The following is a 56,536-nucleotide window of genomic DNA, read 5'->3' on the forward strand; positions in this document are numbered from 1 at the left end:
GTGCACGAGGGCACGCTGCTGGTTTGCGGCCGATCAACCAGTGCTCTGAGCGATCACGCCGATGGTGTGCTCTGCGCAGCGAAATAAAGGAGGAGGCCTGCGGCCCTAGGCCGCGCCGGGGGACATTCGCGGAGCAGAGCACACCGTCGGCGTGAGCGCGCCCTGAAGGAACTGAGGCCGGCGGAAGCTCAGTCCTCCGTTTCCTCCTCCGGCTGCGCCTGGAACATGCGCGTGAAATCGCAGCATTCCTGCGCCAGCATCACGATCGACGAGGTGAGGGCGCTGCGATGCTCGCCCTTGTGCATCGCCACGTAGCGCACCGCGGGCAGGGGCGGCGTCACCTCGATCACCGCCAGCATGCCCGCCGCCACCAGGGGTTCCAGGCACTCGCGCGGCAGGTAGCTCACGCCCAGCCCCGACACGGTGAGCCCCGTGAGCGCCACCAGGTTGCTCACCACGATCACGTTGGCAGGCTGCACGCCCTGGTCCTTCATCCACGCGTCGTAGGCGCGCCCGGTGCCCGAGCTGCTGCCCTGCACCAGCATGCGGTGCCGTGCGAGGTCGTGCAGGCGCACGGTGCCGGCGGCCTCCTGCACGACGCCCGGCTTGCACATCCAGGCGCTCTTCACCTTGCCGATGACCTTGCTCGGCAGGCGCGAGTCGGCAAAGGTGTCGGGCACGATGACCACGTCGAGTTCGTCGGCCAGCAGCTTGTCGCGCAGCTGCAGGCTGTCGTCGACGTCGGGCTCGAGGATCACCTTCGGGTAGTGTTGCTGGATCAGCCCCACCAGCCGCGGCAGCCATGTCATCGCAGTGAGTTCGGTCACGCCGATGCGGATGCGGCGCTCCACCACGCCGGGCTTTCCGAACTGCTCGACCGCGGCGTCGCGCTGCTCCAGCAGCTTCTTCGCGAGGACGAACATCTCCTCGCCCTTTTCGGTGAGCCGCGCGGTGCGCTGCCTGCGGTCGAACAGCGCGGTGTCGAACAGCAGCTCGAGTTCATGCACCCGCTTGGACACGGCGGACTGCGAGGTGTGGAGCTGGTTCGCCGCCTGCGCAAAGCCGCCCAGCTGGCCGATCCAGTACAGGGCTTCGAGCTGCTTGAAGGTCATCACGGTGGGCTTCTCCGGCTGAAAGAACGCTTTTATTCATGTGATTCGATCACAAAAAATCGCTTTTGGAAATTCATCGAGACGCCGAAGATCCGCCCCAGGCCACCGTCACTGCAAACCAAGGAATACACCATGGACTTCAAACTGCCTCTCGCCCTCGGCTTCGCCATTGCATGCGCTTGCGGCGCCGCGTCGGCCCAGGACAACGACACCCTGCGCAAGATCAAGGAAAGCGGCACGATCCAGATCGGCGCCCGCGACAGCCAGATCCCGTTCTCCTACAAGCTCAGCGCCGACAGCGCGCCCATCGGCTTCACCAACGACATCTGCCTGAAGATCGTCGATGCGGTGAAGGCCAAGCTCGGCCTCGCGAAGATCGAGGTGCGCTACACCATGCTCAACTCGACCAACCGCATTCCGCTGCTGCAGAACGGCACGGTCGACCTCGATTGCGCGACCACCACCAACACCACGCAGCGCCAGGCGCAGGTCGACTTCGCGCCCAGCCACTTCGTGACCAACATCACTGCGGCGGTCAGGAAGAACTCGGGCATCAACGCGCTCACCGACCTCAATGGCAAGAACGTGGCCACCGTCTCGGGCAGCACTTCGATCCAGCTGCTGCGCGGCGCGCGCAAGAACGGCACGATCGAGGTGACAGAGATTGCCGGCAAGGACACCTCCGACGGCTTCCTGCTGCTGTCCACCGGCCGCGCCGAAGCCTATGTGCTCGACGACGTGCAACTGGCCGGCATGATCGCCAGCGCGACCAACCCGGGCGAGTACAAGCTCCTGAAGGAGTCGCTGCGCCAGGAGCCCTACGGCATCATGCTGCGCAAGGACGACCCGCAGTTCAAGGCGCTGGTCGACGAGACGGTCGCCGGCCTGATGAAGTCGGGCGCCATCGACCAGCTCTACGCGAAGTGGTTCCTGTCGCCGATCCCGCCGAAGAACGTGAACCTCAACTTCCCGATGTCGGATGCGGTGCGCGAGATCTACAAGAACCCCAACAACAAGGGCGTCTGACACCATGGCAGCCACACGTGCGGACCTGCCACAAGGCGAGCTTCTTTCCGAGGCGCTGATGCGCGAGGTGCGGCAGCGCTTCCTGGGCATCGAGCGCGACCACCACGGCCGCGAGCGCCTGTATTTCGACAACGCCGGCGGCTCGTTCCGGCTGAAGGCGGCGGTCGAGCGCTTCGCGCAGGTCGACGCCATTCCCGACAACGCCGAGCGCATCCACGCAACGGCCGTCGAGCTGCAGGCCATGCAGGCCCGCGGCGCCGACGACCTGCGCACCATCCTCAACGCACGCGGCGGCAGCGTCTACCCCTCGCTCACCGCCTCGGGCGCCATGTTCGACATGGTGCGCGCGGTGGCCGAGCACGTGCCGGGCACGAACATGGTCACGACCGCGCTCGAGCATCCCTCGGCCTTCGACGCCATGCGCCTGTATGCCGAGCGGCTCGGGCGCGAGCTGCGCGTGGCGAAGAGCAACCCCGTCACCGGCGGCGTCGACGTGGACGCCATCGTGGGGCTGATCGACGAGAACACCTGCCTGCTCAACGTGATCCATGCGTCGAACATCTCGGGCGCCAAGCTCGACATGGAGGCCATCGTGCGCCGCGCGCGCGAGATCAAGCCCGGGCTCTACATCCTCGTGGACGCCGTGCAGCACGCGCCGCATGGCGTCATCGACCTGCAGAAGACGCCGGTGGACGGCATCAACCTTGCGCCCTACAAGTTCTTCGGCTGCCGGGGCTCGGGCTTCTCGTGGATGTCCGAGCGCGCGGCCGCGCTGCCGCACCACAAGCTGGCCGGCAAGAAGCCCGGCCACTGGGAGCTGGGCAGCTCGGCGCCGTGGCAGTTCGCGGTGCTCACCGAGATCGTCGACTACGTGGGCTGGCTCGGCGGTCATTTCACCGATGCCACCGACCGCCGCGCCCGCTTCGTGGCGGGCATCGAGCGCATCGAGCTGCACGAGCGCGCGCTGCTGGCGGCGCTGCTCGACGGCACYGCGCAGACGCCGGGCCTGCGCGCGCTCGATGGCGTGCAGGTCTTCCTCGACCATGAAGACCTCACGCAGCGCGATTTGATCCTGGGCATCGGCTTCGACGGCCTCGACTGCACGCAGGCCGTGGTCGAGTACGGCAAGCGCGGCGTCACGGTGTACGAGCGCGTGGCCAGCAGCATCTACTCGAAGCGGATGCTCGAATCCTTCGGCCTCGAAGGCACCGTGCGGGTATCGCCGCTGCACTGCCACACGGTGGCCGAGATGGAAGCCTTCCTGCGCGTGACGCGCGAGATCGCCGGGGCCTTCGCGGCCGCAGTCGGCGCGGCGTAGGCCGGCGTGCCGTTCGCCTGCCGCAGGCAGGCTGGCGATCAGGGCGGTGCGGTTGCGCGGGCCGGCCGCGATGGCCGCCCGCCCCGCCGGGTGCTACTTTCAGGTACTTACGCCCGGGCCATCGGGACTCAGATAATCCAATGAACGTCGCTCCGCGCAATGCGGAGAAGAATACGAAATGATTCGGGGAGTCTCATGTCCATCCACGGTAGCGTGCGCGCGCGTTCGTCGCCATCTGCCGGTGACCGCAGCGCGCTCTGGGCCGAGCTCAGCCAGACCAACCGGCTCTACCGTCTCGAGGTTCCGGGCGCTTCACCCAACGCCAGCATCGACGCCCTGCGCGTCGAAGGCTGGGTCCAGCGCGAGGCCGTGTCGCAGCTGTTCGAGATGCGCATCGTCTGCCTGAGCCTGCGCGCCGACCTCGCGCTCACCTCGATGATCGACCAGCCCCTCACGCTGGTCACCGTGCTGGCCRACGGCTCGCTCGGTAAACGCACGGGCCTGATCCGCGCRGTGGAGTCGCTCGGCTCCGACGGCGGCCTCGCGCGCTACCGCCTCACGCTCGTGCCCTGGCTCTGGCTCGCCACGCAACAGGGCCGCAGCCAGGTGTTCCAGCAACGCTCGGTGGCCGACATCATCGAGCGCGTGCTCGCGCCGTATGCCGACGCGGGCAGCTGGGCCTTCTCYTCCGAGGTGAACGGCTTTCTYGCCGAYGCRCCCGTTCGCACCTACTGCACGCAGTACCGCGARAGCGACTTCGATTTCTTCTCGCGCCTGCTGGCCGAAGAGGGCCTGGCCTGGCGCATCGAGGAAGACGAGAAGGCGCCCATGGGSCACAAGCTCGTGATCTTCTCCGCGAACGATGCRCAGCCCGCGGACCYCGGTTCGCCCATYCGCTTTCATCGCAAGAGTTCGCAGGAGCGCAGCGACGCCGTGCAGGCGCTGGTGCGCCGCATGCGGCAGTCGGTGGCGCAGGTGCACCTGAGCGCATGGAACGTTGACGGCAAGCGCCAGTTGGCGGGCAGCGCCGCCGCGCGCTTTGCGGTGGGCGGCAAGAACGCGCCGCGCATCGAGTACGACGACGTGCTCGGCCTGAACGACCGCAGCCGCGGCTGGGACAGCAACCGCACGCTCGAACGCTATGCCGGCCTGACGATGGAAGCGGCCGAATGCCGCGCCGACGTGATGCTCGGCCACAGCACCGTGCGCACGCTGCGCGCCGGCACCCGCATCGATGTCGACGACGCGCCCGCGCTCGGCCTGCAGGCAAAACCCGCGCTGCTGCTGGACACCGTCGAGCACGTGGGCATCAACAACCTGCCGAAGGACACTGCTGCATCGATTGCTGCGCAGTTGGGCGATCTGTCGGAGCATCTCGTGTTCGACAGGCCTTGTGCATCCGTCACCTCCGAAGCCGACGTGTTCGGACTCGTGCCGACGGCCACGGGCAGCGCGCAACAGGGGGCGAACGATGTCCGCCCGCAGGCGCAAAGCCTCAAGGCCGCGCAGGCCCTCGGCTATGCCAACAGCTTCTCGGCCGTGCATGTGGAGCGCCCCTGGCGGCCCGTGCTGGCGGCCGCCGACGGCGCGCGTCTGCACGCCAAGCCCACGGCCAGCGGCGTGCACAGTGCCGTCGTGGTCGGCCCCTCAGGCGAGACCTCGCCCAACGGTGCCGACGAGCTCTACTGCAACGATCGCGGCGACGTGCGCGTGCGATTCCACTGGCAGGCCGATTCGACCGGCAACGGCGGGAACGGCAACGACAGCGGCAACGGTGGCAACGGTGGCAACGCGCAGGACAACCGCAGCACCCGCTGGATCCGCGTGGCCCAGCGCCAGGCCGGCCCCGGCATGGGCTGGCAGTGGCTGCCGCGCATCGGCCAGGAGGTGCTGGTGAAGTTCGTCGACCTCGACGTCGACCAGCCCGTCATCGTCGGTGCGGTGTACAACGGCCGCGGCGACGGCGGCATCGCGCCCACGCCCGGCGGCGCAGCGCGCAACCAGGAACGCCCCGGCGAAGGCGGCGGCCAAGGCCAGGAGGCCGATGTCTTTGCGCAGGCCCGCAACGGATCGCCCAGCGCGCAGGCCAACCTCGCCGCCGGCAACGCCCCGGCCTGGCACGGCGCCAGTGCCGACGACAAGGGGCATCGCAACGCGGCCGCACTGAGCGGCTTCAAGACCAAGGAGTTCGGCGGCACCGGCTTCAGCCAGTTGGTGTTCGACGATTCCAATCAACAGTTGCGCGTGCAGTTGCATGCGAGCACGGCGCACAGCCAGTTGAACCTGGGGCATCTGATCCATCAGGCGGACAACTTCCGCGGCAGTTTCCGCGGCCAGGGGCTCGAGCTTCGCACCGACGGCTACGCGGCACTGCGCGGCGGCAAGGGCGTGCTGCTGAGCACGTACCACGGCGCGGGCGGGCAGCGCCTCGAGCCGGTCGGCGACTTCGCCGCGGGCATGGCGCTGCTGAAGCAGGTGCAGCAGTTGGGGCAGGCGCTGAGCGAGGCGGCGATGAAGCACGAGACCGTGCAGCTGGCCGGGCACGTCGGTGCCGACAAGGCCAACGATTCGCGGCTCGACAAGGAGCGTGCGCCGTACGCGGCGATGCAGCATGCGGCGAGTGGCATGGTGACGGGCGATGCGTTGGATGCGGCGTATGCGGATGCATCGGACAAGTCTGTCGCTACTGGCGATGGCAAGGTGCCGCACACGACCGATGCGGTGGTTGCACTGGCGGCGCGCGGCGGCCTCGCGATGGTGGCCGGGCAGCAGCTTCAGATCGTGGCCGGCGAGACTGCCACGCTGGCCAGCGGTGGGGATATCAACCTGGCGCTGGCGGATGTGCTGAGGGTGCACAGCGGGCAGGCCATCGGGCTGCTGGCTGGGGCGCAGAAGGCGGATGCCGAGGCGGGGTTGTCGATCATCGCGGGCAGCGACGACCTGGAGTTTCAGGCGCAGCACGACGAGCTTCGGGTACAGGCCAAGGATGCGCTGAAGATTGCGAGCACTGACAAGACGGTGGAGTTCGCGGCGCAGAAGAAGATCCGTTTTGCGACGGCGCAGGGTGCGTCGATCACGCTGCAGAACGGGGACATCACGTTCGAGTGTCCGGGCAAGATTACTTATCACGCGGTGCAGCGGAAGCTGGCAGGGCCGACGAGTCTCCAACACCCTCTTCCCGTGAACCCCGACGCCGCGCCATTCCAGCGCAAGTACGTCATTCGACGTGCCACCGACAACCAGCCGATTCCTCATCAGAAATATCGAATCACCATGGACGATGGCCGCACCATCGAAGGTGTCAGCAACGACAAAGGCGAAACGGAGTTTGCCAAGTCCGACGGCATTCAAAACGTGGTGATTGAACTCTTGTACGACCGCGCATGACCAACCAGGAACTCGATACGCAGGCGCCGACAACATCCCCCGGGATGGACACAAGCGACGTTCATGCCGGCTTCCTGCCCGGCCTCGTCATCTTCGTGCATGGCGTCAATTCCGATGGCGAGTGGTACGAGCAGTGCGAAGAGGGATTGATTGACGGCCTCAACGAACGTCTTGGCTACAGCCGTGCCTGGCTTTCGGATCGGGCGCTGCTGCGCAAGGTGGAGTACAAGCCCGAACTTACCGCTGAAGGCGGCGTAGATTTTGGGTTGAGCGGCGACAACTTCATCGCCGATCCCGGCCGCTCCCCGGTGATCCGGTTCCGCTGGGGCTACAAAGCCGCGGGACAGGATGGCACCGAGACCATCGATGAGAAAAAAGAATACGCCGGCAAGATCTACCTGAACGAGCTCGACGCCTGGGGTGGCGGCCCATTCCAGAACGGCACGTCGGCCTTGCCTTACATGTGGGGCAAGGGTCTCGATGACCGCCTGTTCTGGTGGATCTACGCCAACATGCTGCCGGTGGAGGGGCGCGACGTGTATGCCTGCCCGCCACGCACCTACTACGCGCATGCGGCGCACCGACTCAAAGAGCTCATCAAGGCCATTCGCAAGAAGCAGCCCGACTGCCCGATTACCGTGGTTTGCCACAGTCAGGGCAACATGGTCACACTGGGTGCAGCCATGCTGGGCATCGCGGATGGTGCGTTGGCCGACACCTACATCCTGGCCAATCCGCCCTACAACCTCGACTCCAGCACCATGGATGCGTTGTCGAACTCTGAAGGATTCAATTTCGAGGGTAACGCTGGCGGTGTCACCAGCGAGGCCCGGCAGGAAACGTTCAAGAACTTCTTGCAGGCAGTGGTGGACCGCTTCAACAAGGCGCACCAGAAACTCGAAGACATCAACGACAGGCAGCACAGCCAGGACCCCGAGACGGGAAAAGATCTCTTTGTCTTGAACGACATGGGCGATGCATCGGACACGCCTTATCCCTATGTCCAGGGAGAAGACCGCGACAACCGCGGCCGCGTGTTCCTCTATTGCAACCCGCACGATCAAGTCATTGGCGTCACGCCAGTGCAGGGCATGGGGTGGCAGGGCGTGAGCAAGGCACAGCGTGACAAGCTCGATATCAACAAGCGCTTTTATGTTCGGGTGTGGGCACAACCCAAGACCGGCGGCCGGGCTGGCAGCAGCTTCCAGGTCGGCAGTCCCGACTGGAAGCAGTACAACTACCTCGAAGACAACCACAGCAAGCGATTCTGGAATCCGCCGGCACCGTTGGCCCGCTACCGACTGTCGTACAACGAGAAGCAGAGCTTCGTCTCCAAGGTGATCACGACGGTGACTGCACCTCTGCTGATCGTCGCCACGCGCCTGGTCAACGTGCGCATCAACGACGATCCGAAAAAGGGCTGGACGGTGAGCATCAACGCGCCGGAGTTGCCGGATCCCCTTGTGCCCATGAGTCGGCGTACAGCCAACCCCAGCGTGGACGACGCGGCCGACTACAAAGGTCGACGCGACAATGACTTCGACGAGGGCAAAGACCCGGCGCGGGGCTATGTGAACAAGGACGGCAACTTCGGCAAAGCGCACGGCGTGGATGGCAGCGGGGATGCCAGTACCGAATCGGGTCTGCGCTACGAGATCAATGCCCGCTTGAAGATGGAGCAGGCGGCGGGCCGGCTCGGCAAAGCCGAGGGCGACATGAAGACCCAAACCACCATATTCCTGAAAGAAAACCCCAACGCCACCGATCACTCGACCATCGTGGGTAACGCCATGCATGCGCGGAAGGCCATTGCTTATGACGTGGCCATCGGCTGGGTCAATCCGTCGGAGATCACGGATGCTTACCTTGAGAATCTGAGGCAATTTGCGGATTGGCGGTATCTCAACAAGAACCGTCTCGACACCCTGAAGTTTTTTGACTATTTCAATCAAGGCTTTTTCAACGGTCATCAACTTTTCCGCACCTACGACATGAAGCACATGGCTGACAACGCCCCCAAGATCGTAGACAAGCGCAAGAGCAACTTCGTTGCGGATATTCATTGATGAACGCACGCCGCACTTTGATGCTGGGAGCCACCATGGGAATGCTCGATTTCTTGGGTTTGAACAAGCAGGCAAGCGCCCAAACTGCGAAGGCGACGAATCCTGCAAGCTCGACGTTCTCACGCAACGGTGGCTGGCCGCAGGGCGCAGTAGCACAGTTGATCGCGGGCAATGTAATCACGCCGCTGCGACACATCGGCTATTCCGCGGATTACTTCCTGGCGCAGTTGTTGGCGCTCAACCCCGAGAACACCCCGCCGAAGCCATTCAGAGCAACGGTAGTCAATACCTCAGGCGAAGTAACTATGGATGACTATGTTGATACCTATATCACCGACCTCGCGGGCAGCTATTCCCTACCGGTGAGCTATTACAACCAGACCGTCGAGGGCTATCACATGGCCCTGTGGAATGGCGCGAAGATGAATGGTTTGCAGGTCGTCACCTCGTTGCCCGAAAGTCTGACAGCCGAGCAAACGCAACAGATCTGGTTTCACGCCTACCTTCACTATGGCGAAACCTCTAAACCAGCGGTGACTTCTGCCTCCGGCCTGTCCGGCTGGAACAGCCTGTCAGCGACGTGGAACCTGATCGCCACACCCGAAGCCAAGGCCGTCTGGCTCACCAGTTCGGACGCGCCTAGTCGCCCTAAATACAAACAGCCCAACGAGTCCGGCGTGCAATTGATCGTGGGCCATCCAGGCTACGAGAGCGGGCGCAAGCCGCTGGCCTACTTCACCGCCCCTGCCGTCGTCAAAAACAACGACGCCAAACCCAGCTATCCTCAGGAGCGCAAACGCATTGCCGCCTTGCGCGAGTCGGTCGAGCAGGTCTGTGCGGCAGCGGGCCTGACCCCCGCAGATATCGGCACCGTCATGCGCGACAGCGGCAGGGGTTCGCGCGAAGCCGCCGCGCGCCTGTCGGACACCGCCGCCGCACTTTCTCCTTTGGCGCCCAAGCTCGACATATTGAAGGACACACTGGACATGACCTCGTTGCTGGGCGACCTCGGCGCATCGACAGTGAACTACTCACTGCTGATGGCCGCCTTTGCCTGCCACGAGCGCAAGCATCCGGTGCTGTATCTGTCCAGCCGTGATCCTGAAGCAGGGCGCGCCGTGCTGGTTCTGCCGTCGCCCGACTATTCAGTCACGGACGAAGCCCGGCGCGATCGACTGATCAAGTACGGCAAGCAAACAAACCGCCCCTGGTGGGGTGAGCGCAAAGATGGCAAGGCGGATTACTGATGAATGTGCTCCTCGGTGCAAGTCTTCTTCGCGGCATGACAATGGGCGTGTTGCTGATCGTTGCTTTGGCTGGCTGCGCCACCCACTCGTCAGACAAGCAGTACACCAACACGGGCTATGACGATGCGAACTACGACTTGCGGCTCTGCTGGAAGAAATTCGTTCTTCGTCGTGCGACCGACAACCGCCCGATGCCCAAGGAAAAGTACGAGATTCGGGACATCCACGATGTCCTGGTGAGCACTGGCGTCACCAACGAAAAGGGAGAGACCGTGCCCGTGCGCTGCCACCCTGATGGTCCTCTCAAGATGGTTCCGGTGTATCGGCGGTAGACACTTGGGCCGGGTCCGCTACGCGACCTTCCCCGCGCTATCCAACGAGCGCGGAGGACAAGCTCTCTTGGGAACCAGCCCTCAATCAATCGACTACGAGAAGCAAGGGGCTCTTCCAGAATGAGCGCAACCATGGAGCCAGCCCTTGACTTGGCCTCGGGCAACACGCGCAGGTCCGGCTTTTGGCCGCGTGCGTTGGCAATTGCTTCCTGCGCACTGCTGGCCGGTTGCGGGAAAAAGATGGTGCCGGCTTCGGTTGGGGGATACAACCACATGAGCAACTGGAGCAACGCAATGCGCATCGACACGTTGGTTCAACGAATGTACCTGTGCGAATTGTTCTGGCAGCAACCCGAGTTGAGCAACAACCTCCACAGCGACCATGAGGCACTGCGCGCCTTGATGGCTTAGCTCGCCGCAGCAGGAACGACAGATGACCTTGCGAAATTGGCTGCTTCCCTTCGTGCTTCTTGCATCCTTGGCTACGACAGGTTGCGCCCTCGGCCGCGCCGACACGGTTCCAGCGTCGGTCAGCGGCGTCAACTACACCGACCAGGACATCCGCTACCGGCTGTTCGACCCGAAGGATCCGAAGCAGACCGTGGTCGCTTCCGAAGAGATCGGCCCTTTTGCTGCGGGAGGTGTGATCTGCTGCTATGACGTGCCGAAGACCTGGGCGCCCGGCATCCAGGTCGGCGTGATCTTGCAGAGCTACGACAACAGGGCGGGCGACTACCGGCCGCGCCAGACCTTCATCGTCGATCTGCCGCCCTACGACAAGAGCGGCAAGGCGGGTGATGTGTGGTTCATCAACTATCCGGACGGCACGGTGGGCGTGGTCTCAACGGCTTACCGACCCAACGGCGACGAGTGGCCCGGGAAGATCAAGGGGTGGCCCAAGCCTTCGCTGGCCTTTCAGCGGGAGTTGTGGGAGCGGGATATGAGGCTGGCGCAGGAGAGCCTCAGAGCGAGCAAGAAATCCATGGATGAGTTCGATCAAGACCCATCGGCGTCTCTCAAAAAGAAGTGGGACTTCTATTTGGAAGAGAAGAAGCAAAAGCGGCCACCCAAAGAGCTTCAGATGTTTACTGGTCCAGCCGACCCGGAATTCCTCATCCATGAGCGCCAGTGGAAGGAGAAGTCGCTGCAGTACTCCCGCGAAAAGGTCGAGCACCTTATGAAGGTGAGGCCATGACAGCGCAGCTTGATTCCTCTCTTGATGAGCTTTCCTTTTCAGATCTCTTGAATCGAGAACGATTTTTTGGAGAGGATCAGAGTGAGCGCATAAAGAGAAATTACGAGATAGGTCGAGAGTTGCGCTCCATAGGCCAGCCCGGAAAATCCTGCGATGTGAACCTCTTCATGGGCTTCTTCTTCGACGGCACCCACTTCTTCAAGGTGTATGTGCTCGGTGTCGGAACACCCTTCAGGCAGGTGAACGACAGCGGCACCGGCAAGGACGCGCTGCTGGGCAATGCCACGGCCCTGTACGGCGAGCGCCGCATCCTGTGGGCGTTGACGGCCTGATCCGTGCGGCAGGGCGATGCCACGCTCTCCCCCGGAACGGATACGGCCGCGGGACGCCAGCCCCGATGCACGGGCGCGCACGCGCGGCATGCCGCGCGCTTCTTGCCAGGTTGCCATGAATGCTTAAGCAGCGTTCGTGTCGAGGCAGGAAGCAAACTTAAATCTTCCTGGTTAACGACCTTCGAGGCAGGCGTTTCCTGTTCAAAAAAAATGTGCCAAAAGGCCTGCCGAACCTCTGGCGCGACGCTTCTCGCTGGTATGGTCGTGCGCGCAATTCAGCGCCACGCCACCACGCCCCTTGTCGACGCATTGGGCAACTCACATGCCCATTCGTCACACCCGAATCTTTCCGCGCTACGCGTTCTATTGCGTGCTGGGCGGCCTCGCCGCGATCTATGTCTTTTGCGCCATGATGCTGGTGCCGGCAAAGATCTACATCCTTCCTTATCTCATCACACCGGACTTCGTTCGCTACAAGGGCGCCTTCTTCGTGCTGGTGCTTGCGATTCCGGCCGCGATCTACCTGATCTGCTGGAAGGGCAGCGACTTCTTCGCCTGGTGGCGCACCCCGCAGGCGTTGACCGTGGACGCGCACGGCCTGCAGGCCGGCACGAAGATCCTTGCCTTCGCCGACGTGACGCGGCTGCGGCATCGCCACAACCGCAACCACCTGCTGCTCACCACCCGCAACGGCAAGACGCAGCGGCTGCGGCTCGATCTGTGGGACGACGCCTCCGCGCTGGTTGCCGAAGTGGAAGACGCCGTCAGCGAGGTGCTGCGGCACGACGTCGAGCGGCGCCTGCATGAGGGCGACACCGTGGCTTTCGGCGCGCTGGAACTGAATGCGGAAGGCCTGCTGCACAAGGGCCAGCTCATCGCCTGGTCGAGCATCGACACCATCCGCACCCAGTCCGACGCCGAAGACATGGATGTCGACGAGCACCTGGTGATCGTCGCCAACGGCAAGACCCGCAAGATCGATCGCTCGAAGATCGACAACGAGCCGGTGTTGATGGCGTGCCTCATGCAGCGCCTGCCGTCGGCCTGAGCTTTTGTCTTCGTTCTTTCTTTCTTTCTTCAACCACTCCGACGCACAGCGACTCAGAAAAAAATGGAAATCTACAGCTCCGCCAGCCAACAGGAAAAAACCCGTCAGGACCGCCCTGTCTTCTACTCCCGTCCGCGACTGATCGCCGGCGCCATCCTCTGGGTGGTGGTGGCGTGCGTGCTGGCCGTGCTTTGCATTCGCGCGCAGGACAAGAACATCGGCATCCTCATTGGCGCGGCGTTCGGTTTGCTCGCCGCGTGGCTGGCCGTCAAGTGCATCCGGCAGCTGGGCAACATCGAGACGCCCGCCTTCGTCATCGGCCACCAGGGCCTGACTTTCGAGAACGGCCTGCTGATTCCGTGGCAGAACATCGTCGAGAACATCTGGGTCAACCAGAACTACATGGGCATTCCCATCGGCAAGCAGATCCAGATCAAGACCGACCTGCCCAAGCCGAAGGCCCGCGTGCTGCGTCGCGCGACCGCGCTGCAGATTTCGGGCGATGAATACCTCGCCCTGTGCGACGCCTACCGTTGATGCCGGCGGCGATGACAGATGTGTGACAGCACTGTCATATTGCGCCAGTAGGATGTTTCTCAGCCCCGCTACAGAGGGTCTGAGGAGCATGAGATTTGGAAATTCGAAAACTGATCGCGCCGGTGCTGGCCGTGGTCCTGCTGGCTGCGGTCGGGTCCGGCGTCTGGTATTCGAACACCCGCCTGCACGATGAGTCGGCCACCGCTGCCGCCGCGCGGATCGAGCAGGGGAAGCAGGTCACGCTGCGCGGCTTGATCGGCTCCGAGAAGGAAACCTTCTTCGCCGACCCGCGCGTGCAGAAGGCGCTGGCCGCGCAGGGCATCACCGTCACGGTCGAGAAGGCCGGCTCGCGGGCCATTGCGAGCCGCTACGACGCCAGCAAGTTCGACTTCGGCTTTCCCTCGGGCGCGCCCGCTGCGCAGCAGCTCAAGTCGCTGGCCAAGGCGCCGAACGTCTTCAATCCGTTCTACACGCCCATCGTGCTGGCGAGCTGGCGGCCCATTGCCGAGATCCTGGTCGCCAACGGCATCGCCGCGAAGCAGGGCGAGTTCTACTACGTCGTCGACCTGCCTGGCCTGATGGCGATGATCGAGAAGGGCACGCGCTGGAAGGAGCTCAAGGCCAGCAGCGCCTTCTCCACCAGCAAGTCGCTGCTGGTCAATTCGACCGACGTCCGCACCTCCAATTCGGCCGCGATGTACCTCGCGCTCGCCAGCTACCTCGCCAACAGCCAGCAGATCGTGCAGAGCCAGGAGGACGTCGACCGCGTGCTGCCCGTCGTCGCGCCGCTGTTCCTGCGCCAGGGCTTCCAGGAGCAGTCGTCCTCCGGGCCGTTCGAGGACTACCTCGCGCTCGGCATGGGCAAGGCGCCGCTGCTCGTGGCCTACGAATCGCAGATGGTCGAGTTCTGGCTCAAGAACCCCGACAAGCTCAAGAACGACATGGTGCTGCTCTACCCCCGGCCCACGGTCTATTCGAAGCATGTGCTGGTGCCCTACACGCCCGGCGGCGCGCGGCTGGGCGCGGCGCTCGAGAACGATCCGGTGCTGCGCGAGCTGGCGCACGAATACGGCTACCGCACCGGCGGCGACACCAAGGGCCCCGAGACCTGGGCGCAGCGCGGCGTGAAGGTGCCTGAGGTGCTGGTCGACGTGATCGATCCGCCCAGCTTCGAGTGGCTCGAACGAATGATCGCGGGCATCGAAGCCCGCTTCAAGTAATGAACCAAGGAACTCCCATGAACGCGCCTGTCGCCGCAACCACCACCACCTTTGCCGCTGTGGACTCCGCGCCGGTCCAGCTCCTGCCCCCGCAGGCCTTCACGCTGGAGCCGCCCGTCGCCGTCGCGGTGGTGCCGGTGGAGTCCGCCAGCGGCAAGGTGCGCCTGAAGCCCGAGGACGTGGCCGAGCTCGACGCGCAGGTGGCGCGCTTCATCGACGACATCACCTCGCACGACAGCCAGCATCCGCAGTTCAAGGAAGCGGTGGAACGCATCCACTCGATGGGCAACAAGGACATCGAGGCATCGGCCTCCGTGTCCAACCGCATGCTCGACCGGCCTGTCGGTTCGCTGCGCAACGGCCTGTTCGACAAGGGCGCGCAGATCGGCCAGTCGCTGATCGACCTGCGCCGCCAGGTGGAAGACCTCGACCCCTCGAAGCAGGGCGACCTGTTCTCGGCCCGCAAGCTGCTCGGCATCATCCCGCTGGGCAACAAGCTGCTGGCCTACTTCGAGCGCTACCAGTCGTCGCAGACGCACCTGAACGCGATCATCGAATCGCTCAAGCGCGGCAAGGACGAGCTCTTGCGCGACAACACCGCCATCGAGCAGGAAAAGGTCAATCTCTGGACGCTGATGGAGCGGCTCGAAAAATACGTGCACATCGGCAAGGCGCTCGACGGCCAGCTCGATGCCAAGGCGCGCGAGCTGGAAGCCACCGACCCTGAAAAGGCCCGCGTCGTGCGCGAGGAAATGCTGTTCTATTCGCGCCAGAAGGTGACCGACCTGCTGACCCAGCTCGCGGTGAACATCCAGGGTTATCTCGCGCTCGACATGATCCGCAAGAACAACCTCGAGTTGATGAAGGGCGTCGACCGCGCCACCACCACCACGGTGGCCGCCTTGCGCACCGCCGTGATCGTCGCGCAGGCGCTGTCCAACCAGAAGCTGGTGCTCGACCAGATCAGCGCGCTCAATGCCACCACGGGCAACCTGATCGCCAGCACCAGCGAGATGCTGCGCGACCAGAGCAGCGCCATCCACCAGCAGGCCGCGTCGAGCACCATCGAGATCGCCAAGCTGCAGCAGGCCTTTGCCAACATCTACCAGACCATGGACACGATCGCCGACTTCAAGAGCAAGGCGCTCGACTCCATGCAGACCACGGTGGACACGCTGACCAGCGAAGTCGCCAAGAGCCGCACCTACCTGGACCGCGTGCGCCGGCAGGAAACCACCGAGGCGCTGCAGCAGCCGCGCGGCGAGGTCGCGCTGTGATCCTGTCGCGCGTGCGTCGGTTGCTGGCAATCGCCTTGCTGGCGCTGGGCCTCGCGGCCTGCGGCCAGGAAGAATCGCAGGCCACGAAGAGTGCACCGGCGGCGGTGCCGGATGCTGCCTTCACCATCCTCGCGGGCTCGGAACTGAAGGACCTGGAAGGCCCCATCGTCGATGCCGCGAAGGCCGCCGGCGTGGAGGTCAAGCTCTCGTATGCGGGCACGCTGGACATCGTCGAGCGCATCAACGCCGGCGAGCGTTTCGATGCGATCCTGCCCCCCAATGGCGCCTATCCCGCGCTGGCGCTGCAAGCCAGGCCGCTGGCGCGCGACAAGCTCTTCTATTCGCGCATTGCGCTCGGCGTGAAGAAGGCCAAGGCCGCCCAGCTCGGCTGGAACAAGCGCCCGCCCGGCTGGGCCGAGATCGCCAAGGCCGCGGGCGACGGCCAACTGCGCTACGGCATGACCAATGCCATCAGCTCCAACACCGGCATGAGCGCGCTCTTCGCGGTGGCCTCGGCGCTGGCCGGCAAGACCGAAGACCTGGCCGCGCAAGACGTGGACGAGAAAACGCTGAAGGCCTTCCTCTCCGGCCAGAAGCTCACTGCGGGCAGCTCGGGTTGGCTGGCCGAGGCCTACATCAAGGACCCGTCCGCCATCGACGCCATGGTGAACTACGAGGCCGTGATCCTGCGCGCCAACGAGAAGCTGCCCGCGGCCGACCAGCTCGTGCTGATCTACCCGCGCGACGGCATGATTTCGGCCGACTACCCGCTGATGCTGCTCAACGCCGACAAGCGCGAGGCCTACACGCAGCTGGTGTCTACGCTCAAGGCCGCGCCCTTCCAGCGCGATGCGTTGTCGGCAGCCTTCCTGCGTCCGGCCAATCCCGAGGTGGCGGCATCGAGTACCTTGCCTACCGCCGCCGTGGCCGAGCTGGGTTTTCCCAACCGGCTGGAGGTGATCGATGCGGTGCTCGGCACCTACCAGTCGCAATGGCGCAAACCCGCGACCTCGATCTTCGTGCTCGACCTCAGCGGTTCGATGCAGGGCAAGCGCCTGGCCTCGATGCGCGAGGCGTTGAAGCTGCTCTCCGGCGCGGATGCTGCCACCACCGCCAGCGCGCGCTACAGCGCCTTCCAGAGCCGCGAGCGCGTGGTGCTGATCACCTTCGCAAGCCGGGTGTCGCCGCCCGTGTGGGTGCGCTTCGATGCGGACAGGATCGATGCGGCCCGCACCGAACTGCGCCGCCTGGCCGACGGGATGACGGCCGACGGCGGCACGGCGATCTACTCCGCGCTGGCCGCCGCCGAAGACCTCGCGCGCCAGGAGCAGCAGCGCGAGCCCGATCGTTTCGTGAGCATCGTGTTGCTGACCGACGGCGAGAACAATTCGGGCCTGAAGGTCCACGAGTTCCGCGACCGCTACGCCAACGGCTTGCCGGCGCGCATCTTCCCGATCCTGTTCGGCGAGGCCAATGCGTCGGAGATGCAGCAGATCGCGCAGCTCTCGGGCGGCCGCGAGTTCGACGGCCGCAAGCTGCAGCTCGGCCAGGTGTTCAAGGAAATCCGGGGCTACCAGTGATGCCGGAGCGTTCGCTCAAACTGCGGGCGCTGCTGTTTCTCTACGGCAACGCCAACATCCTGGGTTGCGCGCTGGCGTTGCTGGGGCCCGCGTTGCTGTTTGCCGGTGTCATCGACCGCGGGTGGCTGCTGATCACCGCGGGCCTGTATGTCGCCGGCTGGCTGCTGGGCCGCAAGGCGCCCGAACTCGAGCGCCAGATCGAAGACACCCTGAGCGTGGAACAGACGCTGGAGCGCCTCGACCGCGTGGTCGCGCAGGCGCAGCCGCACCTCACCGAGGACATGCGCAAGAGCCTCGACAGCGTGCGCGGTTCGGTGGGCGAGGTGCTGCCCCGCCTGGTGGGTGCACGCTCGAACGGCGACGACCTGTTCACCGTGCGCGAGACCGTGCTGCGCTACCTGCCCGAAACGCTGGCCAACTACGTCGCGCTGCCGCCCGCGTTCCGCATCACCCATGCGGTGAAGGACGGCAAGACGGCGCGCCAACTGCTCGGCGAACAGCTGGGCCTGCTCGACGGCAAGCTGCGCGAGATCGTGGCCAACGTGGCCTCCAGCGATGCAGCCGCGCTGGTGGCCAATGGGCAGTTTCTGGAGAAGAAGTTTCGCCAGCCGGATTTCCTCGCCGGTTAGGGCGAGAAATGCCGCGGCGTCTCGCTGACGACCCGCGCGTGGGCGATGTGCCCCGCGCCGGCCCGCTGCAGGCCGTTGACGCCCGCCGCGTCGTACCGGGACACGGTCTGCTCGCCGTCCAGGTCTTCCGTCAGCATCAGGCCGGTCTCCAGCAGCAGCGCATCGAGCGTCGCCGGATCGAAGCCCGAGAGAAAGGCCTCGCCGACAGAATACACATCGCTGCGCAGCTTGCGGAACCCCTCGGTGCCCAGATGGCCGGGTTGCAGCGCCGCTTCGTCGATGTAGGTGAAGACCAGTTCGCTCCCCGCCGGCGCAACGGTGGCGATGGCGCGCAGCGTCGCGAGGTTGGCCTCGCGCGTGAGGTACACGGTGACGCCGAGCCACGAGAAGAAGGTGGGCTGTGTCGGCTGGAAGGACGATCGCACGAGGGCCGACTGCAGCGTCTCCTCGGACAGGTCCGCCGCCACGAAATGCACGTCGTCGGATTCGGCGATGCCGCAGTGCCGCAGGCGCTCGCGCTTCAACTGCTGCGTCGCGGGGTGGTCCACCTCATAGATCTGAAGCCCTTCGGCCCACGCCGGGCGGCGGCAGAGAAAACTGTCGAAGCCCGCGCCGATGAGCACGTACTGCGTGATGCCGCGCGCGACCGCGGCCTCCAGCATGTCTTCGGTGTAGCGGCTTCGCAGGACGACGCCGGGATAGGCTGCGTTCGCGCGCATCGCGGCGTCCAGCACCTTGGCCGGTGAGGCTTCGGCGCGCAGCGCGGGGTCCAGCCGCGCCATCGCTCGCTCGCGCAGGCCGGCCTGCACGGACTCCGGCACCAGGCGGTCGCCCCACGGGTCGTCCAGCAGCGGCGCGGGATCGCTGCGTGTGTGAAGCGATCGCATCAGCGAGGTGACGAGGGCGGTCTGGCTGGCTTTCGAGGGGGTCATGGGCGAGGTTCCGAAGTCGAGGGGCGCGAAGTATCGGTCACAGGAATGCCGGCGACCGGCTGCACCGCATCGTCCACGCTCCACGACGCATAGACCGCCGCGGACAGGTCGGGCGAATTCACCTTGGCCAGCAGGTCGCGCACGTCGTCCTTCACGCGCGCCAGCGACAGCCGCGCGCCGCGCACGCGCACATACGCGGCGAAGTCGCAGAGGGCTTCGATGGCGGTGGCATCGAGGTCGGGCGACTCCTCCAGGCTCAGCACCATGCGCTGCAGCGCCGGCGTTGCGTCGATGCGGGCGTGGATCGATGCGAACACCGCATCCGCGTTGCCGAAGAAGAGCGGCACCTCGGGCCGCGCGATCAGCACGCCCGGCGGCACCACCGCCTCGGGGTGGCGGCCGGTGTCGACATAGTCGTGGCTCTGGCCCAGGCGGCCGAGCCAGCTCACGGTGGTGCGCGAGAAGCCGTGCAGCAGCAAGAACAGGCTGACGCCGATGGCGGCCAGCAGGCCATCGAGCACGCCGAGCAGCAGCACCGCGGCCACCGCCACCAATGCGACCAGCCGGTCGCGCCGCCACTGGAAGTACGGCCGCAGTGCGGCCGGGTTCAGCGTGTGGCTGACCGCATGGATCACGATGGCGGCCAGCAGCGGCTCGGGCGTGTGGGCGATCCAGGGCAGCAGCGTGAGCACGGCCAGCAGCACCACGAGGCCCGCCACGATGCCCGCGGCGCGGCTTTGCGCACCGGCCGATTCGTTGGCCGAGGTGGCCGAGTAGCCCGCGCCCACTGGCATCCCCTGGAACAGCGCGGAGAGCAGGTTGGCGCCACCGAGCGCGAGCAGGTCGCGGTTGGTCGACACGCTGTCGCCGTGGCGCATCGCAAAGGTGCGGATCGAGCCATAGGACTCGGCGTAGAGGATCAGCGCCATCGCAAAGGCCAGTTCGCCCAGGCCCAGCCACTGGGCACGGTCGAGCTGCGGCATGCCGGGGTGCGAGAAGTCGAGCGAGATCGGCCCGACCGCCGCCACGCCCCAGGCGCGGCACAAGCCGCTCGCATCGAGCGCAATGCCGCACACGATCACCAGCAGCGCCGCCGGCACCGCACGCCAGCGCGCCAGGCCGCGCAGCAGTGCGAGCGCGACCAACGCCATGGCTGCGCCGGCCAGGTTCCAGTGGCGCCACTCTGCAGCAAGGCCTGCGATGAGCCGGAAGAAATCGCTGTGCGTCGGCTGCACTGCCAACACTTTCGGCAACTGCTTGACCACGATGGTCAGCGCCAGTCCGAGCGCGAAGCCGCGCAGCACCGGCTTGGCGATCAGGCTAGACACGGCGCCGAGCTTCGCGATTCCGGCGATGACGAAGAACACGCCGGCCAGCAGCACGATGCCGGCTCCCAGGGCCAGCCGCGTTGCGGCATCGACGCCGGGAATCGAGGTGGTGGCGGCGAACAGTACCGCGGCCGACGACGAGGTTGCGGAGACGATGGCGAAGCGGCTGCCGCCGAAGAGGCCGTAGACCAGCAGCCCCGCGAAGAGCGCGATCACGCCCGCCTGCGGCGGCAGCCCCGCGATGCCCGAATAGGCCACGGCCTCGGGCAGCAGCAGGCCCGCGATGGACAGGCCCGCCACCAGGTCGGCGATGCCCGGTCTGGCGGTGGTGCTCTCTTGGCGGACTTCCTCGGACATCGATCTCCCTTGCCGACACGCTGTGCGGCACAACGGAACGAACGCTAGCAGGTTCTGGCGGACCTGGGCCTGACGGCACCGGTCCCGCTAGACTGGCGCGCATGAACGCTTCTCACCGTCGACCCGTTCCGTTGGCCAAGGCCTACCGCCTGCTCAATCACGGGCCCACCGTCCTCGTGAGCGCCGCGCACGGCGGGCAGCGCAACATCATGGCAGCTGCCTGGGCGATGCCGCTCGATTTCGATCCGCCCAAGGTGGCCGTGGTGCTCGACAAGAGCACCTGGACGCGCGTGCTGCTCGAAGCGGCCGGCACGTTCGCGCTGCAGGTGCCGACGCGCGCGCAGCTCGACCTGACGGAGGCGCTGGGCAACAGCTCGGGCCGCGACATCGTCGAGCGGGCGGGGCACGACAAGTTCGCGGCCTATGGCCTGCAGACTTTCGCGGGCGTCGCCACCGGTGCGCCGCTGCTGGAAGACTGCGCGGCCTGGCTCGAATGCCGGCTGCTGCCCGAGCCATCGATCCAGCAGCGCTACGACCTGTTCCTCGGCGAGGTGATCGCGGCGCAGGCCGATGCGCGCGTGTTCGCCGACGGGCGCTGGAACTTCACCGGCCAGGACGCGCTGCGCACGCTGCACCATGTGGCGGGTGGGCATTTCATCGTCGACGGCGAGGCGGTCGATGCGCGGCCGTTGCCGCCCGTGCAACCGTAGCTTTCCGGGGGGGCGACGGCCCGCGTCAGGGCGCGGGCCTGCGCGCCACGGGCGCCACCAGCATGCGCCGCAAGGCCAGCACGCCGCACGCGGCCGCCAGCAGGATCAGCAGCAAGGTCCACGCCGTGTCCGCCGGCGAGGCCGCCTCGGGCCAGTCGCCGATGAAGATCGTGCCGGTGTTGTAGGCGGCATGCAGCGCGATGGACGGAATGAGCGATCGGGTGCGCTCGTACAGCCATCCGAGCACCGTGCCCAGGATCAGCCCGACGACGAACTGGTAGATGTTCAGGTGCGCGGCGCCAAACAGCAGCGCCGAGCCGAGGATGGCCTGCCACCGCGAATAGCGCTGCAGGAAGCCTCGCAGCACGATGCCGCGAAACAGCATCTCTTCGAGCAGCGGCGCCACGGCGCACACGGCCAGCGTGGCCGCGATGCTGCCGTCGGCCATGCGGCTGAACATCGATTCTTCCCAGGCCGAGAGCGGTGCGACGAACACCAGCAGGTGGAGCGCGGTCATCATCACCACCGTCAGCGCCGGCACGAGCAGCAGGGCCGGCGGCACGACCAGCATCAGCGTGGCCCGGGCGGAGGCCGGCGACTGATGGAAGAGCTCGCGGTAGGTGAGCTTCTGGTAGTGCATGACCACTGCGAACACGCAGCCGTTGCCCAGCACGGTGGCGAGTACGCCGCGCTGCATTTCGTTCAGGCCGAGCCAGTGGTTGGCGTCGCGCAGCGCGCAGCTGACGACGAGTTCGCACAGGAACAGGGCCACGAACAGGAGCGCGGCTTGCGCCGCGCTGGGGAAGGCCGTGCTTTGGGGGGAGGGCATGGAGACTCTGGCGCCGGGGGAGGAGGCGGGCATGTTAACCAACGCGCCGCCCGTGCCCGCCGAAGAAAGACGGGCGACCGAGACGAATGTCCGGAAGGCAGCGTCTACGCGATGGCCAGCTCGCCGGGCCGAAAGCGCTGCGACAGCGGCGCGATGTCGACCTCTCCGAGGCGCGTGAACACCGGAAATGTCAGGCTCCGCAGTGCCGTGTACTCGCGCAGCCGCGCCGGCCCGTGCGGGTCGCCGGGCAGGACGCCGACGGACGGATGGCACATCAGCACGTCGCCGCTGCGGCTCGCGGCGATCCACGCGGACAGGCGCCGCTGATAGTCTGGCGCGCTGCCCGAGAAGTCATAGACGCCGAGCAGGCCGCCGCTCATCGGAATGCCGTGCTTCTGCGCCAGCCCGGCCAGGCTCGCGCCGCCCAGCGCGTGGATGAGGCCGGCCTTGAAGCCGCCGGGCGCCCTTCCAGGGGGCGGCGTGGTGCAGCGCAGCCACGGGCGCGACACCGGGTAGCGCCGCGCGATTTCCGCGACCAGCAGCTCCCGCACCACCGGCAGCTGGTGCACGTGCCGATGCCCGTCGACGAACGCGGGCGCGCGGCCCATCGCGTCCTCGAAGCGGGCCAGCTGGTCGCGGATGTCCGACCGGAGTGCGTCGGCGAAAACGGTCCGCGTGTAGGTCCTCGCGATCAGGCCCGCCAGGCCGGGCTCGGTGCCGTCGGCGACGGCCGGGCGCGTGAGGTCCAGGTGCAGGCCCACATCCAGCCCGGCCGCATCGATGCGCCTCAGCGTGCGCGCTCCGGCGAGCCAGGCGCTGCGGCGCACCATGCCGCTGGTGGCGGAGATCTTTCCCTGCTCGGCGAGATCGAAGACGGCCGAGTTGATCCCGATGCTCATGCCGAAATCGTCCGCGCAGACGCAGAGGTAGCGCGCCGGGGGCGGCTGCGGCCCTGCGGTTTCAGGCATTGCCATTCGTTCCCCTTCCCGCCGGCGGCGCGGGCGCTCCGGCCGAACCGCCCAGGCAATGCGGATCGCGCGCCGTGCTGCCTGCGAATCGCCACACCGCGATGCTCTGGTTGAATGCGACCAGGCGCGCGTTGGCCAGCCACGGGTTCGCAAGCTGCGCGTTGCTCGGCCCCACCACCCAGGTCGTGCGCGGGCTGCAGAGCGTGCCGGCCAACTGGGTCCGCTCGATCAGCGTGGCGGCTGCGCGCGCCGGGTCGAAACGGGCCGCATCCATCAGCTCCTTGCGCCAGTTGTCGCGGGCGTCGCTGCCGGCCGTTTTCCAGTCGCCCGAGACGAGCACCGGGTCCCTCAGCCGCCAATAGAACGGAAGCTCGTAGGTGTAGCTGTCCAGCATCACGACCTGGTCGCCGGGCGCCACCGCCTCGCCGGCCGGCAGCCGGAGCCTGGCGCCGGGCGGTGTGGCATAGACGGCCACCGCCACCACGCAGGCCACGCAGACGGCCGCGCTGGCGAGGGTCATGGCGCGGACCCCGGGCAGCAGCGCTTCGAGCGGCCGGCCCGCCAGCACGCGCTGCGCGATCAGGTACGCGAGCGGCGGCAGTGCCGGCAGGACATAGCCGACCAGCTTGGAGCGCGGCATCGAGAAGAAAGCCACGATGACCGCGAGCCAGACCCACATCAGCCAGTCGACGTCGGAAAGCCGGCGCCTCGCAGGCGGCGCCTCCCCGCCCCGGGGTGCGAGAACCCAGCCGGACCAGGGCAGCGTGAGGCCCGCCATCACCGGCAGGTAGAACCAGAAGGGGTGCTCGTTGTTGAAGCCCGAGGCGGCGAAGCGCCGGAAGTGCTGCGTGATCACGAAGTAGTCGAAGAACCCCGGGTACTTCATCTGCATGGCAACGAACCACGGCCCGGCCACGGCCAGCAGGATCGCCCATCCCGGCAGCCAGGCGGCAAGACGCAGCACGGCGGCCTTTCGGGTGACCGCGCACCAGGCCAGCAGCACCCCCACGGGCAGCACCACGCCGATGAGTCCCTTGGCGAGCAGGCCCGCCGCCGCCAGCAGGTAGGCGCCGGCCAGCATCGCGCGCCAGGGCTCGGCCCGCTCCCTGGCCAGTGCGGCTCCGGCGGCCAGCAGCACCGTGCCCGAGATGCAGCCGGCCACGAGCATGTCGAGGTTCGCGAACTGCGCACCCAGGAAGAAGAAGGGCGTGGTCACGAGCGCCACGGTGGACAGCAGCGCGAGCCGCACCGTCGACCAGCGGCGCAGGAAGAGAAACAGCGCGGCTGCCGCCACGACCGCTCCGAGGACGGAAGGCAGCCGGGCCGCCCATTCGACGGGGCCGGCCAGCGCCATCGCGCCGGCGCCGATCCAGTAGAAGAGCGGCGGCTTGTGGAAGAAGGGCAAGCCGTCGAGCCGCGGCACCAGCCAGTCGCCGGAATACAGCATCTGCAGCGCGACGCCGGCATAGCGCCCCTCGTCGGGCGTCATCAGCGGGCGGGCCCAGGCGGTGGCCAGCAGCCAGGCGAAGAGGCCCGCGACCAGCCACAGCGGCTGGGGCGCCGTCCACCAGGAAGTGCCGGACCGCCTCATGGCTTCTCGGCCTCGAGCCCGACGCCGCTGCGGCAGCGAACCACATAGAGCGGCCGGCCCTTGACCTCCTCGTAGATGCGCGCGACGTATTCGCCCACGATGCCGGTGAAGATCATCTGCACGCCGATGAAGAACATCAGGCTGACGACGATCGTGGTCCAGCCCGAGACTGCGTTGCCGAACATCAGGTGGTCGATGATCACGAAAGTGCCATAGGAAAAAGCCGGCACGGCGAACAGCAGGCCCACCACGCTGACCATGCGCAACGGCCAGGTGGTGAAGGCGGTGAGCCCGTCGATGGCCAGGCTCAGCAGACGCCGGGCGCTGAAGGTGCTGGCGCCCTCCGCGCGCGGCGCAGGCGTGTAGGGCAGCGCCACGGCCCTGAAGCCGACCCACGCGTACAGGCCCTTCATGAAGCGGCTGCGCTCGGGCAGGCTCATCAGCGCATCGACCACCTTCCTGTCCATGAGCCGGAAGTCGCCCGCATCCTTCGGCACCGCGAAGCGGTCCGAGGAATTGACGAGCCGGTAGAAAAGCCTGCTGCCCATGCGCTTGAACCGGCTTTCGTCGCTGCGCTCCTGGCGCACCGCGTACACCACTTCCGCGCCGGCCTTCCACTGGGCGAGCATCGCGTGGATGAGCGCCGGCGAATGCTGCAGATCGCCGTCCAGCAGGACCACGACGTCGCCGGTGGCGGCCGCCAGGCCCGCGGTGAGCGCGGCCTCCTTGCCGAAGTTGCGCGACAGCGAGATGCACCGGAAGCCCGGAAGCTCGCACCAGGCTTGCGCCACGGCGGCGGTGTCGTCGGTGCTGCCGTCGTCCACCACGACGATCTCCCAGCGCAGCCGCGTGGCCCAGAGGGTGTCCTCGAGCAGGGGCAGCAGGTGCCGCAGATTGGCGGCCTCGTTGAAGCACGGAACGATGCAGGAAATGCTGGGCGCCTGCGCGGCCCCCATGCTGGCGGCCGCAGGCGCGTATTTCTCGGCCGTCGAAGAGATCATGAAGGCCTCCAGAGCGACCGGACCGGGTCTTCGTCGCCGGATGCGCGGCCGGTTCGCGGCACGACGAGATGCACGAACCATTGCGCGATGGCGAGCGTGCTGGCGGCCGCGCCGGCCAGCAGCAGCCCCGCAACGATGTCGAGCGGGAAATGAACGCCCACGTAGATGCGCGCCCAGCCGGTGGCGGCGGCCAGCGCGAGCAGCGGCACGCCCAGCCTGCGCAGGCCGGGGCGCAGCAGGAAGGCCAGCGCCACCAGGAACATGACGGCCGCGTGCGCGCTGGGAAGGCTTCCACGCCCCGCGTGTTCGATGTACGCCGGTGCCAGCCCCAGCACGAAGGGCCGCGGCGCATTGAGAGACAGCGCGATCGCGTGCGACACCAGCGATGTCGCGCCGGCCATCGCCGCGACCACGAACAGGTAGGCGCGGTCGGCACGCTGCCGCCACAGGGCCGCAACGAGGATGGCCGCACAGAGCCAGCTTCCCCAGAGCGCCAGGGCCGACGCGACAGAGAGAACCCACGGCGTGGGCTGGGTGCCGGCCGAGAGCCATTGAAAGACGGCGAGATTCAGCGCGTTCATGGGGTGGCCCCCGCGGACGCACGGCGGCGCCGGTCATGGCGCGCACACCAGGAGGAAATCGGGAACATGGCAGGAACCTTTCGACGGAAACGAGAGGCCCGCGCGCAAGGCGCAGCGGGAGGCTCGACGCGCAGGGCGCCGCATCTCAGGTCCCCGAAGGCGGGGCGGTCGTCGGCGGCAGTCGCCGCCAGGGTTCCGTGGGGGGCGGCGCGCCGCTGTGGTGCGGCACGCGCTCGGGCGCTGCACGCTCGACCGGCGCGGTCGGCCGGACCAGCACCACGGCCAGCGGCAGCAGCGCGAGCACCATGGCCAGGAGGTTGTCGAGTGCAAGGCCCAGGGCGTTGGGGAGGTCGATGCTCGCGGCGGTCTGGGCGAAAAGCGTGGTCTCGCGGTCGGCGGGGTGGTCGGCGCGATTGTCCGCTTCGAACTGCGTGGTTTCGCTCGCGCTGCGCACCCTCAGTGCCGGTTCGTCTTCCAGGCCGTCGCACCGGAAGTGGACCGCAATGAAAGGCAGCAGAAGAATCAGCAGGATGCCCGCCACGCACCATGCCGTGTGGTGCGCTTCGGCGAATTGGCGGATGCGGGCGAGCAGCATGCGCGGATGCTAGGTCGCACGTGTGAACGGAACCTGAGCGGGCTCGTCAGCGTCCCGCAAGGTAGCGCGTGGCGCGGCGCAGGGTTAGAGCACGAAAGGGATGAAGCGCCGGGTGCCGCGCATGTACTCGCGGTAGGCGTCGCCGAAGTGCGCGAGGCATTCCTTCTCGTCGCGCAATGCCGTGAGGAACAGCAGCAGCGTGGCCGCCAGCACCAGCGCCAGGGTGAGCCAGGTGAACTGCTTGAGGAAGGCGCCCCAGGCCAGCAGCATCAGCGCGGTGTACATCGGGTGGCGGATGTAGCGGAAGGCGCCGGTGGTCACGAGCGACGAGGTCTTCTCGAAGCCGAACAGGGCGGGGTCGTCATTGCGCGCATTGGTCGGCTTGCCCTGCGTCTTGAGCCGCCGCACCGCGTGGATCGGCAGCCAGATCGACAGCGCAAGGAACACGCAGGAGAGCAACTGCGTCACGGAGAACGGATCGACATGCCAAACGGGAAGGTTCACCAGTATCAGCACCAGCATGCATTCCCACGCGAAGAAGCGGTAGAAGCCGTGCGAGCCGGGCTGCCGCAGCGGACCGCGCGAGACGTACAGCAGTGCGGCCGTGCCGACGACAAAAAGGAAGATCTGGAACCAGACAAGCATGGCGGCCGAATTTACACGGGCCGCATGGCTTCAGCCAGCGATCGAAAAACCGCCGTCGACCGGAATGGCGGTGCCGGTCACGTAGTCGGAAGCTGCGCTTGCGAGAAACACCGCGGTGCCGGCGATGTCGGCCGGCCGGCCCCAGCGGCCGGCAGCGGCGCGGGCCACCACGCGGTCGTAGAGGCCGAGAATCTGGTTGCGGGCGCCGTCGGTCAGCTCGGTTTCGAACCAGCCGGGCAGGATCGCGTTCACCTGGATGTTGTCGGCCGCCCACGAGAGCGCGGTCGACTTGGTGAGCTGAACGATGCCTGCCTTGCTCGCGGCGTAGGCCGGCGCATAGGGCGCGCCGAAGATCGACATCATCGAGCCGATGTTGATGATCTTGCCGCCGCCTGCGCGCTGAAGGTGAGGGTACGCCGCACGGCTGCACAGGAAGGCGCTGGTGAGGTTGGTGTTCAGCACCAGGTGCCATTCGTCCAGCGCGAGCTGGTCGACGGGCTTGCGCACCGTGGTGCCGGCGTTGTTGACGAGGATGTCGAGCCGGCCGCAGCGCATCGCCGCTTCGTCGACCGCCTTCTGCACCGAGGCCTCGTTGCTGACATCGACTTCGAGCGCGAAGCTGTCGCTGCCCAGTGCCTTCAACACCTCGACCGCGGCGGCCGACTTCTGCGTGTTGCGCGCGGCGATCACGACGCGGGCGCCGGCCCTCGCGAGGCCCTCTGCCATGCCGAGGCCGATGCCGCCATTGCCGCCGGTGACGAGCGCTGTTTTTCCCGTGAGATCGAACATCAGGTGGTGTGGGGTTTCTTGGCGACGAGGGTCAGGATATCGTAGCTCGCGACGAGCTCGCCGTCCTGGTTCGTCACCTCGACATCCCAGGCCACCACGCCCTGGCCCCGGCCGCTCGCATCCTTGCGGTTGCGGTCGATCTTGCGCTTGCAGGTCAGGCGCGCCTGGATGGTGTCGCCGATGCCCACGGGCTTGACGAAGCGCAGCGTGTCGAGGCCGTAGTTGGCGAGCACCGGACCGGGCGACGGCGACACGAACAGGCCCGCGGCTGCGGACAGCACGAAGTAGCCATGCGCGATGCGCTTGCCGAAGGGCGACTCCTTCGCCGCCACCTCGTCGAAGTGCATGTAGAAATAGTCGCCCGAGATGCCGCCGAAAGCCACGATGTCGGCCTCGCCGACCGTGCGGCGGTGCGTGAGCAGCGAATCGCCGATCTGCAGTTCCTCGAAATGGCGGCGGAAGGGATGCACCTCGCTTTCGCGCACGGCCGCACCGCGCACATGCTCGCCGGTGATGGCCGCCAGCATGGTGGGCGAGCCCTGCACCGCGGCGCGCTGCAGGTAGTGCTTCACGGCACGCAGGCCGCCGAGTTCCTCGCCGCCGCCCGCGCGGCCGGGGCCGCCGTGCTTGAGCTGCGGCAGCGGCGAGCCGTGGCCGGTCGATTCGGCGGCGGCCTCGCGGTCGAGCACCAGCAGGCGGCCGTGYCAGGCGGCGGCCACCGGAATGGCCTTGGCCGCGATCGCCGGGTCGCGCGTGACCAGCGTGCCGACGAGGCTGCCGCGGCCGCGTGCGGCCAGCGCCAGCGCTTCGTCGATGCCGTCGTACGGCATCAGCGTGCTGACGGGGCCGAAGGCCTCCACGTCGTGCGCGGCATCGTGTTCGAGGGGCTTGCGGCTCAGCAGCAGCGTGGGCGCGAAGAAGGCGCCTTCGGCCACGCCGTCGCCCACGGGCGAGAAGCCGTCGCGCTCGCCGTAGACCAGCTCGGCACCTTGCAGCAGCGTGGCGACGCGCTCGGCCACGTCGGCCTTCTGTGCATGCGATGCGAGGGCGCCCATGCGCACCTCCTCGCGCGACGGATCGCCGATGACGGTTTTGGCGAGCCGCGCGCGCAGGCGCTCGGCAACGGCGTCGAGGTGCCGGCGCGGCACGATCGCGCGGCGGATGGCGGTGCACTTCTGGCCGGCCTTGGTGGTCATTTCGCGCGCCACTTCCTTCACGAAGAGATCGAACTCCTCGTCATCGGGCGTTACGTCCGGCGCGAGGATCGCGCAGTTGAGCGAGTCGGCCTCGGCGTTGAACGGGATCGACTGGCGCACGAGGTTCGGGTGCACGCGCAGCCTGGCCGCCGTGTCGGCCGAGCCGGTGAAGGTGACCACGTCCGGCCCTTCGAGCCGGTCGAGCAGATCGCCCGTGCCGCCGATCACCAGCTGCAGGCTGCCTTCGGGCAGGATGCCCGACTGCACGATGAGCCGGACCAGCGCCTCGGTGAGGTAGCTGGTGGCCGTGGCCGGCTTGCCGATGCAGGGCATGCCCGCGAGAAAGCTGGGCGCGAACTTCTCGAGCAGGCCCCACACCGGGAAGTTGAAGGCGTTGATGTGCACCGCCACGCCGCCGCGCGGCACCAGGATGTGCGTGCCCGCGAAGCAGCCTTTCTTGCCGAGCGGGAAGGCCGGGCCTTCATGCACGAGGTTGCCAGAGGGCAATTCGTTGGTGCCGATGCCGGCATAGGCGCTCAGGGTGCCGGCGCCGCCTTCGATGTCGATCCAGCTGTCGGCGCGGGTCGCGCCGGTGTGGGCGGAGATCGCGTAGAGCGTTTCCTTGTTTGCGGCGAGGAACTTGGCCAGGGCCTTCAGGCGTTCCGAGCGCTGCTGGAAGTCGAGCGCCATCAGCGCGGGCAGGCCGACGCGGCGCGCATGGTTCAGTGCCTCGGCGAAGTCGATGGCCTCGGCGTGCGTGCTGGCCACGGCCTGGCCGTTGACGGCGCTGCGCAACTGCTGCGCGGCCTGCTGGCCGATCCAGCGGCCGGCGATGTAGCTTTGAAGGGTGGTCATGGGAGTCCTCGTTCGTGTTCAGGCGGCGGCGGCTTCGGCGCTCCGGTTGCCGATGCCCAGGTAGGTGTCGATGATTCGCTGGTCGTTCAGCAGTTCGCGGGCATTGCCGTCGAGCGCCACGGCGCCCATTTCGAGCACGTAGGCGCGGTCGGCCACCTGCAGCGCGGCGCGCGCGTTCTGCTCCACCAGCAGCACCGAGACGCCGTGGCTGCGGAGTTGCGAGACCACGCGCAGCACTTCGCGCACCACCAGCGGCGCGAGGCCCAGCGAAGGTTCGTCGAGCATCAGCAGGCGGGGCCGCGCCATCAGCGCGCGGCCGATGGCCAGCATCTGGCGCTCGCCGCCGGAGAGCGTCGAGGCCATCTGCGGTTGCCGTTCGCGCAGCCGGGGAAAGATCTCGAACACTTCTTCCATGCGCGCGCGCTGGTCGCGCTTGCCCTTGCGCCACTGGTAAAAGCCGCCGAGCAGCAGGTTGTCTTCGACCGACATCTCGCCGAACAGCTCGCGCCGCTCGGGCACCAGCGCCACGCCGCGCGCCACCATGGTTTCGACACCCGGGCGGGCGATGCGCTCGCCATGCAGCGTGAGGCGGCCGGTGGAGGGCAACAGGCCCATGGCCGCGCACAGCAGCGTGGTCTTGCCGGCGCCGTTGGGGCCGATCACGGTGACGATCTCGCCTTCGTTCACATGCAGCTGCACGCTGTGCACCGCCTCGACGRTGCGGTAGGCGACGCAGAAGTCTTCGAGTTGGAGGATGGGCTGAGACATCGAATAACCTCCGCCTTCGGCTACGGTTCGAGCTTGCTTGGGGCGGCCCGGCGCGGCGCTCATCGTGCGTCCTCCAGCAGTTCGTCGTCGGCGCCGCCGAGGTAGGCCTCGAGCACGCGCGGGTTGGCCTGCACTTCGGCGGGCGTGCCGGTGGCGATGACGGTGCCGAACTCCAGCACCGTGATGCGGTCGGCGAGGTTCATCACGAACTCCATGTCGTGCTCCACCACGAGGATGCCGAGGCCTTCGGCGCGCAGCTGGCTCAGCAGCACGGAGAGGGCCCGCTTTTCGAGGTGGCGCAGGCCGGCGGCGGGTTCGTCGAGCAGCAGCACCGAAGGCTGGCCGGCGAGGGCGCGTGCGATCTCGACCACGCGCTGCTGGCCGAGCGAGAGCGAAGCTGCCGGCGTATCGGCATGCGCGCCGAGGCCGCAGCGTTCGATCTGGCGGCGGGCTTCGGCCATCAGCGCGGCCTCTTCGGCGCGGTCCAGCCGCAGCATCGCGGCGATCCAGCCGCGCCTGGCGCGCAGGTGGGCGCCGAGCGCGACGTTCTCGACCACGCTGCGCTGTCCGAGCAGGCGCACGTGCTGGAAGGTGCGGCCCAGGCCCAGTGCGGCGAAAGCACGCGAAGGCCTGGTGGCCATCGATTGGCCGGAGAGCCGCACTTCACCCGAGGTCGGATCGTCGACGCCCGAGATCATGTTGAAGAAGGTGCTCTTGCCGGCCCCGTTCGGGCCGATCAGCGCATGGATCTCGCCGGCCTTCAGTGTCATCGAGATGGCGTTGTTGGCAACGAGGCCGCCGAAACGCTTGCTCACATCGCTGGCCTGGAGCAGCAGTTCACCGGTTGCCGGCAGGGTGCGCTGCGCCAGCTGCGCGGGGGCGGTCTTCGATGCGGCGGGCGCTGCCTTCCGGGCATCGTTGCGCACCCAGCGGTTCGTCAGCCGCGCCAGCGTGGGCCAGAGGCCGTCTGCAAAGCGCTGCAGCACGAAGAGCATCAGCAGGCCGAACACGATCACTTCGAAGTTGCCGCTGGTGCCCAGCAGGGCCGGCAGCACGTCCTGCAGCTTTTCCTTCAGCAGCGTGATGAGCGAAGCGCCGAGCAGCGCGCCCCACAGATGCCCCGCGCCGCCGACCACCGCCATGAACAGCAGCTCGATGCCGATGTTCAGGTTGAAAGGCGTCGGGTTCACGAAGCGCTGCAGGTGCGCGTAGAGCCAGCCCGATACGGCCGCCAGCAGCGCGGCCAGCACGAAGAGCTTGATGCGGTGGCGGGCCGTGTCCACGCCCATCGACTCGGCCATCAGCCGTCCGCCCTTGAGCGCGCGGATGGCGCGGCCTTCGCGCGAGTCGAGCAGGTTGTGAAGCGCCCACAGCGCGAGCAGCAGCACTGCCCAGATCACCACGCCCAGCGCGCGCGGCGTGGCGAGAGAAACGCCAGCCACCACCAGCGGCGGCACGCCGGTGATGCCGGTTTGCCCACCCAGGAACTCCATGTTGCCGAACAGGTAGTAGAGGCCGAGGCCCCAGGCGATGGTGCACAGCGGCAGGTAGTGGCCCTGCAGCTTGAGGGTGACCGAGCCCAGCGCCCAGGCCAGTGCGAAGGTGAACACGAGGCCGAGCAGCAGGCCGGCCCAGGGCAGCAGCGCGGGGCTCACCGCGCCGCCCAGCCACGCAGCGGCCGTGGGCGAGGTGCAGATCCATGCGGTGGCATAGGCGCCCATGCCGACGAAGGCAGCCTGGCCGAAGGAGGTCATGCCGCCCACGCCGGTCAGCATCACCAGCCCGGCCGCGACCAGCGCATAGAGGCCGATGTTGCTGAGGACCGAGACGGTGAACTCGGGCAGGAAGCCCCAGGCCAGCGCGAGCGCGACCACGAGGACCAGCGTGAGCTGGCGCGGCGTGACCAGCGGCTTGCCGGCGGGCGGCGCGTTGACGGCCATGGGGTTCGAAGGCGAGCTCATTCCTCGTCCTCCACATGGTGGCTGTGCAGCGAACGCCACCACAGCACGGGAATGATCAAGGTGAAGACCAGCACTTCCTTGAACGGGCTGGCCCAGAAGGAGGCGAAGGCTTCGAGCTGGCCGACCAGCAGTGCGCCGGCCAGCGCCAGCGGGTAGCTTGCGAGCCCGCCGACGATGGCCGCGACGAAGCCCTTGAGGCCGATCAGGAAGCCGGTGTCGTAGTACACGGTGGTGATCGGTGCGATCAGCAGGCCCGACACCGCGCCGATCAGCGCCGCGAGCGCAAAGCTGAGGTCGCCCGACAGCTCGGTCGGAATGCCCGAGAGCCGCGCACCCACGCGGTTGATGGCGGTGGCGCGCAGTGCCTTGCCGACCATCGAGCGGCCGAAGAACAGGAACATGGCGATCACCAGCAGCAGCGTGACGCCGACGACCACCAGCGACTGCCCGCTGACCGGGATGCCGCCGATGTCGAAGCGCGCTTCCGAGAAAGCCGTGGTGCGCGAACCCTCGGCGCCGAAGAACAGCAGGCCCAGCCCGACCAGCACGCCATGCAGCGCGACCGAGACGATCAGCAGCATCAGCACGCTGGCATCCGCCAGCGGCCGGTAGGCCAGCCGGTAGAGCAGGGGACCGAGCGGCATGATCAGCACCAGCGTGGCGAGCGTCTGCCCGGTCATCGACGTGGGCTTGAGCAGGAGCACCAGCGCGGCGGCCGCCAGCGGCAACACCACGCACCACGCGAGCGCAGAGGCCCAGTCGACCACCGCGCCGCGCTTCCAGCGCCAGAACTCGACCACCAGCACCATCGCCGCGAGCGCGAGCAGCAGCCACAGCGTGGCCGGTACGCGGCCGGCCTGCAGCATCGCCATCGAGAGGGCCCCGAAGGCGACGAACTCGCCTTGGGGAATGAAGATGACGCGCGTGACGGAGAACACCAGCACCAGCGCGAGCGCCATCAATCCATAGACGGCACCGTTCACGATGCCGTCCTGCCCCAACAACAGGGCGATCTGCGAATCCATATGACAACAGCCTTCGGGCGGCGCCCGTTAGTCAGATCGGGAACACCGAGGAACCGGCTTTGCCGGGCCTCCGGTGTTGCCCCCGGCAGGGGGTAGGAGAAGCGACACGAAGTGCGCGAAGCCTGGGGGTGAGCCCAATTTTTCAGGGTTGATACTTCCAGGCACCGTTTTCGATCTTGACCATCACGCGGGCGCGCTGGTCCAAACCGAGGTGGTCCTTTTCCGTCATGCTGAAAACGCCGTGCGCACCCGACACTTCCTTGACCTGCTCGAGCGCATCGCGCAGCGCGGCGCGGAACTCGGGCGTTCCGGGCTGCGCCTTCTTGAGCGCGACCGGTACGGCCGACGTCATCAGCAGGCCTGCATCCCACGCGTGCCCGCCGAAGGTGGACACCGAGTTCTTGCCGTTCGCGGCTTCGTAGGCGGTCACGTAGGCCATCGCCGACTTCTTCACCGGGTGGCCGGCCGGCAATTGCTCGGCCACCAGCACGGGGCCGGCCGGCAGGAAGGTGCCTTCCACGTCCTTGCCGCCGACGCGCAGGAAGTCGGCATTCGCCACGCCGTGCGTCTGGTACATCTTGCCGGTGTAGCCGCGCTCCTTCAGCGTCTTCTGCGGCAGCGCGGCCGGCGTGCCCGAGCCCGCGACCAGCACGGCGTCGGCCTTGGCGGCCATGATCTTCAGGGCCTGGCCGGTCACGGAGGTGTCGGTGCGCGCATAGCGCTCGTTGGCCACGATCTTGAGCTTCTTCAGTTCCGCCGCCTTGGCGAATTCTTGCGACCAGCCTTCGCCGTAGGCATCGGCGAAGCCGATGAAGGCCACCGTCTTCACGCCGTTGGCGGCCATGTGCTCGGCAATGGCGAGCGACATCATGATGTCGTTCTGCGGCGTCTTGAAGACCCACTGTTTCTTGGCGTCCATCGGCTCGATGATGCGGGCCGACGCGGCGATGGAGATCATCGGCGTCTTGGCTTCGCTCACCACGTCGATCATGGCGAGCGAGTTGGGCGTGGTGGTGGAGCCCAGCACGATGTCGACCTTGTTCTCGGCGATCAGCTTGCGGGCGTTGGCCACGGCCGCCGTGGTGTCGGAGGCGTCGTCCAGCACGATGTAGTTGATCTTCTGGCCGCCGATGGTCTTGGGCATCAGGGAGATGGTGTTCTTCTCGGGAATGCCGAGCGAGGCGGCCGGGCCGGTGGCCGACAGCGTCACGCCGACATTGACGTCGGCCCAGGCCGCGGCGGCGGTGGCGCAGAGCGCGGCGATCAGCAGGGGCTTGAAGAATTTCATTTTGGTTTGTCTCCGGTTGAAAAATCGTTGAGGTGTCAGCGCTCGTCGAAGGACAGCGTGACACGTTCTGTGAGAGGGTGGGCCTGGCAGGTCAGCACGAATCCCGCGGCTACTTCATTCTTGTCGAGCGCGAAGTTTCTTTCCATGCGGACTTCCCCCTCCACCAGCTTGGCGCGGCAGGTGCCGCACACGCCGGAGGTGCACGAGAACGGCACTTCGAGGCCGGCCGCCGACGCCGCATCGAGGATGCTCGGCTGTCCTTCGGTGAAGGTGATCTCGCGCTGCAGGCCGTCGCGTACGATGGTGATGCGTGCCTGCTTGGCGTCGCCGGGCAGGGCCTCGTGCACCACCGCGCCGACCTGGCTGGCCGAAGGCAGCGCGACGCCGAAGCGCTCGATGTGGATGCGTTCCTCGGGCACGCCGGCGGCGAGCAGCGCGGCCTCGGCCTCGTCGTTCATCTGGAACGGGCCGCAGATGTAGACGTGGTCGATGCCGGCGGCCGGCACCAGCGTGTTCAGGAACTCGCCGATCTTCTCGCGGTTCATCACGCCGTAGCCCAGCAGCGAATCGGTGTGCTCGTCGGAGAACACATGCTGCAGCACGAGGCGCGTCATGTAGCGGTTCTTCAGGTCCTCGATCTCTTCCTTGAACATCGTGGACTGGAGCTGGCGGTTGCCGTAGATCAGCGTGAAGCGGCTCTGCGGCTCGCGTGCCAGCACCGTCTTCATGATCGACAGGATCGGCGTGATGCCGCTGCCGCCCGCAATGCCCACATGATGGCGTGCGGAAGCCGGCTCGATGGGAACGAAGAAGCGGCCTTGCGGCGCCATGACCTGCACCGTATCGCCGGGCTGCAGGTGCGCGTTGATCCAGTTGGAGAACACGCCGCCCTGTACCTTGCGCACGCCGACGCGCAGCTCGCCGTCGTCGAGGCCGGCACAGATCGAGTACGACCGGCGCAGGTCCTGGCCGTCGATGTCGCGGCGCAATGTGAGGTACTGGCCCTGCGTGAAGCCGAAGACTTCCCGCAACTCGGGTGGCACCTCGAACGAGACGACGACGGCCTCCGAGGTGTCGGACTCGACAGCCTTCACGCGCAGGGAGTGGAAGAGGGTGCTCATCGCTTAGATCGGCTTGAAGTGTTCGAAGGGCTCGCGGCAGGTCATGCAGCGATACAGGGCCTTGCAGGCGGTGGAGCCGAAGGCCGACAGCCGCTCGGTGCGCTCGCTCGCGCAGCGCGGGCAGGCGATGCGTTCGCCGGCCATGCGGCCGAAGAGGCGGATGGGCATCGCGGTGTTGGAAGCCATCTCGGGCGTGAGATGGGCCGGCGGTGCGATGCCGTAGGCCTTGAGCTTGACGCGGCCTTCCTCGCTGATCCAGTCGCTGCTCCAGGCCGGCGCGCGGCGCAAGGTGGCGCGTGCGCGGCCAAGCCCGGCGGATTCGATGGCCGCGAGCACGTCATGCTCGATGGCCTCGGTCGCGGGGCAGCCCGAGTAGGTGGGCGTGAGCACGATCTCCAGCCCGTCGTCATGCGCGATCACCTCGCGCACGATGCCGAGGTCGCAGACCGACACGGCCGGCACCTCGGGGTCGAGCACCGTGTGCAGCACGGCCCATGCCGCATCGACGCGCGACGCCAGCACGTTGTTCACCACACGCCTCCCGGGTAGGAACGCTGCAGGTGCTGCATCTCGGTGAGGATGTAGCCCATGTGCTCGCTGTGCACGCCCTGCTTGCCGGTGCTGCGGAAGGCGGCTTCCTTCGGCATCGCGAGGCCGGCGGCATCGAGCACCTGCTGCATCTCGGCCAGCCAGGGTTCCCGCAATTCGCTCCAGGCGGGACCGAGGCCGCTGGCGCTGGCTTCCGCATCCACCGCATCGCTCTCGAACAGCTCGGGTACGTAGAGCCAGAGTTGCTTCAATGCTTTCTCGGTGCGGCGGCGTGATTCTTCGGTGCCGTCGCCGAGCCGCACGACCCAGTCGCCCGAGTGCTGCTTGTGGTAGCGCGCTTCCTTCACGGCCTTGCCGGCGATGGCGGCCACTTCGGTGTCGCTCGACGTGGTGAGGCGCTGCCACAGCAGCTTGAGCAGCGTGGCGACCATGGTGTTGCGCAGCACGGCAAAGGCGAAATCGCCGCGCGGCAATTCGACCAGCGTGAGGTTGAAGTAGTCGCGTTCGTCGCGCAGGTAGGCGAGCTGGTCCTCGTCGTGCTCGCGGCCGGCGCCTTCGAGCTTGCCGGCATGCGTGAGCAGCGCGCGCGCCTGGCCCACGAGGTCGAGCGCGATGTTGGTCATCGCGATGTCTTCTTCCAGCACGGGTGCGTGGCCACACCATTCACCCAGGCGCTGTGCGAGCACCAGGCTGGTGTCGGCTATGCGCAGCAGGTATTGCACGGCGGGCGTGCGGTTCAGTTCGATCGATGCTTGCATTTCAGTGACTCCAACGCGCGTTGTGTTGCGGGTTGCTTGTGTTCGTGGGCTGTTGTTCGGGGCGTGTGCACAGGACACCGGGTACTCCCCTCCGCGAATGTCCCCCGCTTCGCTCCTCCTTTATTTCGCTGCGGGGAGCACCCGGTGCCCTGTGCACGATGGGCGCGGCTCTCGTGCCGGCCGATCAACCAGTGCTCTGAGCGATCACGCCGATGGTGTGCTCTGCGCAGCGAAATAAAGGAGGAGGCCTGCGGCCCTAGGCCGCGCCGGGGGACATTCGCGGAGCAGAGCACACCGTCGGCGTGAGCGCGCCCTGAACGACGCACCTCAAACACAAAGCGACGAAGAGAAAAGCAAGGCTTCATCTTGGTTTCTACATGTGGTCGACCGACTTGGGCAGCGCGTAGAAGGTGGGGTGGCGGTACACCTTGTCCTCCGCGGGATCGAAGTACATGTCCTTGTCCCCCGGATCGCTCGCCACGATCTGCTCGGAGCGCACCACCCAGATGCTGCTGCCTTCCTGGCGGCGCGTGTACACATCGCGCGCCATCTGGATCGCCATCTTCGAATCGGCGGCGTGCAGGCTGCCGCAGTGCTTGTGGTCGAGCCCGGCCTTGCTGCGAACGAACACTTCCCACAGGGGCCACTCTTGCTGGGTATCGGCGCTCATGCGGCCTCCTTCATTGGTTGCTTGCTGGCGTGGGCCATCGCGGCTTCGCGGACCCATGCGCCTTCTTCCCAGGCGTCGACGCGGGCCTGCAGCCGTTCGCGGTTGCAGGGGCCGTCGCCGCCGATCACGCGCCAGAACTCGCTCCAGTCGATGGCGCCGAAGTCGTGCGCCTGGCGCTCTTCGTTCCACTTCAGGTCGGGGTCGGGCAGCGTCACGCCGAGGATGCGCGCCTGCTCGACGGCGGCGTCGATGAACTTCTGGCGCAGCTCGTCGTTGCTGAAGCGCTTGATGCCCCAGCGCATCGACTGCGCCGAGTTGGGCGACTGGTCGTCCGGCGGGCCGAACATCATGATCGAGGGCCACCACCAGCGATTGACCGCGTCCTGCACCATCGCCTTCTGCGCCTCGGTGCCGTGGGTCATCATGGTCAGCAGCGCCTCGTAGCCCTGGCGCTGGTGAAAGCTCTCCTCGCGGCAGATGCGGATCATGGCGCGCGCATACGGCGCGTACGAGCAGCGGCAGATCGGCACCTGGTTCATGATGGCCGCGCCATCGACCAGCCAGCCGATGGTGCCCATGTCGGCCCAGGTCAGCGTGGGGTAGTTGAAGATCGAGCTGTACTTGGCCTTGCCGCTGTGCAGCGCGTCGAACATCTGGTCGCGCGAGGTGCCCAGCGTTTCGGCGGCGGCATACAGGTAGAGCCCGTGGCCGCCTTCGTCCTGCACCTTGGCCAGCAGGATGGCCTTGCGCTTGAGCGTGGGCGCGCGGCCGATCCAGTTGCCTTCGGGCAGCATGCCGACGATCTCCGAATGCGCATGCTGGCTGATCTGCCGCACCAGCGTCTTGCGGTAGTGCTCGGGCATCCAGTCCTTCGCCTCGATGAAGTCGCCGGCGTCGATGTGCGCGTCGAAGCGCTCCTCGAGCCGCATTTCCTCGGCAGAGCGCACGGCTTTCTTCTTCTTGTCGTCGCCTGCGTCCTTGCCCATGGTGTCCATGGCCTGGGTGTACATGTGCGTGTCCTTTGCAAAGAGGGTTGAAGCGGCGCGCGCTCAGCGCGGCCGGGTGTCGACGACGCGCCGGGCCTTGCCGGTCTGCGTGCGTTCGATGGAATCGGGGTCGAACACGCGCACCGTGGTCGAGATGCCGACCAGCGTCTTCACGCGGTCCTGCACCCAGGCGGCGATGGCCCTGCGTTCGGCTTCGTCGATGGCGGCGTTGCGGTGATCGAGTTCGCAGTGCACCTCGACCTCGTCGAGCAGGCCGTCGCGGCGCACATGCACCTGGTAGAGGCCCGAGAGGCGTTCGTGCGCGAGCACGATTTCTTCCACCTGCGTGGGGAAGACGTTGACGCCGCGGATGATCATCATGTCGTCGCTGCGTCCGACGATCTTGCCCATGCGACGGAAAGCGCGCGAGGTCGGCGGCAACAGGCGCGTGAGGTCGCGCGTGCGGTAACGGACGATGGGCATGGCCTCCTTGCTGAGCGAGGTGAAGACCAGTTCGCCTTCTTCGCCGTCGGCCTTCAGTTCGCCGGTGTCGGGGTCGATGATCTCGGGGTAGAAGTGGTCTTCCCAGATCACGGGGCCGTCCTTGCTCTCGACGCATTCGCTGGCGACGCCCGGACCCATCACTTCGGAGAGGCCGTAGATGTCGACCGCGTCGATGCCGGCCTTGCCTTCGATGTCGCGGCGCATGGCTTCGGTCCACGGCTCGGCGCCGAAGATGCCGATCTTGAGCGAGCTGTCTTTCGCATCGAGGCCCTGGCGCTCGAACTGTTCGATGATCACCTGCATGTAGCTGGGCGTGACCATGATGATGTCGGGCTTGAAGTCCTGGATCAGCTGCACCTGCTTCTCGGTCTGGCCTCCGGACATCGGGATGACGGTGCAGCCCGCGCGCTCGGCGCCGTAGTGTGCGCCGAGGCCGCCGGTGAAGAGGCCGTAGCCATAGGCCACGTGGACCATGTCGCCGGCCCGTCCACCTGCTGCCCGGATCGAGCGCGCGACGAGGTTGGCCCAGGTGTCGATGTCCTTCAGCGTGTAGCCGACCACGGTCGGCTTGCCGGTGGTGCCCGAGGACGCATGGATGCGCGCGACCTGCGTGCGCGGCACGGCGAACATGCCGAAGGGGTAGTTGTCGCGCAGGTCGGTCTTCACGGTGAACGGGAATTTCGACAGGTCGGCGAGCGACTTCAAATCGTCGGGATGCACGCCCTTGGCATCGAAGGCCTTCCGGTAGTGCGGCACGTTGTCGTAGGCACGCTGCAGCGTGGCGCGCAGGCGGGTGAGCTGCAGTGCGGTGATCTCGTCGCGGCTCGCGGTTTCGATGGGATCGAGTTCGCCGGGGGCGGGATGTCTGGCTGTCATGGCGTTTGTCTCCTCAGGCGGCCACGGCGGGGCGGCCCTTGGCGGTGTAGGAGCGGCCGCGGAAGATCGCGATGCGCTCGCCGCGCTGGTTGGTGATTTCGGTGTCGTACACGCCGGTGCGGCCGGCTTTCGAAACCTCGAAGCAACGCGCCGTGAGCACGTCGCCTTCGCGCGCCGGTGCGATGAAGTCGATCGAGAAGCCCGAGGCCACGGTCAGCTCGTTGTACGAGTTGCAGGCGAAGGCGAAGGTCGAGTCGGCCAGCGTGGCCATGAAGCCGCCGTGGCAGATGGCGTGGCCGTTGAGCATCTCGGGGCGCACGCGCATCTCGACGGTGGCCTGGCCGGGGCCGACCTCGACGATGCGCATGCCCAGGCCCTTGGAGGCGTTGTCGTTCGCGAACATGCCGTCGCGGACGTACTCGGCCGTCTGCTGGGGGGTGCGGGTGATGTCGGTCATTCTGGTTTTCCGGCTGTCTTGCTTTTGGGGTGCTGTTGTTCAGGGCTCTGTTGTTCAGGGCGCGAGCACAGGCCACCGGGTACTCCCCTCCGCGAATGTCCCCCGCTTCGCTCCTCCTTTATTTCGCTGCGGGGAGCACCCGGTGCCCTGTGCGCGATGGACGCAGCGCTTGTGCGAGCCGATCAACCAGTGCTCTGAGCGATCACGCCGATGGTGTGCTCTGCGCAGCGAAATAAAGGAGGAGGCCTGCGGCCCTAGGCCGCGCCGGGGGACATTCGCTTCGCCGCGCACACCGTCGGCGTGAGCGCGCCCTGAATGACCCATACCGCGACGAACAGAAAGGCAAGGCTTCATCTCAGCGGTCCTTGAACACCGGCGTGCGCTTGGAACGGAAAGCTTCGACACCTTCGCGGTAGTCGTTGGCGTTGCCCATGTCGCGTTGGATGCGGGCTTCTTCGGCGAGTGCCGCATCGAGGTCCATGTCTTGCGCTGCGGCCATGGCCTGCCGGGTGGCGACGAGGGCACGGGTCGGCATGGTGGACAGCTTCAGGGCGAGTGCCGCAGCCGTTTCGGCCAGCGCCGCGTCGTCCACGCACTGCCAGATCAGGCCGATGCGTGCCGCTTCCTCGGCCGGCAGCTTGTCGCCCAGCATCGCGATGCCCAGCGCGCGCGCCGAGCCCACGAGCCGCGGCAGCAGCCAGGTGCCGCCGGTGTCGGGCACGAGGCCGATCCGGGTGAAGGCCTGGATGAAGCTGGCCGAGCGTGCGGCCACGACGAGGTCGCAGCACAGTGCGAGGTTGGCGCCCGCTCCGGCGGCAACGCCGTTCACGGCTGCAATCACCGGCACCGGCATCGAGCGCAGGCGTGCCACCAGCGGGGCGTACCAGGTGGAGATGACATGGCCCAGGTCCTTGGGCGCAGCACCGGGCGTGGGGTCGGGGGCGACCGAGGGATCGGCCAGGTCCTGCCCGGCGCAGAAGGCGCGGCCGGCGCCCGTGAGCACCAGGCAGCGCACGCTGTCGTCCTGCGCGGCGAGGTCCAGCGCAGCCATCAGTTCGGCATGCAGTTCGGTCGTGAAGCTGTTGAGCGCCGCGGGGCGGTTGAGGCTCAGCGTGCGCGTGGCGCCGGCATTGCTGGTGAGAACTAAAGGTTCTGGCATGGACTCGTCTCTCATCCTTGTGTGGGGGTGAATCGGCTCGCAAACACTATTGACCGACCGTTCGGTTGATTTTAGGATCGACCCTCATTCCGGCACAAGCGGGTTGATTCAGGGCAAACCCTGAGTCCCGCCAAAAGGAGACTGAATGCCCAGCTATTCCATCGACGGCGTGATTCCTGTCGTCGACCCGAGCGCGTACGTGCACCCCAGCGCCGTATTGATCGGCGACGTGATCGTCGGCCCCCGCTGCTATGTCGGCCCCTGCGCCAGCCTGCGCGGCGACTTCGGCCGCATCGTGCTGGAGGAAGGCTCCAACGTGCAGGACCACTGCTGCATCCACGGCTTTCCGGACCACGACACGGTCGTCGAGGTCAACGGCCACATCGGCCACGGCGCGATCCTGCACAGCTGCATCGTGCGGCGCGATGCGCTGGTGGGCATGAATGCAGTGGTGATGGACGAGGCCGAGATCGGCGAGAAGGCCATCGTCGCGGCCTGCGCCTTCGTGCCCGCCGGCATGAAGGTGCCGGCGCGTTCCCTGGTGGCGGGCATTCCGGCGAAGGTGAAGCGCGAACTCAGCGACGAAGAGATCGCCTGGAAGCTCGAAGGCACGCACACCTACCAGGCGCTGACGGTGCGAAGCCTCGAAAGCCTTCGCGAGGTCGCGCCGCTCGCCGAGGTGGAGGCCGAGCGCCCGCGCCTGCCGGCGACCGATGTGCGCTCGCTGATCGCCACGCGGCGCGGATAGCCTCCGGTCCGCTTCATGCAAGATCGCGCGTTGCCCTCAACCGCTCAATCCAGGAACAAGACCCGATGCCGCGTGGAAGATCCGCCACCTACGACGACCAGCGCGAACTGATCCTCGCGCAGGCCGCCCAGCTGTTCGCCCGCCGGGGCTACCCCGCCACCTCGATGAACCAGGTGGCCGAGGCCTGCAATCTCTCGAAGGCCACGCTCTATCACTACTACAAGGACAAGGGCAGCCTGCTGATCAGCATCGCCGAGACGCACGTGTCGAAGCTGGCGGCGCTGGTGGCCGAGGAAGAGGCCTCGCCCCACACCGACGAGGAGCGGCTGCGCCGCTTCATCTACCGCATCGTCGAGGAATACGCGGGCGCGCAGGACGCGCACCGCGTGCTGACCGACGATGTGCGCTTTCTCGAAGAGGAAGACCGCGAACGCGTGCTCGACAAGGAGCGCGAGGTGGTGGCGGGCTTTGCGCGCGCGGTGTCGGCCCTGCGCCCCGGCGCACCGAGCGACGACCTGGCCAAGCCGCTGACCATGCTGCTGTTCGGCATGATCAACTGGATGTTCACCTGGATGAAGCCCGACGGGCGGCTCGACCACGCGGCGATTGCGCCGATCGTGGCGGACCTGTTTTTAGGTGGCGTCGGCGCGGTCAAGGCGCCGGATTACGCGGCGATCAAGGCGCACGCTGCTCAGGCCGCCCAGGTGGTCGCCAGGTAGCGCGCCGCCGGCTTGCTGCTTTGCGCGTTCGAGGTTTGCGCCACGGGGGCGAGCGTCGAAGCACCGGCGTTGTTGACGAGCAGGGTGATCGCGGGGTCGGTGGGGTCTACGCGCGCCGCGGTCTGGCCACGCCGGGCTTCGCGGGCAGCAGGTGCCCCAGCGGCAGCGCCACCTCCGACTTGATCTCGCGCAGCACGATGCTCGAGCGCACGTGCGTCACGCCCGGCAGGCTGAAAAGCACTTCGTGCAGAAAACGCTCGTAGTGCTTCATGTCCGGCACGGTCACGTTCAGGATGTAGTCCGCCGGCCCGGTGGCCGACACGCAGCGGATGATCTGCGGGCTCGCCGCCACGGCCTCCTCGAAGCGCTGGACCATCGATTCACTGTGGCGGTCGAGGTTGACTTCCGCCACCGCCGACACGTGCAGGCCCACCCGCTCGGGATCGACCAGGGTGGTGTAGCCGCGGATCACGCCGGCGGCTTCCATGTCCTTGATGCGCTTCCAGCAGGGCGTGGCCGAGAGGCCGACAGCCTCGGAGATCTGCTGCACGGTCTGGCGTCCGTCGTGTTGCAACGCAGAAAGAATCTTGAGGCAATGCTCGTCCAGAGGAGAGGAATCAACGTTCATCGCGATTTCCGAGAAGATTATTCTTCAAACAAGGGTCTGCGCCAGTGTATTGAAGAAACACTTCCTCGGGGTGCGGCAGAACAATTCCGGGCATGAACGCCCCACACACAACGACCGCACTGCGACGGCCCGGCTACCAGCTTTCCGACAACCTCTGGGCCGATGCCGGTTCGATCTTCATCACCGGCACGCAGGCCCTTGTTCGCGTGCTGGCGATGCAGGGCCAGCGCGACGCGGCACGCGGCCTGCACACGCAGGGCTTCGTCAGCGGCTACCGCGGCTCGCCGCTGGGCATGGTCGACCAGGCCATCTGGAAGGCTGGCGAGCGCTTCAGGCAAACGGGCATCCGCTTCGTGCCGGCCGTGAACGAGGAGCTTGCGGCCACGCAGGTGCTGGGCACGCAGCGGGTGGAGTCCGACACCGAGCGCACCGTCGATGGCGTGTACGCCATGTGGTACGGCAAGGGTCCGGGCGTGGACCGTGCGGGCGACGCGCTCAAGCACGGCAATGCCTACGGTTCGTCGCCGCACGGCGGCGTGCTGGTGGTGGCGGGCGACGACCACGGCTGCGTGTCGTCGTCGATGCCGCACCAGAGCGACCACGCCTTCATGGCCTGGCGCATGCCCGTGATGCAACCCGCTAGCGTGACCGAATACCTGGAGTTCGGCTTGTACGGGTACGAACTGTCGCGCTATTCGGGCGCTTGGGTCGGCATGGCGGCGCTGTCTGAAATCGTGGAGAGCGCCGGCACCGTGGATCTGGACGCGGTCAACGCGCGCGTCGCGGCCTGGGAAGACGCCGACGCCGTGCGCGCCGTCACCGGCCACAGCGCACCGCCCGACGGCCTGCATTACCGCTGGCCCGACCTGCCTTCGCTGCGCATCGAGTCGCGGCTCGAAGACAAGCTCGCGGCCGTGGCCGCCTTCACGCAGCGCAACAGCATCGACCGGCACGTCATCGTGAGCCCGCATGCCAAGGTGGGCATCGTCACCTGCGGCAAGGCGCACCACGATCTGATGGAAGTGCTGCGCCGGCTCGATCTCTCGCCCGAGCAACTCGCGCGCGCCGGTGTGCGCCTGTACAAGGTGGGCCTGAGCTTTCCGCTCGAGCAGACGCGCCTGAAGGCCTTTGCGCAGGGGCTTGGCGAAATCCTGGTGGTGGAAGAGAAGGGCGCAGTCGTCGAGACGCAGCTGCGCGACATCTTCTACAACGCGCCCGCCGATGCGCGCCCCGTGCTCGTGGGCAAGCACGACCGCGAGGGCCGGCCGCTGGTGTCGGCGCTGGGCGAACTGCGCCCCTCGCGCCTCATCGAGCTGGTGGCCCACTGGCTGGCCGCGCACTTCCCCGACAACCACGACCTGGGCGACCACCTGCAGCATGTGCGCGACTTCACGCAGCCCGAGCTGTTGGGCAACGCGAGCGACGCCGTCAAGCGCCTGCCGTACTTCTGTGCCGGCTGCCCGCACAACACCAGCACCCAAGTGCCCGACGGCTCCACCGCGCGCGCCGGCATCGGCTGCCACTTCATGGCCAACTGGATGGACCGCAGCACCGCGGGGCTCATACAGATGGGTGGCGAGGGCGTCGACTGGATCTCGCACGCCATGTTCACGAAGACGCCGCACGTGTTCCAGAACCTGGGCGACGGCACCTATTACCACTCGGGCTACCTCGCGATCCGCCAGGCCGTGGCCGCCAAGGCCACGCTCACCTACAAGATCCTGTTCAACGACGCGGTGGCCATGACCGGCGGCCAGCCGGTCGACGGCGTCATCAGCGTGGACGCCATCGCGCGGCAGGTCGAGTCCGAAGGCGTCAGCAAGGTCGTGGTCGTGAGCGATGCGATCGACAAGTACGACGAGATCAAGAGTCGTTTTCCGCAAGGCACCGAGTTCCACGACCGCGCTGCGCTCGACGAGGTGCAGCGCCGCCTGCGCGAGATGCCCGGCGTCACCGTGCTGATCTACGAGCAGACCTGTGCCGCCGAGAAGCGCCGCCGCCGCAAGAAGGGCGAGTTGGCCGACCCGCCCAAGCGCCTGTTCATCAACGAGGCGGTGTGCGAAGGCTGCGGCGACTGCACGGTACAGAGCAACTGCGTGGCCGTGCTGCCGCACGAAACCCCCATGGGGCGCAAACGCAAGATCGACCAGACCAGCTGCAACAAGGATTACTCCTGCGCCAAGGGCTTCTGCCCCAGCTTCGTGGGCGTGACCGGCGGCAAGCTGCGGCGCAAGAGCGGTGCATTGGCCGCGGGGCGCGAGGCGTTCCTGCGCAGCGTGGCCGCGTTGCCGCATCCCGCGGCGCATGCATGGACCGGCCCCTACGACCTGCTGGTGACGGGCGTGGGCGGCACCGGCGTGGTGACGGTCGGCGCGGTGATCGCGATGGCTGCGCACCTCGAAGGCAAATCGGCCAGCGTGCTCGATTTCATGGGCTTCGCGCAAAAGGGCGGCTCGGTGCTGAGTTTCGTACGGCTGGCCGACGTGCCCGAGCGACTGAACCAGGTGCGCATCGACACGCAGCAGGCCGACGCCATCCTGGCCTGCGACGTCGTCGTCGGCGCCTCGGCCGACGCGTTGCAGACGGTGCGGCACGGCCGCACGCGCGTGCTCGCGAACATCCACGAGATTCCGGTCGCCGAGTCGCTGCGCAACCCCGATGCCGAGCTGCATGTGAACCTGCTGCTCGAGAAGATGCGCTTCGTTGCCGGCGATGCGCAGGTCGAGACCTTCGACGCGCAAAGCCTGGCCGAGGAGTTTTTGGGCGACACGCTCGCGGCGAACATCGTGGCGGCCGGCTATGCGTGGCAGCGCGGCCTGGTGCCGCTGAGCCTGGAGGCGCTGATGCACGCCATCGAACTCAACGGCGTGGCCGTGGCGGCCAACCAGTCGGCGTTTTCGCTCGGGCGGCTCGCCGCGGGCGACGCCGGTGCGCTGGACGCGCTGCGCGCCGCGCCGGCGCTGTCTGCCGCGCAGCACGCCGACGCACACCAGATCGACGAGCGCCCGCTCGAAACCGTGCTGGCCGAGGCGCGCCGCCATCTCGTCGGGTACCAGAACGCCGCCTGGGCGGACCGCTTCGAAACCCGCATCCGCGCCCTGTCGACGCGCGAGGCGGCATTGCCTGGCGGCGACGTGCGCCTGCCTTTCACGCGCAATGCGGCGCGCAGCCTGCTGAAGCTCATGAGCTACAAGGACGAGTACGAGGTGGCGCGCCTGTACACCGACGGCGCGTTCCTGGCGAAGCTGCAGGATCAGTTCGAAGGCGAGCTGAAGCTCGAATTCCACATGGCCCCGCCGTTCCTGGYGCGCCCCCGCCACGGGCAGGCGCCTGTCAAGGTCCGGCTCGGTGCGTGGATGCTGCCGGCCATGAAGTGGCTGGCCCATGGAAAGCGGCTGCGCGGTACGGCATTCGATCTGTTCGGCCACACCGCAGAGCGGCGCACCGAACGCGCGCTGATCGACCATTTTGAGGGCTTGCTCGCAGGCATGTCCGCCGAATTGACGGCCGACAATCAACCGACTGCCGCGCGCGTGGCGGCGCTGCCGTTGTCGATCCGCGGCTTTGGCCACGTGAAGCTTGCGAACCTCGAGGTCGCCCGGCTGCGGGAAGTGGAGCTGCTGCACCGCTTCGCGCCGTCACGCTATCCGAAGCCGGCGCATGCACCGAACGCAGGACAGATTCGCGGCATCGCGATCGTGACCGGCGCGCGATAGCTTTCGTGCGCGGCAGAACGACGCGAAGCGAGGGCGCTCCTAGAGGATGCGGTTGAACCAGAGCAGCGAGAGCCCCGCCGACAGCAGTGTGAGCACGGCCGCGCCGAGCGCGAACAGCGCCGAGATCTCGGTTTCCTTCTTCTCCACGGTGAGCTTGGAGCTCAGCGTTTCGTAGACCTTCTTCAGGTCGCTTGCGGTGCCCGCGTAGAAGTACTCGGCATTCGTCTTGTTGGCGATGGCCTTGAGCGTTTCCTCGTCGAGCCGCACGCGCATCGACCAGCCTTCGAAGCCGATGGTCTCGCCGTCGACGGTGCCCACGCCCACGGTGTAGATGCGCACGCCGCGGTCGGCCGCAGCCTTGGCCGCGTCGAGCGGATCGACACCGGTGGTGCGCTGGCCGTCGGTCAGCATGATGATCGCGGCCGAGGTGTAGGAGCCGGGTGCGACGGGCGTGAACTCCTTGGCCTGCTTTTCGTTCTGGTCGATCGGCATGCCGCGCTGGCGGCTCGGCGCGCTGAACTGCGAGATGTCGATGCCCGCGTCGGGGAACAGCGTGGCGAGAGACACCACGATCGCGTTGCCGGTGGCGGTGGCGCGCTGCAGCTGGAAGCTGTCGATGGCGGTCACCAGGTCGTCGTGGTTGGTGGTGGGAAGCTGCGCCACCTGCGCGCTGCCCGCGAAGGCGACGATGCCCACCTTCACATGGCGCGGCAGGTCCTTGATGAAGCTCTTGGCCGCCTCCTGCGCCGCCACCAGCCGGTTGGGCAGCACGTCGGCTGCGCGCATGCTGCCCGACACGTCCATCGCGAGGATGATGGTCTGCTGGTTCGACGGCAGCATCACCACCGCCATCGGCCGCGCCGCAGCCACCAGCATCGCGGCCATGGCCAGCAGGAACAGGAAGGGCGGAATGTGGCGCCGCACGCTCTGGCCGGTGCCCATGGCTTCGCGCACGATCGACAGGCTGGCATAGCGCACCGCCAGCTTCTTCTTGCGGCGGATCAGCCAGAGGTAGAGCAACACCAGCAGCGGCAAGGCCGCCAGCAGCCAGAGGAATTGAGGCCAGAGAAATGTCATGCTGCCACCGCCTTCACACTGCCCGTGCCGATGCGCGTGCGGCGCTTGCGCATGTCGGCAAAACGAACGATGGCTTCGACCAGGTCGTCGTTGGTCGAAAGCTCGAGGGCATCGACGCCGGCCTTGGCGAGCGAAGCGCGAAGCGTCGCCTCGCGTTCGGCGGCCAGGCGCGCAAAGCGCTTGCGGAAGCCGGCATCGTGGGTGTCGACCCAGAGCTGCTCGCCCGTCTCGGCATCGCGCAGGGGCACCAGGCCGAGGTCGGGCAGTTCGAGTTCGAGCGGGTCGAACAGGCGCACGGCAACCACTTCGTGCCGCTGCACCAGCTGGCCCAGCGGGCGTTCCCAGCCAGGCTCGCTCAGGAAGTCGGACACCACGAACACGGTGGAGCGGCGCGGCATCAGCGTGGCAGCGGATTTCAGCAGGCTGTCGAGGCGGGTCATGCCCTTCTGGGTGGGGGCGGCTTCCGCCTTGTCGGCACGGCGTTCCATGGCATGCAACAGGTGCAGCACGTGGCGCCGGCCGCTGCGCGGCGGAATCACGGCTTCGAGGTCGCTGCCGTAGACCAGTGCGCCGACCCGGTTGCCGTGCCGCGTGAGCAGGCGCGCCAATACGCCGACGAAGCCGGCCGAAATCTCGCGCTTGGCCCGCAGGCCCGAGCCGAAGTCGACCGAGCGGCTCAGGTCGAGCACGAACCAGGCGGCCATCTCGCGGTCTTCGGTGAAGACGCGCACATGCGGCGTCTGCAGGCGGGCGGTGACGTTCCAGTCGATGTGGCGCACGTCGTCGTGGTGCTGGTACTCGCGCAGGTCGGCCAGGTCGAGGCCGGTGCCGCGCATCAGCGTGCGGTAGTCGCCCTGCAGCAGGCCGTCGAGGCGGCGGATCACGGTCCATTCGAGCCGGCGCAGCGCGCGCTCCGCCCCACCGGCTTCGGCGACGAGCCGTTCGTCGTTCGCGGCCGCAGGGGCCTTACGCCACCAGCTTTTCATGTTCGAGCGGTTTGGGGGGGGCGGGAACGGCCCGCATGATTTTCTCGACCAGTCCGTCGGGTGTGAGGCCTTCGGACAGACCTTCGTAGGAAAGCGTCACGCGGTGGCGCAGCACGTCGGGCACCAGCGCCGTCATGTCTTCCGGCAGTGCGTAGCTGCGGCCGCGCAGCAGCGCCAAGGCGCGTGCGCCCTCGGTCAGGCTGATGCTCGCGCGCGGGCTGGCGCCGAAGGTGATGAAGCGGCGCAGATCCTTGAGGCCATGTTTCTCGGGCGTGCGCGTGGCCGAGACGAGCTTGACCGCGTACTGGATCAGCGACGGATCGACATACACGCGCCGTGCTTCGGCCTGCAGCTCCGCGAGCTGCTCGGTGGTCGCCACCGGGGTGGCGGCCACCGGCGGGCCGATCACGCGCTGGACGATCACGAACTCTTCCTCGTCGCTCGGGTAGTCGACCAGCACCTTCATCATGAAGCGGTCGACCTGCGCCTCGGGCAGCGGATAGGTGCCTTCGGTCTCGATGGGGTTCTGCGTCGCCATCACGAGGAAGGGGCGCGGCACCCTGTGCGTTTCGCCGGCGATGGTGACCTGGCGCTCCTGCATCACCTCGAGCAGCGCGCTCTGCACCTTGGCCGGGGCGCGGTTGATTTCGTCGGCCAGCAGCAGGTTGGCGAAAACCGGGCCGAGCGAGGTGCTGAACTCGCCGGTCTTCTGGTTGTAGATGCGCGTGCCCACCAGGTCGGCCGGCACCAGGTCGGGCGTGAACTGGATGCGCTTGAACTGGCCGCGCACGGTGTCGGCCAGGGTCTTGATGGTGAGCGTCTTCGCCAGCCCCGGTACGCCTTCGACCAGCAGGTGCCCGCCTGCGAGCATCCCGACCATCACGCGCTCGAGAAAGCGGTCCTGGCCCACGACCACGCGCTTCACCTCGTAGAGGATCTGCTCCATCAGATCGGCCGTGGCGGCGGGCGTCGAGAAGGTGGTCTCTGTGCTCATGCGAAGGGCTTTCGAAAGAAGATCATCAGAACGGTGGGGAGCCTGCTGCAGATGCCGCGTTCTCGATCGGCACCGCAAAGCCGATGCCTATGAAGGTGCGCTGCTGCGTGGGGTTGAGGATGGCGGTGACGATGCCGAGCACCTCGCCGTCCATGTTGATCAGCGGGCCGCCCGAGTTGCCGGGGTTGGCTGCGGCGTCGAACTGGATCAGGTTGCCCAGCTCCTGCTTGCCTTCGGGCGAGCGGAACGAGCGCTTGAGGCCCGACACCACGCCGGCCGACACCGAAGGACCGATGCCGAACGGAAAGCCCACGGCCACCACCTGGTCGCCGGGGCGCAGGTCGGCGGTGGAACGCATCGTGGCGGGGATCAGGTCGTCGGGAATCTTCTGCGCCTGCAGCACGGCAAGGTCGTTCTCGGGCTGCACGCCGGTGATGACGGCCACCGCTTCCAGGCCGTCGGCGAAGGTGACCTTGATGGTCTCGGAGCCCGCCACGACGTGCAGGTTGGTGAGGATCACGCCCTTGTCGACGATCACCACTCCGGTGCCGACGCCGCGCTCCACCTGGCCCGGCGGCGCTTCGTCGTTGGGGGCTTCGGGCGGCTTGCCCTTGGCCATGTTGCGGCCGCGCTTCTGGATCTTGGCTTCGGGCGTGGTCTTTTCGGGCCCGTAGCCCACCACGCGCACGACCGAGGGCCGGATGATGTCGGCGGCCTTCGCGGCGGGCGAGGGCAGGGTGGCGGTTTGCAGCGTGTGCAACACGGCCGCATCGATCTCTTTCTGCGTCAGCGCCTTGCCACCTTGGCGCGGCCCCCAGACGGTGCCGCCGGTGGCGAGCGCGGCGCACAGTACGACCAGCAGCGCGAAGCTGCGGCGCCCCGGTTGCCAGCCCGCCTTGGCGGGCACGGGCGGCGTGGCGGCCGCCGCGCCTGCTGCTTCAGGCGATGCCGGGGCATCCGCCTGTTCTGCGGCCTGCGGTAGCGTGCGGGGCGAACGGCTGTAGAAAGCAGGCCTGCGCATCGGAGAACCTCCGGCAAAAAAGACGCGTGTAGGAGTTCACAGTAGCACGCTTTCCGCGCCTGTGCATCCCTTCGGGCATCATCGTGCGATGGCTTCGTTTGTAGATACCCACTGTCACCTGGACGCGCCCGAATTCGGTGCAGAGAGGCCCGAGATCCGCGCCCGTGCTGCGGCACGGGGCGTTTCCCTCTGTGTGATCCCCGCGGTGGCCGTCTTCAACTTCGCTGCCGTGCGCGAGCTGGCCCACCTGCAGGGCGACGCCTATGCGCTGGGCATCCACCCGCTTTGCACCGGCGAGGCRCAGGACGCCGACCTCGATGCGCTCGATGCGGAGCTGGCGGCGCGGCGCGACGATCCGCGGCTGGTGGCGGTCGGCGAAATCGGGCTCGACTACTTCGTCGAAGGCCTCGACAACGACAAGCAGGAGCGTTTTTTTCACACTCAGTTGCAACTGGCACGCAAGCATGGGTTACCCGTTCTCATCCATGTGCGGCGTTCGGTGGACAAGGTGCTCAAGCATTTGCGGCAGACGGCGGGCGGCCGGCCCTGGCAGGGCATCGCCCACGCCTTCAACGGCAGCGGACAGCAGGCCGACGCCTGCATCGAGCTCGGGCTCAAGCTCGGTTTCGGCGGGGCGGTGACCTTCGACCGCGCGCTGCAGTTGCGCCGGCTTGCGGCCACGCTGCCGCTCGAAGCGATCGTGATGGAAACGGATGCGCCCGACATCCAGCCGCACTGGCTCTATCGGACCCAGGCCCAGCGCGAAGCCGGAGAGGCGCAGGGCCGCAACGAGCCCGGCGAGCTGCCGCGCATCGCCGAGGTGGTGGCGGGGCTGCGCGGCATCGGCATCGATGCGCTGGCCGAAGCCACCACGCGGAATGCGGTCCAAACGCTGCCGAAGCTCCAAAGTCTCCTGTCCTTGTCGGAGCGGCCGCCGCACCCCGCGTAGGCCAATGTCCCGAGTTGCGCCGGAGCGCTCGAGCGGCCGGTTTTAGCTGTCATCCTTGTGGTTCGACGTCGCGTTGCTTGTCCAGTGGCAAGTTCGTCACTCCAACTCTTCATCCAAAAAGGAGTCTTCCATGACCACATCTTTTGTTCGCACCATGCCTGTCGTGCTCGCCCTGGCGCTCGCCTCCATCGGCGTGTCGGCCGTGGCGCAGACCACCGCCCCTGCCGCAACACCGGCACCGGCAACGGCGGAGCCCACCACCACCGAGAAGGTGAAAGAAGCCGGCAAGGATGCCGTCGATGCGACCAAGCGCACCACCAAGAAGGCCGTGAACGCCACCGAGAGCGGCACCAAGAAGGCCTGGAGCGCGACCAAGCGCACCACCAAGAAGGCCACCGCCGCCACCAAGAAGGCGGCCGTGAAGACCGGTGAAGCCGTTGAAACCGCCGGCCACAAGACAGCCGACGGCATGCGCAGCACCGGCAAGGCCATCGGCGAGAAGGTGCCCGGCACCGCAGAGAACGAAGCCGCCAAGAAGTAACCTGGCTCCGGCCTCAATGAAAGAACCCGCTTCGGCGGGTTTTTTCATGGGCGGCGACAGTGCCAAGATACCGCCCATGAATCCACCTGCCGCACCCGACACCGCCAGCCCGGTGCTCACGGGCCTCGCGCCGATCGTTTCGCCCGCCACCGTCGTGCTGATCCTCGGCAGCTTTCCGGGCGTCCGCTCGCTCGACCAGCAGCAGTACTATGCGCATCCCCAAAACCAGTTCTGGAAAATCTTGCAAGCCGTCTGGCCCGATCACCCGCTCCCGATGGGCGTAGACAACTACACGAAAAAGAAGGGGTGGCTGCTCGACCGCGGCCTGGGCGTTTGGGACGTGTATGCGGCCTGCGAGCGCGAGGGCAGCCTCGACGCCGCGATCCGCGCGCCGGTGGCGAACGACATCGCGGGGCTGCACCTGCCCCGGCTCGCGGCCATTGCGCACAACGGCGGCGAGAGCTTCAAGCACGCACGCCATACGCGCACCCTCGGCGTGCCGGTCTACGCGCTGCCTTCCTCCAGCCCCGCCAATGCGTCGTGGAGCTTCGAGCGCAAGCTTGCGGCCTGGCGCGAGGTCTTTGTCGCCCACAAACTCATCTGATGGCCACGCGCAAAACTCCCGTCCTTCCCGAAGTCAATTTTTCCGACTGGGGCGATATCCGCTACCTGCACCTCGGCACCGAATGGGTCCAGGGCTCGATGAAGCTCGACGCGCCGTTCGAGATCGAGCTCGAATATGTACAGCGCATGATGGCCTGGCTGCTGTTTGTCGACGGCAAGGGCGTGGCCAACCGTCACGCGATGCAGCTCGGCCTGGGGGCCGCCACGCTCACCAAGTTCTGCCGCAAGACCCTGCGCATGCGCACCACGGCGGTCGAGCTGAATCCGCAGGTGGTGTCGGCTTGCCGTGGCTGGTTCAAGCTGCCGGCCGACGACCTGAAGCTGCGGGTGGTGATCGCCGATGCGGCGGCCGAGATCCGCAAGACCGAGTGGCAGGGCACCGTCGATGCGCTGCAGGTCGACCTGTACGACCACGAGGCGGCCGCACCGGTGCTCGACAGCGAGGATTTTTATGCCGACTGCCGCGCGCTGCTCACCGAAGACGGCTGCATGACGGTCAACCTCTTCGGCCGTTCGTCGAGCTACGAGCGCAGCCTCGAAAAGATCACCGGCGCCTTCGGCGCCGATGCGGTCTGGGCCTTCAAGCCGACGCGCGAAGGCAACACGGTGGTGCTCGCGCAGCGCACCCCGAGCCGTCCGAAGCGCGAAGCCCTTGCCGAGCGCGCTCAAACGATCCAGACTCGCTGGGGTTTGCCCGCATCCAAATGGCTGCGGGTTTTCAAACCATTGAATCTTTCAATCACCCGACCTTCCGGCTCATGAGCGCTGTTCCTGCCGTTTCCGCACCCGCCCCCCTGGCCAACCGCCACGAGGGTCCGCTCGACCTGCGTCGGCTGATCGAGTGGCTCGCCACCGACGGCGTGATTTCCCCGGTCGAGGCCAAGCGCACCATCGCGCGCTGCGCCCAGGCCGAAAGCCGGCAGGCACCGCTGGTGCGGCTCGCCAATGTGGCGATGACGCGCGAGAGCGACGGCAAGCCGCTCGACCTCGAGGCGCTCACCCAATGGCTTGCGGGCCGTGCCGGGCTGACGTACCTGCGCATCGATCCGCTCAAGGTCGACGTGGGCAAGGTGGCCGACACCATGAGCGCCGCCTATGCCGAGCGCCACAAGGTGCTGCCGGTGCAGGTGCTGCCGCACGAAGTGGTGGTGGCCACGGCCGAGCCCTTTCTCACCGACTGGATCGCCGAGGTCGAGCGCCAGTCGAAGCGCACGGTGCGGCGCGTGGTGGCCAACCCGGCCGACATCCAGCGCTACACCGCCGAGTTCTTCGCACTCGCCAAGTCGGTTCGCGCCGCGCAGAAGGCCGGCGGCAGCACCAGCGGCGCGAGCTTCGAGCAGTTGGTGGAGCTGGGCAAGAGCACCAAGCAGCTCGACGCCAACGACCAGAGCGTGGTGCAGGTGGTCGACTGGCTCTGGCAGTACGCCTTCGACCAGCGCGCGAGCGACATCCACCTGGAGCCGCGCCGCGAACAGGGCGTGATCCGCTTCCGCATCGATGGCATCCTGCATCCGGCCTACCAGATGCCCATGGGCGTGATGAACGCGATGGTGTCGCGCATCAAGCTGCTCGGCCGCATGGACGTGGTCGAGAAACGCCGTCCGCTCGACGGCCGCATCAAGACCCGCAACATGCGCGGCGACGAAGTCGAAATGCGCCTGTCCACCTTGCCGACGGCCTTCGGCGAGAAGATGGTGATGCGGATCTTCGACCCCGACACCGCCGTGA

General features: G+C 67.2%; 53 protein-coding genes (1 of these 53 cut by a window edge). 24 read left to right on the forward strand and 29 right to left on the reverse strand.

Going from position 1 to position 56,536, the window contains the following annotated elements; translation table 11 throughout:
• Window positions 1-188: 188 nt before the first annotated feature.
• Entirely contained in the window at window positions 189-1,112 is a 924-nt protein-coding gene (locus AC1DXX_RS19820; RefSeq protein ID WP_478135969.1) for a LysR family transcriptional regulator, read from the reverse strand.
• Between the two features lie 132 nt (window positions 1,113-1,244).
• Here AC1DXX_RS19820 and AC1DXX_RS19825 point away from each other — a divergent pair, with 132 nt between their 5' ends.
• The 15 genes from AC1DXX_RS19825 (at window position 1,245) to AC1DXX_RS19895 (ending at window position 18,306) form a co-directional block, all read left to right on the forward strand.
• A complete protein-coding gene (locus AC1DXX_RS19825) occupies window positions 1,245-2,138 on the forward strand; it encodes a transporter substrate-binding domain-containing protein (protein WP_478135915.1) in 894 nt (297 codons plus the stop codon).
• Between the two features lie 4 nt (window positions 2,139-2,142).
• Window positions 2,143-3,456 carry an aminotransferase class V-fold PLP-dependent enzyme gene (locus tag AC1DXX_RS19830; RefSeq protein ID WP_478135916.1) on the forward strand — a complete coding sequence of 438 codons (1,314 nt, stop codon included), beginning with the start codon at window positions 2,143-2,145 and terminating at the stop codon, window positions 3,454-3,456.
• Between the two features lie 195 nt (window positions 3,457-3,651).
• Entirely contained in the window at window positions 3,652-6,843 is a 3,192-nt protein-coding gene (locus tag AC1DXX_RS19835) for a type VI secretion system Vgr family protein (RefSeq protein ID WP_478135917.1), read from the forward strand.
• Window positions 6,840-8,909 carry a T6SS effector phospholipase Tle3 domain-containing protein gene (locus AC1DXX_RS19840; protein ID WP_478135918.1) on the forward strand — a complete coding sequence of 690 codons (2,070 nt, stop codon included), beginning with the start codon at window positions 6,840-6,842 and terminating at the stop codon, window positions 8,907-8,909. The genes AC1DXX_RS19835 and AC1DXX_RS19840 overlap by 4 nt, the downstream gene beginning before the upstream one ends.
• Window positions 8,909-10,156: a hypothetical protein gene (locus tag AC1DXX_RS19845; protein ID WP_478135919.1), complete on the forward strand. Its 1,248-nt coding sequence runs from the start codon at window positions 8,909-8,911 to the stop codon at window positions 10,154-10,156. The genes AC1DXX_RS19840 and AC1DXX_RS19845 overlap by 1 nt, the downstream gene beginning before the upstream one ends.
• Window positions 10,156-10,488 (forward strand): hypothetical protein, encoded by a 333-nt coding sequence (locus AC1DXX_RS19850; protein ID WP_478135920.1) that lies wholly within the window; start codon window positions 10,156-10,158, stop codon window positions 10,486-10,488. Before AC1DXX_RS19845 ends, AC1DXX_RS19850 begins: the two co-directional genes overlap by 1 nt.
• A 120-nt stretch (window positions 10,489-10,608) precedes the next feature.
• Window positions 10,609-10,899 (forward strand): hypothetical protein, encoded by a 291-nt coding sequence (locus tag AC1DXX_RS19855; RefSeq protein ID WP_478135921.1) that lies wholly within the window; start codon window positions 10,609-10,611, stop codon window positions 10,897-10,899.
• Window positions 10,900-10,921: 22 nt separating this feature from the next.
• A complete protein-coding gene (locus AC1DXX_RS19860; protein WP_478135922.1) occupies window positions 10,922-11,683 on the forward strand; it encodes a DUF3304 domain-containing protein in 762 nt (253 codons plus the stop codon).
• 155 nt (window positions 11,684-11,838) lie between these two features.
• Window positions 11,839-12,015, forward strand: coding sequence for a hypothetical protein (locus tag AC1DXX_RS19865; protein ID WP_478135923.1), 177 nt, complete (start codon window positions 11,839-11,841; stop codon window positions 12,013-12,015).
• 322 nt (window positions 12,016-12,337) lie between these two features.
• Entirely contained in the window at window positions 12,338-13,063 is a 726-nt protein-coding gene (locus AC1DXX_RS19870; RefSeq protein ID WP_478135924.1) for a hypothetical protein, read from the forward strand.
• A 63-nt stretch (window positions 13,064-13,126) separates the two neighbouring features.
• Window positions 13,127-13,600, forward strand: a complete 474-nt coding sequence (locus AC1DXX_RS19875) for a hypothetical protein (protein WP_478135925.1) — start codon at window positions 13,127-13,129, stop codon at window positions 13,598-13,600.
• A 95-nt stretch (window positions 13,601-13,695) separates the two neighbouring features.
• Window positions 13,696-14,820, forward strand: coding sequence for a hypothetical protein (locus AC1DXX_RS19880; protein WP_478135926.1), 1,125 nt, complete (start codon window positions 13,696-13,698; stop codon window positions 14,818-14,820).
• A 17-nt stretch (window positions 14,821-14,837) separates the two neighbouring features.
• A complete protein-coding gene (locus AC1DXX_RS19885) occupies window positions 14,838-16,097 on the forward strand; it encodes a toxic anion resistance protein (RefSeq protein WP_478135927.1) in 1,260 nt (419 codons plus the stop codon).
• Window positions 16,094-17,677 carry a vWA domain-containing protein gene (locus AC1DXX_RS19890; protein ID WP_478135928.1) on the forward strand — a complete coding sequence of 528 codons (1,584 nt, stop codon included), beginning with the start codon at window positions 16,094-16,096 and terminating at the stop codon, window positions 17,675-17,677. Before AC1DXX_RS19885 ends, AC1DXX_RS19890 begins: the two co-directional genes overlap by 4 nt.
• Entirely contained in the window at window positions 17,677-18,306 is a 630-nt protein-coding gene (locus AC1DXX_RS19895) for a hypothetical protein (RefSeq protein WP_478135929.1), read from the forward strand. The genes AC1DXX_RS19890 and AC1DXX_RS19895 overlap by 1 nt, the downstream gene beginning before the upstream one ends.
• Here AC1DXX_RS19895 and AC1DXX_RS19900 read toward each other — a convergent pair.
• Window positions 18,303-19,238, reverse strand: a complete 936-nt coding sequence (locus AC1DXX_RS19900) for a class I SAM-dependent methyltransferase (RefSeq protein ID WP_478135930.1) — start codon at window positions 19,236-19,238, stop codon at window positions 18,303-18,305. The genes AC1DXX_RS19895 and AC1DXX_RS19900 overlap by 4 nt on opposite strands.
• Entirely contained in the window at window positions 19,235-20,923 is a 1,689-nt protein-coding gene (locus AC1DXX_RS19905) for a SulP family inorganic anion transporter (protein WP_478135931.1), read from the reverse strand. Before AC1DXX_RS19905 ends, AC1DXX_RS19900 begins: the two co-directional genes overlap by 4 nt.
• A 101-nt stretch (window positions 20,924-21,024) precedes the next feature.
• Here AC1DXX_RS19905 and AC1DXX_RS19910 point away from each other — a divergent pair, with 101 nt between their 5' ends.
• Window positions 21,025-21,633: a flavin reductase family protein gene (locus AC1DXX_RS19910; protein WP_478135932.1), complete on the forward strand. Its 609-nt coding sequence runs from the start codon at window positions 21,025-21,027 to the stop codon at window positions 21,631-21,633.
• A gap of 25 nt (window positions 21,634-21,658) precedes the next feature.
• On the opposite strand, the gene AC1DXX_RS19915 is transcribed toward AC1DXX_RS19910, so the two are convergent.
• From AC1DXX_RS19915 to AC1DXX_RS20015, 21 genes are all read right to left on the reverse strand, one after another.
• A complete protein-coding gene (locus tag AC1DXX_RS19915; RefSeq protein WP_478135933.1) occupies window positions 21,659-22,462 on the reverse strand; it encodes a lysostaphin resistance A-like protein in 804 nt (267 codons plus the stop codon).
• A 104-nt stretch (window positions 22,463-22,566) separates the two neighbouring features.
• Window positions 22,567-23,430: a ChbG/HpnK family deacetylase gene (locus AC1DXX_RS19920; RefSeq protein WP_478135934.1), complete on the reverse strand. Its 864-nt coding sequence runs from the start codon at window positions 23,428-23,430 to the stop codon at window positions 22,567-22,569.
• Window positions 23,423-25,021 (reverse strand): ArnT family glycosyltransferase, encoded by a 1,599-nt coding sequence (locus tag AC1DXX_RS19925; protein ID WP_478135935.1) that lies wholly within the window; start codon window positions 25,019-25,021, stop codon window positions 23,423-23,425. Before AC1DXX_RS19925 ends, AC1DXX_RS19920 begins: the two co-directional genes overlap by 8 nt.
• A complete protein-coding gene (locus AC1DXX_RS19930; RefSeq protein ID WP_478135936.1) occupies window positions 25,018-26,022 on the reverse strand; it encodes a glycosyltransferase family 2 protein in 1,005 nt (334 codons plus the stop codon). The genes AC1DXX_RS19925 and AC1DXX_RS19930 overlap by 4 nt, the downstream gene beginning before the upstream one ends.
• A complete protein-coding gene (locus AC1DXX_RS19935) occupies window positions 26,019-26,603 on the reverse strand; it encodes a phosphatase PAP2 family protein (protein WP_478135937.1) in 585 nt (194 codons plus the stop codon). The genes AC1DXX_RS19930 and AC1DXX_RS19935 overlap by 4 nt, the downstream gene beginning before the upstream one ends.
• A gap of 145 nt (window positions 26,604-26,748) precedes the next feature.
• Window positions 26,749-27,198 (reverse strand): hypothetical protein, encoded by a 450-nt coding sequence (locus AC1DXX_RS19940; RefSeq protein ID WP_478135938.1) that lies wholly within the window; start codon window positions 27,196-27,198, stop codon window positions 26,749-26,751.
• 84 nt (window positions 27,199-27,282) lie between these two features.
• Window positions 27,283-27,843 carry a methyltransferase family protein gene (locus AC1DXX_RS19945; protein ID WP_478135939.1) on the reverse strand — a complete coding sequence of 187 codons (561 nt, stop codon included), beginning with the start codon at window positions 27,841-27,843 and terminating at the stop codon, window positions 27,283-27,285.
• Window positions 27,844-27,873: 30 nt separating this feature from the next.
• Window positions 27,874-28,632 carry an SDR family NAD(P)-dependent oxidoreductase gene (locus AC1DXX_RS19950; protein ID WP_478135940.1) on the reverse strand — a complete coding sequence of 253 codons (759 nt, stop codon included), beginning with the start codon at window positions 28,630-28,632 and terminating at the stop codon, window positions 27,874-27,876.
• Complete coding sequence (gene paaZ / locus AC1DXX_RS19955; protein WP_478135941.1) at window positions 28,632-30,683, reverse strand: phenylacetic acid degradation bifunctional protein PaaZ; 2,052 nt, start codon at window positions 30,681-30,683, stop codon at window positions 28,632-28,634. Before paaZ ends, AC1DXX_RS19950 begins: the two co-directional genes overlap by 1 nt.
• Before the next feature lie 18 nt (window positions 30,684-30,701).
• On the reverse strand, window positions 30,702-31,451 hold the full coding sequence (locus AC1DXX_RS19960; protein ID WP_478135942.1) for an ABC transporter ATP-binding protein: 750 nt from the start codon (window positions 31,449-31,451) through the stop codon (window positions 30,702-30,704).
• Between the two features lie 59 nt (window positions 31,452-31,510).
• The gene (locus AC1DXX_RS19965; protein WP_478135943.1) at window positions 31,511-33,412 is read right to left on the reverse strand and encodes a branched-chain amino acid ABC transporter ATP-binding protein/permease; all 1,902 of its coding nucleotides are present in this window, start codon (window positions 33,410-33,412) and stop codon (window positions 31,511-31,513) included.
• Window positions 33,409-34,437 (reverse strand): branched-chain amino acid ABC transporter permease, encoded by a 1,029-nt coding sequence (locus AC1DXX_RS19970; protein ID WP_478135944.1) that lies wholly within the window; start codon window positions 34,435-34,437, stop codon window positions 33,409-33,411. The genes AC1DXX_RS19965 and AC1DXX_RS19970 overlap by 4 nt, the downstream gene beginning before the upstream one ends.
• A 142-nt stretch (window positions 34,438-34,579) precedes the next feature.
• On the reverse strand, window positions 34,580-35,725 hold the full coding sequence (locus AC1DXX_RS19975) for an ABC transporter substrate-binding protein (protein WP_478135945.1): 1,146 nt from the start codon (window positions 35,723-35,725) through the stop codon (window positions 34,580-34,582).
• A gap of 35 nt (window positions 35,726-35,760) precedes the next feature.
• Window positions 35,761-36,846 carry a 1,2-phenylacetyl-CoA epoxidase subunit PaaE gene (gene paaE, locus AC1DXX_RS19980; RefSeq protein ID WP_478135946.1) on the reverse strand — a complete coding sequence of 362 codons (1,086 nt, stop codon included), beginning with the start codon at window positions 36,844-36,846 and terminating at the stop codon, window positions 35,761-35,763.
• Between the two features lie 3 nt (window positions 36,847-36,849).
• Window positions 36,850-37,377: a 1,2-phenylacetyl-CoA epoxidase subunit PaaD gene (gene paaD, locus AC1DXX_RS19985; RefSeq protein WP_478135947.1), complete on the reverse strand. Its 528-nt coding sequence runs from the start codon at window positions 37,375-37,377 to the stop codon at window positions 36,850-36,852.
• Window positions 37,374-38,153, reverse strand: a complete 780-nt coding sequence (gene paaC, locus AC1DXX_RS19990) for a 1,2-phenylacetyl-CoA epoxidase subunit PaaC (protein ID WP_478135948.1) — start codon at window positions 38,151-38,153, stop codon at window positions 37,374-37,376. Before paaC ends, paaD begins: the two co-directional genes overlap by 4 nt.
• A 373-nt stretch (window positions 38,154-38,526) precedes the next feature.
• Window positions 38,527-38,823, reverse strand: coding sequence for a 1,2-phenylacetyl-CoA epoxidase subunit PaaB (gene paaB, locus AC1DXX_RS19995; RefSeq protein ID WP_478135949.1), 297 nt, complete (start codon window positions 38,821-38,823; stop codon window positions 38,527-38,529).
• Entirely contained in the window at window positions 38,820-39,833 is a 1,014-nt protein-coding gene (gene paaA / locus AC1DXX_RS20000) for a 1,2-phenylacetyl-CoA epoxidase subunit PaaA (RefSeq protein WP_478135950.1), read from the reverse strand. Before paaA ends, paaB begins: the two co-directional genes overlap by 4 nt.
• A 39-nt stretch (window positions 39,834-39,872) precedes the next feature.
• Window positions 39,873-41,189, reverse strand: a complete 1,317-nt coding sequence (paaK, locus tag AC1DXX_RS20005) for a phenylacetate--CoA ligase PaaK (protein WP_478135951.1) — start codon at window positions 41,187-41,189, stop codon at window positions 39,873-39,875.
• A 13-nt stretch (window positions 41,190-41,202) separates the two neighbouring features.
• Window positions 41,203-41,646 (reverse strand): hydroxyphenylacetyl-CoA thioesterase PaaI, encoded by a 444-nt coding sequence (gene paaI / locus AC1DXX_RS20010; protein WP_478135952.1) that lies wholly within the window; start codon window positions 41,644-41,646, stop codon window positions 41,203-41,205.
• A 355-nt stretch (window positions 41,647-42,001) separates the two neighbouring features.
• On the reverse strand, window positions 42,002-42,805 hold the full coding sequence (locus AC1DXX_RS20015) for an enoyl-CoA hydratase-related protein (RefSeq protein WP_478135953.1): 804 nt from the start codon (window positions 42,803-42,805) through the stop codon (window positions 42,002-42,004).
• Between the two features lie 145 nt (window positions 42,806-42,950).
• On the opposite strand from AC1DXX_RS20015, the gene paaY reads away from it, so the two are divergent.
• Window positions 42,951-43,553, forward strand: coding sequence for a phenylacetic acid degradation protein PaaY (paaY, locus tag AC1DXX_RS20020; protein WP_478135954.1), 603 nt, complete (start codon window positions 42,951-42,953; stop codon window positions 43,551-43,553).
• 65 nt (window positions 43,554-43,618) lie between these two features.
• Window positions 43,619-44,272, forward strand: coding sequence for a TetR/AcrR family transcriptional regulator (locus AC1DXX_RS20025; RefSeq protein ID WP_478135955.1), 654 nt, complete (start codon window positions 43,619-43,621; stop codon window positions 44,270-44,272).
• A gap of 106 nt (window positions 44,273-44,378) precedes the next feature.
• Here the strand turns inward: AC1DXX_RS20025 and AC1DXX_RS20030 are convergent, their stop codons facing one another.
• Window positions 44,379-44,900: an Lrp/AsnC family transcriptional regulator gene (locus AC1DXX_RS20030; protein WP_478135956.1), complete on the reverse strand. Its 522-nt coding sequence runs from the start codon at window positions 44,898-44,900 to the stop codon at window positions 44,379-44,381.
• A 92-nt stretch (window positions 44,901-44,992) separates the two neighbouring features.
• Here AC1DXX_RS20030 and AC1DXX_RS20035 point away from each other — a divergent pair, with 92 nt between their 5' ends.
• Window positions 44,993-48,616, forward strand: coding sequence for an indolepyruvate ferredoxin oxidoreductase family protein (locus AC1DXX_RS20035; protein ID WP_478135957.1), 3,624 nt, complete (start codon window positions 44,993-44,995; stop codon window positions 48,614-48,616).
• A 39-nt stretch (window positions 48,617-48,655) separates the two neighbouring features.
• Here the strand turns inward: AC1DXX_RS20035 and AC1DXX_RS20040 are convergent, their stop codons facing one another.
• From AC1DXX_RS20040 to AC1DXX_RS20055, 4 genes are read right to left on the reverse strand one after another with little or no spacing between them, the layout of a single operon-like run.
• On the reverse strand, window positions 48,656-49,693 hold the full coding sequence (locus AC1DXX_RS20040) for a VWA domain-containing protein (protein WP_478135958.1): 1,038 nt from the start codon (window positions 49,691-49,693) through the stop codon (window positions 48,656-48,658).
• Window positions 49,690-50,679, reverse strand: coding sequence for a DUF58 domain-containing protein (locus AC1DXX_RS20045; protein ID WP_478135959.1), 990 nt, complete (start codon window positions 50,677-50,679; stop codon window positions 49,690-49,692). Before AC1DXX_RS20045 ends, AC1DXX_RS20040 begins: the two co-directional genes overlap by 4 nt.
• A complete protein-coding gene (locus AC1DXX_RS20050) occupies window positions 50,660-51,673 on the reverse strand; it encodes an AAA family ATPase (protein WP_478135960.1) in 1,014 nt (337 codons plus the stop codon). The genes AC1DXX_RS20045 and AC1DXX_RS20050 overlap by 20 nt, the downstream gene beginning before the upstream one ends.
• A 25-nt stretch (window positions 51,674-51,698) precedes the next feature.
• Window positions 51,699-52,694 (reverse strand): S1C family serine protease, encoded by a 996-nt coding sequence (locus AC1DXX_RS20055; RefSeq protein WP_478135961.1) that lies wholly within the window; start codon window positions 52,692-52,694, stop codon window positions 51,699-51,701.
• Between the two features lie 88 nt (window positions 52,695-52,782).
• On the opposite strand from AC1DXX_RS20055, the gene AC1DXX_RS20060 reads away from it, so the two are divergent.
• From AC1DXX_RS20060 to tfpB, 5 genes are all read left to right on the forward strand, one after another.
• Entirely contained in the window at window positions 52,783-53,643 is an 861-nt protein-coding gene (locus AC1DXX_RS20060) for a TatD family hydrolase (protein ID WP_478135962.1), read from the forward strand.
• Window positions 53,644-53,773: 130 nt separating this feature from the next.
• Window positions 53,774-54,184, forward strand: coding sequence for a hypothetical protein (locus AC1DXX_RS20065; protein ID WP_478135963.1), 411 nt, complete (start codon window positions 53,774-53,776; stop codon window positions 54,182-54,184).
• Between the two features lie 76 nt (window positions 54,185-54,260).
• Window positions 54,261-54,788 (forward strand): DNA-deoxyinosine glycosylase, encoded by a 528-nt coding sequence (locus AC1DXX_RS20070; protein WP_478135964.1) that lies wholly within the window; start codon window positions 54,261-54,263, stop codon window positions 54,786-54,788.
• Window positions 54,788-55,570 (forward strand): class I SAM-dependent methyltransferase, encoded by a 783-nt coding sequence (locus tag AC1DXX_RS20075; protein ID WP_478135965.1) that lies wholly within the window; start codon window positions 54,788-54,790, stop codon window positions 55,568-55,570. Before AC1DXX_RS20070 ends, AC1DXX_RS20075 begins: the two co-directional genes overlap by 1 nt.
• A protein-coding gene (gene tfpB / locus AC1DXX_RS20080; RefSeq protein ID WP_478135966.1) for a type IV pilus assembly ATPase TfpB crosses the window boundary here: on the forward strand, window positions 55,567-56,536 show its 5' portion. 827 nt of this gene lie beyond the right edge of the window; only the first 970 of its 1,797 coding nucleotides appear in the window; it begins with the start codon at window positions 55,567-55,569; its stop codon lies beyond the right edge, outside the window. Before AC1DXX_RS20075 ends, tfpB begins: the two co-directional genes overlap by 4 nt.

It is taken from the genome of Variovorax sp. P4_B10 (assembly GCF_056402375.1).

Excerpts from the sequence above, each read along its gene's own strand:
- AC1DXX_RS19875 (WP_478135925.1), top strand. The coding sequence starts at position 13,127 with ATGGAAATCTACAGCTCCGCCAGCCAACAGGAAAAAACCCGTCAGGAC.
- AC1DXX_RS19945 (WP_478135939.1), bottom strand. The coding sequence starts at position 27,843 with ATGCTTGTCTGGTTCCAGATCTTCCTTTTTGTCGTCGGCACGGCCGCA.
- AC1DXX_RS20030 (WP_478135956.1), bottom strand. The coding sequence starts at position 44,900 with ATGAACGTTGATTCCTCTCCTCTGGACGAGCATTGCCTCAAGATTCTT.
- AC1DXX_RS19850 (WP_478135920.1), top strand. The coding sequence starts at position 10,156 with ATGAATGTGCTCCTCGGTGCAAGTCTTCTTCGCGGCATGACAATGGGC.
- paaY (WP_478135954.1), top strand. The coding sequence starts at position 42,951 with ATGCCCAGCTATTCCATCGACGGCGTGATTCCTGTCGTCGACCCGAGC.
- AC1DXX_RS19845 (WP_478135919.1), top strand. The coding sequence starts at position 8,909 with ATGAACGCACGCCGCACTTTGATGCTGGGAGCCACCATGGGAATGCTC.
- AC1DXX_RS19855 (WP_478135921.1), top strand. The coding sequence starts at position 10,609 with ATGAGCGCAACCATGGAGCCAGCCCTTGACTTGGCCTCGGGCAACACG.
- AC1DXX_RS19935 (WP_478135937.1), bottom strand. The coding sequence starts at position 26,603 with ATGAACGCGCTGAATCTCGCCGTCTTTCAATGGCTCTCGGCCGGCACC.
- AC1DXX_RS19925 (WP_478135935.1), bottom strand. The coding sequence starts at position 25,021 with ATGAGGCGGTCCGGCACTTCCTGGTGGACGGCGCCCCAGCCGCTGTGG.
- AC1DXX_RS19930 (WP_478135936.1), bottom strand. The coding sequence starts at position 26,022 with ATGATCTCTTCGACGGCCGAGAAATACGCGCCTGCGGCCGCCAGCATG.
- paaE (WP_478135946.1), bottom strand. The coding sequence starts at position 36,846 with ATGAGCACCCTCTTCCACTCCCTGCGCGTGAAGGCTGTCGAGTCCGAC.
- AC1DXX_RS19950 (WP_478135940.1), bottom strand. The coding sequence starts at position 28,632 with ATGTTCGATCTCACGGGAAAAACAGCGCTCGTCACCGGCGGCAATGGC.
- AC1DXX_RS20045 (WP_478135959.1), bottom strand. The coding sequence starts at position 50,679 with ATGAAAAGCTGGTGGCGTAAGGCCCCTGCGGCCGCGAACGACGAACGG.
- paaK (WP_478135951.1), bottom strand. The coding sequence starts at position 41,189 with ATGACAGCCAGACATCCCGCCCCCGGCGAACTCGATCCCATCGAAACC.
- AC1DXX_RS19975 (WP_478135945.1), bottom strand. The coding sequence starts at position 35,725 with ATGAAATTCTTCAAGCCCCTGCTGATCGCCGCGCTCTGCGCCACCGCC.
- AC1DXX_RS20050 (WP_478135960.1), bottom strand. The coding sequence starts at position 51,673 with ATGAGCACAGAGACCACCTTCTCGACGCCCGCCGCCACGGCCGATCTG.
- AC1DXX_RS20075 (WP_478135965.1), top strand. The coding sequence starts at position 54,788 with ATGGCCACGCGCAAAACTCCCGTCCTTCCCGAAGTCAATTTTTCCGAC.
- AC1DXX_RS19970 (WP_478135944.1), bottom strand. The coding sequence starts at position 34,437 with ATGGATTCGCAGATCGCCCTGTTGTTGGGGCAGGACGGCATCGTGAAC.
- paaB (WP_478135949.1), bottom strand. The coding sequence starts at position 38,823 with ATGAGCGCCGATACCCAGCAAGAGTGGCCCCTGTGGGAAGTGTTCGTT.
- AC1DXX_RS19910 (WP_478135932.1), top strand. The coding sequence starts at position 21,025 with ATGAACGCTTCTCACCGTCGACCCGTTCCGTTGGCCAAGGCCTACCGC.
- AC1DXX_RS20065 (WP_478135963.1), top strand. The coding sequence starts at position 53,774 with ATGACCACATCTTTTGTTCGCACCATGCCTGTCGTGCTCGCCCTGGCG.
- AC1DXX_RS19820 (WP_478135969.1), bottom strand. The coding sequence starts at position 1,112 with ATGACCTTCAAGCAGCTCGAAGCCCTGTACTGGATCGGCCAGCTGGGC.
- AC1DXX_RS19825 (WP_478135915.1), top strand. The coding sequence starts at position 1,245 with ATGGACTTCAAACTGCCTCTCGCCCTCGGCTTCGCCATTGCATGCGCT.
- AC1DXX_RS20040 (WP_478135958.1), bottom strand. The coding sequence starts at position 49,693 with ATGACATTTCTCTGGCCTCAATTCCTCTGGCTGCTGGCGGCCTTGCCG.
- AC1DXX_RS19940 (WP_478135938.1), bottom strand. The coding sequence starts at position 27,198 with ATGCTGCTCGCCCGCATCCGCCAATTCGCCGAAGCGCACCACACGGCA.
- AC1DXX_RS20055 (WP_478135961.1), bottom strand. The coding sequence starts at position 52,694 with ATGCGCAGGCCTGCTTTCTACAGCCGTTCGCCCCGCACGCTACCGCAG.
- AC1DXX_RS19870 (WP_478135924.1), top strand. The coding sequence starts at position 12,338 with ATGCCCATTCGTCACACCCGAATCTTTCCGCGCTACGCGTTCTATTGC.
- AC1DXX_RS20015 (WP_478135953.1), bottom strand. The coding sequence starts at position 42,805 with ATGCCAGAACCTTTAGTTCTCACCAGCAATGCCGGCGCCACGCGCACG.
- AC1DXX_RS19885 (WP_478135927.1), top strand. The coding sequence starts at position 14,838 with ATGAACGCGCCTGTCGCCGCAACCACCACCACCTTTGCCGCTGTGGAC.
- AC1DXX_RS20025 (WP_478135955.1), top strand. The coding sequence starts at position 43,619 with ATGCCGCGTGGAAGATCCGCCACCTACGACGACCAGCGCGAACTGATC.
- AC1DXX_RS19965 (WP_478135943.1), bottom strand. The coding sequence starts at position 33,412 with ATGAGCTCGCCTTCGAACCCCATGGCCGTCAACGCGCCGCCCGCCGGC.
- paaA (WP_478135950.1), bottom strand. The coding sequence starts at position 39,833 with ATGTACACCCAGGCCATGGACACCATGGGCAAGGACGCAGGCGACGAC.
- AC1DXX_RS19860 (WP_478135922.1), top strand. The coding sequence starts at position 10,922 with ATGACCTTGCGAAATTGGCTGCTTCCCTTCGTGCTTCTTGCATCCTTG.
- AC1DXX_RS19905 (WP_478135931.1), bottom strand. The coding sequence starts at position 20,923 with ATGTCCGAGGAAGTCCGCCAAGAGAGCACCACCGCCAGACCGGGCATC.
- AC1DXX_RS19895 (WP_478135929.1), top strand. The coding sequence starts at position 17,677 with ATGCCGGAGCGTTCGCTCAAACTGCGGGCGCTGCTGTTTCTCTACGGC.
- AC1DXX_RS19840 (WP_478135918.1), top strand. The coding sequence starts at position 6,840 with ATGACCAACCAGGAACTCGATACGCAGGCGCCGACAACATCCCCCGGG.
- AC1DXX_RS19915 (WP_478135933.1), bottom strand. The coding sequence starts at position 22,462 with ATGCCCTCCCCCCAAAGCACGGCCTTCCCCAGCGCGGCGCAAGCCGCG.
- AC1DXX_RS19920 (WP_478135934.1), bottom strand. The coding sequence starts at position 23,430 with ATGCCTGAAACCGCAGGGCCGCAGCCGCCCCCGGCGCGCTACCTCTGC.
- AC1DXX_RS20070 (WP_478135964.1), top strand. The coding sequence starts at position 54,261 with ATGAATCCACCTGCCGCACCCGACACCGCCAGCCCGGTGCTCACGGGC.
- AC1DXX_RS19900 (WP_478135930.1), bottom strand. The coding sequence starts at position 19,238 with ATGACCCCCTCGAAAGCCAGCCAGACCGCCCTCGTCACCTCGCTGATG.
- paaC (WP_478135948.1), bottom strand. The coding sequence starts at position 38,153 with ATGCAAGCATCGATCGAACTGAACCGCACGCCCGCCGTGCAATACCTG.
- paaI (WP_478135952.1), bottom strand. The coding sequence starts at position 41,646 with ATGACCGACATCACCCGCACCCCCCAGCAGACGGCCGAGTACGTCCGC.